This is a genomic window from Sorangium sp. So ce363, assembly GCF_051520435.1.
In the GTDB taxonomy this organism is placed as follows: domain Bacteria; phylum Myxococcota_A; class Polyangia; order Polyangiales; family Polyangiaceae; genus Sorangium; species Sorangium cellulosum_B.
Genome location: NZ_CP150333.1, coordinates 10937205 through 10994875, shown reverse-complemented (window position 1 = coordinate 10994875; position 57671 = coordinate 10937205). Strand labels below are relative to the sequence as shown.

Annotated in this window: 39 protein-coding genes and 1 tRNA gene (2 of these 40 cut by a window edge); 14 read left to right on the top strand and 26 right to left on the bottom strand. The window is 72.5% G+C overall.

The genetic code is table 11. The features are described from left to right. Window positions 1–916 carry the 5' portion of a hypothetical protein gene (locus WMF12_RS41330; RefSeq protein ID WP_437854155.1) on the bottom strand. Its footprint begins 8 nt before the window's first position, so the window shows 916 of its 924 coding nt (coding positions 1–916); it begins with the start codon at window positions 914–916; its stop codon lies beyond the left edge, outside the window. 697 nt (window positions 917–1613) lie between these two features. Here WMF12_RS41330 and WMF12_RS41325 point away from each other — a divergent pair. After that, window positions 1614–3233, top strand: coding sequence for an AgmX/PglI C-terminal domain-containing protein (locus WMF12_RS41325; protein WP_437854153.1), 1620 nt, complete (start codon window positions 1614–1616; stop codon window positions 3231–3233). 83 nt (window positions 3234–3316) lie between these two features. Here WMF12_RS41325 and WMF12_RS41320 read toward each other — a convergent pair whose 3' ends face one another. Then, window positions 3317–4819 (bottom strand): amino acid permease, encoded by a 1503-nt coding sequence (locus WMF12_RS41320; protein ID WP_437873945.1) that lies wholly within the window; start codon window positions 4817–4819, stop codon window positions 3317–3319. A gap of 290 nt (window positions 4820–5109) precedes the next feature. Here WMF12_RS41320 and WMF12_RS41315 point away from each other — a divergent pair, with 290 nt between their 5' ends. Genes WMF12_RS41315 through WMF12_RS41295 form a run of 5 tightly spaced genes read left to right on the top strand, consistent with a single transcriptional unit; the run spans window position 5110 to window position 11519 of the window. Beyond that, on the top strand, window positions 5110–6033 hold the full coding sequence (locus tag WMF12_RS41315) for an alpha/beta hydrolase (RefSeq protein WP_437854151.1): 924 nt from the start codon (window positions 5110–5112) through the stop codon (window positions 6031–6033). A 21-nt stretch (window positions 6034–6054) separates the two neighbouring features. Continuing rightward, window positions 6055–9090 carry a PEP/pyruvate-binding domain-containing protein gene (locus tag WMF12_RS41310; RefSeq protein WP_437854149.1) on the top strand — a complete coding sequence of 1012 codons (3036 nt, stop codon included), beginning with the start codon at window positions 6055–6057 and terminating at the stop codon, window positions 9088–9090. Then, on the top strand, window positions 9087–10067 hold the full coding sequence (locus WMF12_RS41305; RefSeq protein ID WP_437854147.1) for a pseudouridine synthase: 981 nt from the start codon (window positions 9087–9089) through the stop codon (window positions 10065–10067). Before WMF12_RS41310 ends, WMF12_RS41305 begins: the two co-directional genes overlap by 4 nt. After that, complete coding sequence (locus WMF12_RS41300) at window positions 10064–10807, top strand: hypothetical protein (protein ID WP_437854145.1); 744 nt, start codon at window positions 10064–10066, stop codon at window positions 10805–10807. The genes WMF12_RS41305 and WMF12_RS41300 overlap by 4 nt, the downstream gene beginning before the upstream one ends. 34 nt (window positions 10808–10841) lie before the next feature. After that, the gene (locus WMF12_RS41295) at window positions 10842–11519 is read left to right on the top strand and encodes a tetratricopeptide repeat protein (protein ID WP_437854143.1); all 678 of its coding nucleotides are present in this window, start codon (window positions 10842–10844) and stop codon (window positions 11517–11519) included. A 36-nt stretch (window positions 11520–11555) separates the two neighbouring features. Here the strand turns inward: WMF12_RS41295 and WMF12_RS41290 are convergent, their stop codons facing one another. From WMF12_RS41290 to WMF12_RS41270, 5 genes are all read right to left on the bottom strand, one after another. Continuing rightward, window positions 11556–12476 carry a 3-hydroxyacyl-CoA dehydrogenase family protein gene (locus tag WMF12_RS41290; protein ID WP_437854141.1) on the bottom strand — a complete coding sequence of 307 codons (921 nt, stop codon included), beginning with the start codon at window positions 12474–12476 and terminating at the stop codon, window positions 11556–11558. Further along, window positions 12473–13000: a hypothetical protein gene (locus tag WMF12_RS41285; protein ID WP_437854139.1), complete on the bottom strand. Its 528-nt coding sequence runs from the start codon at window positions 12998–13000 to the stop codon at window positions 12473–12475. Before WMF12_RS41285 ends, WMF12_RS41290 begins: the two co-directional genes overlap by 4 nt. Before the next feature lie 118 nt (window positions 13001–13118). Then, window positions 13119–15590, bottom strand: coding sequence for an AAA family ATPase (locus tag WMF12_RS41280; protein ID WP_437854137.1), 2472 nt, complete (start codon window positions 15588–15590; stop codon window positions 13119–13121). Window positions 15591–15829: 239 nt separating this feature from the next. Beyond that, window positions 15830–20515, bottom strand: a complete 4686-nt coding sequence (locus WMF12_RS41275) for a VIT domain-containing protein (protein WP_437854135.1) — start codon at window positions 20513–20515, stop codon at window positions 15830–15832. A gap of 5 nt (window positions 20516–20520) precedes the next feature. Next, window positions 20521–21099: an RNA polymerase sigma factor gene (locus WMF12_RS41270; RefSeq protein WP_437527665.1), complete on the bottom strand. Its 579-nt coding sequence runs from the start codon at window positions 21097–21099 to the stop codon at window positions 20521–20523. A 264-nt stretch (window positions 21100–21363) separates the two neighbouring features. On the opposite strand from WMF12_RS41270, the gene WMF12_RS41265 reads away from it, so the two are divergent. Both WMF12_RS41265 and WMF12_RS41260 read left to right on the top strand, forming a co-directional pair. Then, window positions 21364–22563, top strand: coding sequence for a S1C family serine protease (locus WMF12_RS41265; protein WP_437854133.1), 1200 nt, complete (start codon window positions 21364–21366; stop codon window positions 22561–22563). Between the two features lie 173 nt (window positions 22564–22736). Further along, entirely contained in the window at window positions 22737–23510 is a 774-nt protein-coding gene (locus tag WMF12_RS41260) for a Stp1/IreP family PP2C-type Ser/Thr phosphatase (RefSeq protein ID WP_012240508.1), read from the top strand. Window positions 23511–23530: 20 nt separating this feature from the next. Here the strand turns inward: WMF12_RS41260 and WMF12_RS41255 are convergent, their stop codons facing one another. The 7 genes from WMF12_RS41255 to WMF12_RS41225 form a co-directional block, all read right to left on the bottom strand. Beyond that, window positions 23531–23974, bottom strand: coding sequence for a hypothetical protein (locus tag WMF12_RS41255; protein WP_437742233.1), 444 nt, complete (start codon window positions 23972–23974; stop codon window positions 23531–23533). Beyond that, window positions 23971–24693: a sigma-70 family RNA polymerase sigma factor gene (locus tag WMF12_RS41250; RefSeq protein WP_437854130.1), complete on the bottom strand. Its 723-nt coding sequence runs from the start codon at window positions 24691–24693 to the stop codon at window positions 23971–23973. The genes WMF12_RS41255 and WMF12_RS41250 overlap by 4 nt, the downstream gene beginning before the upstream one ends. Before the next feature lie 225 nt (window positions 24694–24918). Beyond that, window positions 24919–24992 (bottom strand) — tRNA-Gln (locus WMF12_RS41245). Window positions 24993–25031: 39 nt separating this feature from the next. Further along, window positions 25032–26327 carry a hypothetical protein gene (locus tag WMF12_RS41240; protein WP_437854128.1) on the bottom strand — a complete coding sequence of 432 codons (1296 nt, stop codon included), beginning with the start codon at window positions 26325–26327 and terminating at the stop codon, window positions 25032–25034. A 231-nt stretch (window positions 26328–26558) separates the two neighbouring features. Continuing rightward, complete coding sequence (locus tag WMF12_RS41235) at window positions 26559–27899, bottom strand: hypothetical protein (RefSeq protein ID WP_437854125.1); 1341 nt, start codon at window positions 27897–27899, stop codon at window positions 26559–26561. Beyond that, entirely contained in the window at window positions 27896–28201 is a 306-nt protein-coding gene (locus WMF12_RS41230; RefSeq protein WP_437854123.1) for a hypothetical protein, read from the bottom strand. Before WMF12_RS41230 ends, WMF12_RS41235 begins: the two co-directional genes overlap by 4 nt. Before the next feature lie 490 nt (window positions 28202–28691). After that, window positions 28692–31538 carry a hypothetical protein gene (locus WMF12_RS41225; protein ID WP_437854121.1) on the bottom strand — a complete coding sequence of 949 codons (2847 nt, stop codon included), beginning with the start codon at window positions 31536–31538 and terminating at the stop codon, window positions 28692–28694. Between the two features lie 224 nt (window positions 31539–31762). Here WMF12_RS41225 and WMF12_RS41220 point away from each other — a divergent pair, with 224 nt between their 5' ends. Continuing rightward, window positions 31763–32722 (top strand): PEGA domain-containing protein, encoded by a 960-nt coding sequence (locus tag WMF12_RS41220; RefSeq protein ID WP_437854119.1) that lies wholly within the window; start codon window positions 31763–31765, stop codon window positions 32720–32722. A 27-nt stretch (window positions 32723–32749) separates the two neighbouring features. On the opposite strand, the gene WMF12_RS41215 is transcribed toward WMF12_RS41220, so the two are convergent. From WMF12_RS41215 to rseP, 3 genes are all read right to left on the bottom strand, one after another. Beyond that, complete coding sequence (locus WMF12_RS41215; protein ID WP_437854117.1) at window positions 32750–34306, bottom strand: serine/threonine-protein kinase; 1557 nt, start codon at window positions 34304–34306, stop codon at window positions 32750–32752. 284 nt (window positions 34307–34590) lie between these two features. After that, complete coding sequence (locus WMF12_RS41210) at window positions 34591–36081, bottom strand: RsmB/NOP family class I SAM-dependent RNA methyltransferase (RefSeq protein ID WP_437854115.1); 1491 nt, start codon at window positions 36079–36081, stop codon at window positions 34591–34593. Beyond that, window positions 36074–37744 (bottom strand): RIP metalloprotease RseP, encoded by a 1671-nt coding sequence (rseP, locus tag WMF12_RS41205; RefSeq protein WP_437854113.1) that lies wholly within the window; start codon window positions 37742–37744, stop codon window positions 36074–36076. The genes WMF12_RS41210 and rseP overlap by 8 nt, the downstream gene beginning before the upstream one ends. Window positions 37745–38138: 394 nt before the next feature. Here rseP and WMF12_RS41200 point away from each other — a divergent pair, with 394 nt between their 5' ends. Next, complete coding sequence (locus WMF12_RS41200) at window positions 38139–38471, top strand: polyhydroxyalkanoic acid system family protein (protein ID WP_437742222.1); 333 nt, start codon at window positions 38139–38141, stop codon at window positions 38469–38471. A 165-nt stretch (window positions 38472–38636) separates the two neighbouring features. On the opposite strand, the gene WMF12_RS41195 is transcribed toward WMF12_RS41200, so the two are convergent. From WMF12_RS41195 to WMF12_RS41185, 3 genes are all read right to left on the bottom strand, one after another. Further along, complete coding sequence (locus WMF12_RS41195; RefSeq protein WP_437854110.1) at window positions 38637–39617, bottom strand: sigma-70 family RNA polymerase sigma factor; 981 nt, start codon at window positions 39615–39617, stop codon at window positions 38637–38639. Window positions 39618–39636: 19 nt separating this feature from the next. Continuing rightward, on the bottom strand, window positions 39637–40926 hold the full coding sequence (locus WMF12_RS41190) for a phytoene desaturase family protein (protein WP_437854109.1): 1290 nt from the start codon (window positions 40924–40926) through the stop codon (window positions 39637–39639). A 121-nt stretch (window positions 40927–41047) separates the two neighbouring features. Continuing rightward, the gene (locus WMF12_RS41185; protein ID WP_437854107.1) at window positions 41048–41671 is read right to left on the bottom strand and encodes a Dps family protein; all 624 of its coding nucleotides are present in this window, start codon (window positions 41669–41671) and stop codon (window positions 41048–41050) included. A 176-nt stretch (window positions 41672–41847) separates the two neighbouring features. On the opposite strand from WMF12_RS41185, the gene metG reads away from it, so the two are divergent. Then, a complete protein-coding gene (gene metG, locus WMF12_RS41180; protein ID WP_437854102.1) occupies window positions 41848–43920 on the top strand; it encodes a methionine--tRNA ligase in 2073 nt (690 codons plus the stop codon). A 74-nt stretch (window positions 43921–43994) separates the two neighbouring features. Here the strand turns inward: metG and WMF12_RS41175 are convergent, their stop codons facing one another. After that, on the bottom strand, window positions 43995–46538 hold the full coding sequence (locus WMF12_RS41175; RefSeq protein WP_437854099.1) for an EF-hand domain-containing protein: 2544 nt from the start codon (window positions 46536–46538) through the stop codon (window positions 43995–43997). Window positions 46539–47161: 623 nt separating this feature from the next. On the opposite strand from WMF12_RS41175, the gene WMF12_RS41170 reads away from it, so the two are divergent. Next, window positions 47162–49393: a caspase family protein gene (locus WMF12_RS41170; RefSeq protein WP_437854097.1), complete on the top strand. Its 2232-nt coding sequence runs from the start codon at window positions 47162–47164 to the stop codon at window positions 49391–49393. A gap of 126 nt (window positions 49394–49519) precedes the next feature. Here WMF12_RS41170 and WMF12_RS41165 read toward each other — a convergent pair whose 3' ends face one another. The 3 genes from WMF12_RS41165 to WMF12_RS41155 form a co-directional block, all read right to left on the bottom strand. Then, the gene (locus WMF12_RS41165) at window positions 49520–50146 is read right to left on the bottom strand and encodes a hypothetical protein (protein WP_437854095.1); all 627 of its coding nucleotides are present in this window, start codon (window positions 50144–50146) and stop codon (window positions 49520–49522) included. A gap of 156 nt (window positions 50147–50302) precedes the next feature. Next, complete coding sequence (locus WMF12_RS41160) at window positions 50303–52507, bottom strand: bifunctional serine/threonine-protein kinase/formylglycine-generating enzyme family protein (protein WP_437854093.1); 2205 nt, start codon at window positions 52505–52507, stop codon at window positions 50303–50305. A gap of 167 nt (window positions 52508–52674) precedes the next feature. Further along, window positions 52675–54090 carry a sigma 54-interacting transcriptional regulator gene (locus WMF12_RS41155; protein ID WP_437854091.1) on the bottom strand — a complete coding sequence of 472 codons (1416 nt, stop codon included), beginning with the start codon at window positions 54088–54090 and terminating at the stop codon, window positions 52675–52677. A gap of 485 nt (window positions 54091–54575) precedes the next feature. Here WMF12_RS41155 and WMF12_RS41150 point away from each other — a divergent pair, with 485 nt between their 5' ends. Further along, a complete protein-coding gene (locus WMF12_RS41150; RefSeq protein WP_437854089.1) occupies window positions 54576–56462 on the top strand; it encodes a hypothetical protein in 1887 nt (628 codons plus the stop codon). A 6-nt stretch (window positions 56463–56468) separates the two neighbouring features. Here the strand turns inward: WMF12_RS41150 and WMF12_RS41145 are convergent, their stop codons facing one another. Then, a complete protein-coding gene (locus WMF12_RS41145) occupies window positions 56469–56885 on the bottom strand; it encodes a thiol-disulfide oxidoreductase DCC family protein (RefSeq protein WP_437712446.1) in 417 nt (138 codons plus the stop codon). Window positions 56886–56976: 91 nt separating this feature from the next. Further along, window positions 56977–57453: a hypothetical protein gene (locus WMF12_RS41140; protein ID WP_437742209.1), complete on the bottom strand. Its 477-nt coding sequence runs from the start codon at window positions 57451–57453 to the stop codon at window positions 56977–56979. Between the two features lie 192 nt (window positions 57454–57645). Here WMF12_RS41140 and WMF12_RS41135 point away from each other — a divergent pair, with 192 nt between their 5' ends. Then, on the top strand, window positions 57646–57671 hold the 5' end (the start) of the coding sequence (locus WMF12_RS41135; protein ID WP_437854087.1) for an ATP-binding protein. Its footprint extends 1570 nt past the window's final position; 26 of the gene's 1596 nt are visible here — the first part of the coding sequence; its start codon is at window positions 57646–57648; its stop codon lies beyond the right edge, outside the window.

Below are 57671 nucleotides of genomic sequence, written 5' to 3'. Positions count from 1 at the left end.
CGGGCAGCACGCGCCCGTTCGAAGGGTCGCAGCCGGCGATGTAGTAGATGGTCGAGCCGGTCTTCAGTCCGGTGTTCTTCCGGTCGCGCCACCCGCCGTACTCGTACATGAGCTCCCGCGACGCGAACGACGCGCCGAACACGATGGAGACGGGGCAGTCATCGTCGTTGCTGAACTGGCTGTCGTCGTAGGCCTCGTCGATCCAGTTCTCTCCCACCCCGTTGGAGATGGAGCTGATCGAGTAGTCACCCACGTAGTCCTTCACGTGATTGCCGCACGACGAGTCGCCGTGGAAGGCGTTCCACATCGTCATGGTGCTGTCCGAGGTCGTGATCTGCTGCCGGTATCCGCCGTTCTTCCACACGTCGTAGTCGCCTGACTGGCACGCTTTGACGACCGCGATCTCCAGATCCCCGCCCGTGCCCGGGTTGCCGAAGAGCATGTTCTCGTTCGTCAGGACGCGGCAGTCGTAGCTGCCGTTGCCCATGACCAGGCCGCTGTAGGCGGGCGTCGACGAGCTCCCGGCGTCGTGCCAGCCGTGCGTGTGGATGAAGACGACATCGGCCTCGTCCGCGCCCGAGCCGGACGCCATGTCGTTCGCCGAGCAGGCGCAGGACGCCGCCTGGCTCGAGTCGGTCCAGTAGCTCCCCCGGGCGCTCGTGTTGTTGCGCGTCGAGACCTCGTCCCAGAGGGAGACCATGCTGAGGAGGTTGAACGTGCTCGCGAAGGCGGCGGCGGTGCTCGTGTGCACCGAGTGCGACAGGCTGGTGTCGTCCTCGCACTCCCCCGTGTGTCCGAAGTTTGCGACCCCGTAGACGTGCGCCTCGTGCTGCGCGCGCGCCGACGACGGCATCGCAAGGAGGCACCCGAGCACCGGAACCCCCGCGAGGACATGGAACAATCGCCTGTTGCTCATACGCTCGACTCCTTCGTTGTCTCGATCGGTGGATGTTCGCCGCGGCCCGCCGCCCAGCGCGCGCTCCACGGGCGCGCCGACGGTGGACCACGGGCGTGGACCGGCGCCGGGCAGCGTCGACGGGCGCGGGCGTCAGCGCGCCGCGCTCCGTTCAGCGCGGTCGCGCGTCGTTGACGTCGACAACGGCGTCGACCTCGACGACGTCGCCAACGCACCCAACGTTATTCGCAGCTTCCGTGCCATCGCCTGGCGTCCGCCAGCGGGGGCGTCGCGTCACCCCAGGCTTCAGCCATCTCCCTGGGATGCGCGGGGATCGTGCCCGCGCGGGCGCCGTCGACCGCCGTCGGCTGCCGTCGGCCGCCCCGCGGTTCCGCTCGAGGTGGCGGCGCGATCCCGCGGGGTGATGGCGCGGGCCACCACCACCTCGAGGCGCCGGGCGGCGGTCCAGAAACTGGAACCCCCCGGCGCGCGGATGCGCCGCTGAAAATCGCGGCGCGGCTCCGGAACCTGGGGCGGGCGGCGCTGTCGATCCCTGGCGTGGACGCGGTGCTCCGCGGCGCACGCAGAGAGCGGTGAAGCTCGCCGCGCGTGCGCCGGGGCGCGCCGAGAGAGGCGGGCCCTCGATGGCTCGCTCCATTCAGACCGCTCGCCGCGCGGACATGCGCGCGAGCGCGAGCAGGGAAAGGGCTGTTCTCCGATGGACACGTTCAAGATGGCTCCGGGCATCGCACCCTCGAATCCGTTCCTCAGCAACCTGCCCTTCAGCCCGTATCCGGCCACCGAGGCCGACGTGCCCGCGGACGCGCCGGAGGGCTCCTATACGTACGCGCTCGTCAAGAGCGCGCCGGACGTCCCCGCCGACGAGTGCGAGACCGACGCGCTGTCGCTCGAGGTGATCATCCGGTGGGGGAACACCCCGCTTCACGTGGCGCACCTGACGCCGCCGCGCGCCTTTCATGTCGGCGAGGCGGAGGGCCCCGGGGGCGTGTGCGACTTCTTCCTACCTGCGGAGCGGCTCGGCGCGGCGCGGGCGCCGCTCGTGCTCGTCGGCGAGGGCGGTGAGGTGAGCGCCGTCATCCCGCCGGGCGCGTCGGGATCCATCGAGTTCGGCAGCTGCAGGATGACGATCGCGCAGGCGATCGCCACGGGCCGCGCGGCGCCGTGCGCGGAGCTCGACGGGGCGCGGCGGATCACGTTGCCGCCCGGCGCTCGCGCGAGGCTCGAGCTCGGCGATTTCGGGTTCGAGGTGGCGGTGGGCAGGGCGGGCCGCCGCGTCGCGGGCAAGGCCGGCATGGACCGCCGCAACCTGCCGTTCACCGCGCTCTCGACGCTGCTCCACGTCGGCCTGCTCGGGGCCATGGCCGCGTTCATGCCCCCGCTCGCGATGGCCGACGACGGCGGCGTGAGCGCGGAGCAGGCCTACCTCATGGCGCAGGCGATCGGCGCGATCGCCGAGAAGGAGCTGCCCGAGGTGAAGGACGTCACCGACGCGACCGGCCAGACCGAGCGCGAGGGCGGCTCCGGCGCGGCCGCGATGGGCGAGTCGGGCAAGGCCGGGAGCGAGACGAGCCGGAAGACGGGCGGGCGCTTCGAGATCCAGGGGCCGAAGGACAACCGCGACGTGCGGATCTCGCGGGCCCAGGCGCTCGACGACGCGGCGCGCTTCGGCATGATCGGCGTGCTCCAGGCGGGGTCCGGCGGCGATCCCAACGCGCTCTCGGCGCCCTGGGGCGGCGCCGACACGCTCGGTAACGGCGAAAGGAGCGTGATCGCCAACATGTGGGGTGAGACGATCGACGAGTCGGGCGGCGTGGGCGGGCTCGGGTTGACGGGCGTCGGCGAGGGCGGCGACGGGCGCTTCACGGGCATCGGGATCGGGGCCATCGGCACCATCAACCACGGGAGCGGCGTCGGCGATGGGCAAGGCTTCGGCCCTGGCGGCGGCGCGTCGCGCTTCGCCAACGGCCCTGGCCACAAGGCGAGCGCGCCGCGCATGCGGGTCGGCTCGCCCTCGGTGTCGGGCCGGATCCCGCCGGAGGTCATCCAGCGCATCGTGCGCCAGAACTTCGGCCGCTTCCGGCTCTGCTACGAGAACGGGCTGCGCAACAGCCCGAACCTCACCGGGCGCGTGTCGGTCGGCTTCGTGATCGGCCGCGACGGGGCGGTATCGAGCGTCCACAACGGCGGCTCCGATCTGCCGGACGCCGGCGTGGTCTCTTGCGTGGTGCGCTCGTTCTACGGGCTGTCGTTCCCGCCGCCGGACGCTGGCATCGTGACCGTGACCTATCCCCTCCTCTTCAGCCCCTCTGGCGGCTGATTCCTCGCCTCGACCCCTCCAGAGGCCGATTCGCCTTCTCCGCCTCTCTGTGGGCTGCTGCGTCCCTCTCTTCCGCCGGATCCCTACGGCCCGCCGCGCGCGGCGATCTGCCCGACGGCCCGCTCCGCCTCCGCGATCTCCCGCTCTCGCTGCTGGATCATCACCCCCTGGGGCGGGCCCTGGAAGCGGCGGCGCTCCAGCGCGAACCAGACGATGGCCGTCACGGCGAACACGATGAGCATGATGCCCAGGGCCTTGTCGTTCGGCGGCTGGACGCTCACCACGATCAGCATCAGGCACGCGAGGACGCTGATGATCGCGAGCGGCCGGTACAGCGGGCCGAGGTCCCACGGGCCCATCTTCACCCAGGTGCGGCCGTAGGCGCGCACGCCCATCATCGTGGGCATCACGTACGAGATGTAGAGGAAGATCACGCAGACGGCCGTGATCGTCGAGTAGACGGGCGTGTACACGGTGAAGCCGATCGTCAGCGCGCTGACGACCCAGATCGCCGTCGCCGGCGTCCGGAACTTCGGGCTCACCTTGCGCAGCTGCTCCGAGAGCGGCAGCCCCCCGTCGCGGGCGAACGCGAAGGTCATGCGGGAGGCGGACGTCACCGTCGCCAGCCCGCAGAGGTACTGGGCCACCGAGATGCCGGCGTAGAGCGCGATCCGGAGGTTCTCCGGGATGACGCGCTCCATGACCCAGAAGAAGACGCCGCCGCCCTTCGACGCCGCCTCATCCATGTCCGGGATCGCGAGCACGATCGCGCTCAGCATCAGCGCCCCGAAGACGCCGGAGACGAGCACCGCCCGGACGATGCCCCGCGGGACCGTCTGCGCCGCGCCGATCGTCTCCTCCGACGTGTGCGCCGACGCGTCGTACCCCGTGATCGTGTACGCGGGCAGGAGGAAGCTCAGGAGGAACAGCGTGGTCATGCTGCCCGTCTCCGGCCACACGTCGCCTCCCTTCGGGCCGCTGTAGTTCGTGAACGTGACGAGCCGGCCGACGTCGATCGCGGGCGCGTAGAAGAGCATCGCGGCGGTGAGGATCACCGAGACGACGAGGATGAGGTACCCGCTGAAGTCGGTGAGCAGCGTGGTGACGCGGATGCCGAGGTGATTGAAGAGCGCCTGCGTCCCCGTGATGAGCGTGACCCCGACGGCCTGCGTCACCAGCGCGCGATCCGCGGGCATCGCGGCGAGATCCACGCCGAACAGCGGGCCGAGCGAGCTCATGATGAACAGGTAGGCGCCGACGTTGATGGCCGCGAGGACGGTGATCAGCCCGATCAGGTTGAACCACGCGGTGGCCCAGCCGAAGCCCCGGCCGCCGAGGATCGAGGCCCAGTGGTACAGGCCGCCCGCGGTCGGGAACGCCGACGCGACCTGGCCCATCGTGAGCGCGATACAGAGCGTGAGCGCGCTGCACACCGGCCACCCGATGCCGATGCCGGCGCCGCCGACGCTGCAAAAGCCCATCTGGAACGACGTGATGCCGCCCGCGATGATGCAGATGATCGAGAACGAGATCGCGAAGTTGGAGAAGCCCCCCATCCTGCGCAGCAGCTCCTGCGCATAGCCCATGCTGTGGAGCGTCTTCACGTCGTCCGCGATCACGCCCTCCACGCTGCCCGGCGCACCGCCTGCGCGCGGCCCGACGTCCCCCTTCGTCTCACGGCTCATGAGCGGTCCCCTTTCGTCACGGGTCTCTCGCCCGGGGCCGACGGAGCCCTTCGGGCCTCGTCAGGATCGGCGCGTCTCGCCGATGAGCGCTCCCCCTTTTGAGGGCCCTCGCCCGGACCCATGCAGCCTACATGGGGGCACGTGGGCCTGCCCAGGGCTGCGCCCGCGCCCCGCTGCTACCCTCGCCGCCGATGGCCGCCACGACGATCCCCCCGCTCTCGCGCCGGCGCGCGCTGCTCGGCCTCGCCGCGCTCGCCGCGCCCTCGTGCCGGCGAGGCACCTCACCGCCGGCGCCGGAGGAGGCGGCCCCCTCGGCCTGGAAGGATCTCCGGTTCGAGCCCGCCTCCGAGGGCGAAGGCCCGCAGCGCGCGCTGCTCCTCGCGCCCGAGGCCGCGCCGGCGCCGCCGCTCCTCGTCGCGCTGCACGGGCGCGGCGAGGCGGTGCGAGGCCTCGAGGTCGGCGCGCGCGGGTGGCGCGACGACTACGGCCTCGACGCGGCCCTCCGGCGGCTCCGCTCGCCGCCGCTCACGCCGGACGATCTCGGGCAGATGGTGACGCCCGAGCGGCTCGCGCAGCTCAACGCCTCGCTGAAGGCGCACCCTTACCGCGGGCTCTGCATCGCCACGCCGTTCACGCCCGACCTCCGCGACCGCTCCGTCGAGGGGGCCGCGGGCTTCGGCCGTTTCCTCGTCGAGCGGCTCCTGCCGCGGGCGCGCGCCGAGGGCGGCTGCCAGGCGGCGCGCGAGGCCACCGGCATCGACGGCGTGAGCCTCGGCGGCCGCCTCGCGCTGCTCGTCGGCCTGTCGTTCCCCGACGTCTTCGGCGCGGTCGGCGCCCTGCAGCCCGCGGTGCGGGCGGGCGAGGCGGAGATGTTCTCCGCGCTCGCGCGCCGGGCCATGGAGCGCCGCGCGGTCGCGCTCCGGCTCGTGTCGAGCGAGGCCGACCCCTTCTTGCCCGCCATCCAGGCGCTCAGCGATCGGCTGCGGCAGGACGGCGTGACCCACACCCTGCACGTCGTGCCCGGCCCGCACGACTACGCCTGGAATCGGGGGCCTGGCGGCGTTGAAATGGTGCTCTGGCACGAGCGGATCCAGCGCGGTTTGCCGCCGCCGTGATCGCGGCGGCCCGGCCGTCACATGCCCCTGACCCAGGCCGCCGAACCGTGTTACTCCCTCGGCATCGACGTGGCCGACCCCACACGCACCGCCCGCGCCGACGGCGCGACCGATCCGCCCACCGTGCGCGAGTGGCTCAAGCCGCTCGAGAGCGCCGGCCTGCGCCGCCACACGAGCGCGAAGCGCGTCGGCGGCAAGGCGGCCTCGCTCGGCCGCCTGCTCCGCGACGGCTTCCCGGTGCCGCGCGGGTGGGTGCTCGACGCGCGGTGCTTCACGGAGCTCGTCGACCGGCAGCTGCCGCCGGGGCACGACCTCGCCACGCTGATCCGGCTCTCGGGCACGAGGGCGGGCGTCGACCGGGCGGCGCGCGCGCGCGACCGCATCCTGAGCGAGCCGCTGCCCGAGGCGCTCTCGACCGCGCTGCGGGCGCTCTGGCAGGCCGTCGAGCAGGAGGCGCCGTGGGGCCTCGCGGTGCGGTCCAGCGCCACGTGCGAGGACAGCGAGGAGACGTCGATGGCGGGGCTCGCGACGTCCGTGCTCGGCGTGCGCGGCGAGGCCGGGCTCGACGCCGCGATCCGGCAGGTCTGGGCGAGCGCCTTCCTGCCGCGCGCGCTCGCGTACCTCGCGCACGCCGGCGTCCGCGACGTCGCGATGGGCGTCGTGCTGCAGGTGATGGTGCGCGCCGAGGCCGCGGGCGTGCTGTTCACCGCGCCCCCGCCGGGGCTCGAGGGCGAGCACTGGCACGCCGGCGAGCGGCTCGTGAACGCGACGCTCGGGCTCGGCGCGCCGGTCGTCGACGGCGCCGCGGCGGCCGACACGATCCGGCTGGCGCGCGACGGCGGCAGGGTCGTCGCGTCGGCGGTGGCGCAGAAGCGGCGCGCGCTCGTCGTGGGCGCGGCCGGGCTCGAGGAGGTCCCGGTGCCCGAGCCGAGCGCCGAGCAGCCGGCGCTCGGCGAGGCCGCGCTGCGGCAGCTCGCCGAGCTCGCCGAGCGGCTCGAGCAAGGCGGCAAGGGCCCGTTCGACGTGGAGTTCGCTGTCGAGGCGGTCGAGGAGCGCGGCGAGGGCCCGCCCGGCGCGGCGCTCGTGGTCGACGGGGAAGCGCCGTCCGACCCGCCGGAGGCCGCCGCCGCGGCGGGCGCGTCCGCTCCGGTGGCGCGGGAAGCCGGCGAAGGCGCGCCCTCCCCGGCGGCGCGGCGCGTGTGGCTGCTCCAGGTGCGCCCGGTGAGCGGCGGCGGCTTCCCCGAGGGCGGCGACGCCGACACGATCTGGTCGCGCGCCAACGTGGGCGAGGCGCTCCCCGGCGCGGCGACGCCGCTCACCTGGTCGGTGGCGCGGGCGTTCTCCGACCGGGGCTTCCGCGAGGCGTTCGCCGCGCTCGGCTGCCGCGTGCCGCGGGGCGCGCGCCTCGTGGCCAACGTGCACGGGCGCTTCTACCTCAACCTCACCGCCTTCATGCGGATCGCGGCGCAGGTCCCGGGGCTCTCGCCGCGCGCGCTGCTCGGCATGAGCGGCGGGGCGAGCGAGGCGCTCATCGCGCGGCTCGCCGAGCAGAGCGAGGGCGTCTCGCGGCGCGGCTTCTATGCGCGGCTGCCGCTCACCGGGCCGCGGCTCCTCCTCCGGCAGGCGCGGCTCGAGCGCGAGGTGGCGGCCTACGAGGGCGAGGCGCTCTGGGCGCAGCGCGCCCTCTCCGAGCTCGACATGACGCTCCTGCCGGACGACGCCATCGGCACCACGCTCCGGAGCGTCTTCATGCTGCTCGAGCGGACCGGCACGCGGATGCTGCACTGCGCGTCGGCGTCGCTCGCGAGCCACCTCGCGCTGTGCAAGGCGCTCGAGCGCATCGCGGGCCGCCGCGCCTCCGCGCGCTCCGCCTCCGGGGAGGCGCACCTCGACGCGCCGGCCGGGCGCGCGGAGACGAACGTCGAGCACCTGGCGCAGGTGCTCGCGGGCGGCGTGCGCGAGCTCGACAGCGCGGGGCCGGGCATCGAGCTCGCGCGGGTCGCCGAGCTCGTCATGCAGGATCGGACGGCGCGCGAGCGGCTCCTCGCCGGCGGGGTCCTGTGGCCGCGCGACCTGCCCGAGGGGCCGGCGCGCGACGCGTACGCGCGGTTCCTCGACGCCTACGGCGACCGCGCGGTGCGCGAGGCGGAGCTCGCGACGCCGCGCTGGGGGGAGGACCCGTCGCCGGTCGTCGCGATGCTCACGGCGTCGCTGCGCGGCGCGCCGGGTGATCCCGAGCGCGCGCTGGCGCGCGCTCGGGCGCTCGCCGATCGGGAGATGGCGATGCTCGAGACGCGCGTGCCGCGGCTGGAGCTCGCGCTCCTGCGCGCCCTCGTCGGCCGCGCGCAGCGCTACGTGCGCCTGCGGGAGCGCATGCGCACGTGGGTGACGCGCGTCCTCGGCATGCTGCGCAGGGTCGCGCTCGACATCGACCGGCGCCTCCGGCGCCTCGATCCCTCGCTGGAGCCCGGGAGCGTCTTCTTCTGCACCTACGAGGAGCTCGCGACGGCGCTCTCCAGCGGCCGCGCCGACGTGGGCCACCTCGTCCGGCTGCGGCGCGCCGAGCACCTCCGCGACGCCGCGCGCCCCGATCCGCCGGCCACCTTCATCGGCCGGCCGCCGCCGGTCGTGCTGCCGCCTGCGTCCGGGGAGCGCCTGCTCGGGCTGCCGGCGAGCCCCGGGGTCGTCGAGGGGCGGGCGCGCGTGCTCGAGCCGGGCGCCTCGGCGCTCGACGCGGTGGCGCCGGGGGAGGTGCTGGTCGCGCGCACGACCGACGTCGGCCTCTCGCCCCTGTTCCTGGTGGCCGCCGCGGTCGTGACCGAGCTCGGCGGCCCCATGTCGCACGCCTCGATCGTCGCGCGGGAGTACGGCATCCCTGCGGTGGTGAACGTCCCCGGCGTGACGCTGGCGATCAAGACGGGCGATTGGCTCCGCATCGACGGTGATCGCGGCGTGGTCGAGCGCCTGGACGAGCGCGCCTCGCCGTCGTCGCCGGGCGTCGTCGCCGGGGGAGCTCCTGGCGGCGGCGCTGCCCCTCGCTCGGCGCCGCTCGGATGACGGCCGCGCGGTTCCGCGTCGGGCCCTCGGACGGCCCCACGGTGGCCGACGTCCTCGAGCGCGCGGGCGGCGCGTCGCGGGGCCTTGCGGGCGCGGCGGCGGAGGGGCGCGCGTTCCTGAACGGCCGGCGCGCGCGGCCCGGCGACGGGGTGGCCCTCGGCGACGAGCTCGCCGTGTGGCCGGCGCGGCGCGACGCGCCGGGGGCGCCGCCGGTGGAGGTGCTGGCGCGCTGGGGGGAGCTCCTCGTCGCGTCGAAGCCTGCGGCGCTGCCGACGGAGCCGGAGCGCCGGGGCACGCGGTCGCTGGTCACGGAGGTCGCGGAGCTGCTCGGGCTGCGCGACCTGCCGCACGCCGCCTCGCGGCTCGACGTCGGCGTGAGCGGCGCGGTGCTGTGCGCGACGGGCGCGCGGGGCCGGCGGCACCTGGCCGCGATGCGCGAGGCGGGGCGCATCGCGCGGGTGTACGTCGGCGTCGCTGGCGGGCGCGTCGAGGGGTCGGGCACGTGGGATGCGCCCATCGGCGCGGTGCGGTCGCGGGGCGGGCGCAGCCTGCCCGCGGTGGGCGGCGCCGGGGCGAGGGACGCGGCGACGCGTTACCGCGCGGTCGCCTCGGCGGGCGGCGGCGCGGCGCCGGCCACGCTGCTGCGCCTCGACCCGGTGACGGGCCGCACGCACCAGCTCCGGGTGCACGCGGCGCACGCGGGGGCCCCGCTCCTCGGCGATCGCGACCACGGAGGAGCCCGATCGGTGACCACGGCGAGGGGCCGGGTGATCGCGCTCTCGCGCGTCGCGCTGCACGCCTTGCGCGTCACGGTGCCGGACGAGCGCGGCGAGCTCTGCGCGGCGATCGCGCCGGTGCCGGACGAGCTCCGCGAGCTCTGGGTGGCGCTCGACGGCGACGGCTCGGCGTGGGATGAGGTGCTCTCCGCGACGCTCGAGGCGGCCCTGCCGCTCGGGCCTCCTTCCGGTACCCGATGACCTCGCCTCGCCCTCTCACCCGCGCCGCCCTGGGGCTCCTCGCTGGCCTTGCGCTCGCCGCCGCCGGCGTGGTCGCCGTCGCCGAGCCGGAGGCTCCGCCGTCCCGCGCGGGGTATGCGCCGGACCCTGCCCCGCGGCCCAGCGCGAAGCAGTGGGTCTTCGACGTGCAGTACGCGAAGGGGAGGGGCTCGGTCGTGCGGGTGCGGCCGGTGGCGCTCGACCGGCCTCTGGCGACGGCGCGGGTGATGGGCCGGTTCGCGATCGAGCTGTACGTTGGCCAGGAGCTGCTCGATCGGGTCCGCTTCGACGTGCCGCTGACGGGGGACGCGCCGGAGCGGCCGCCGGGCGCCCTGCTCCGCCGTCCGACGTTCGACAACGGCGTGACGACGCGGCTGCGCGTGCAGATGGCGGACAACCCGCGCGCGAGCTGGGCCAAGCTGGTGGACCGGAAGACGGGCGCGGAGGAGCGCTTCTTCTGGCCGCCGGAGCCGGACGGCCGGCTCGTGTCGCTGAGCGCGCAGGGCGGGGTGGCGATCGACGGGGGCGCGCCGGGGGATGCGGGGAAGCTGCCTGCGGACGCCGGGGGACCGGCGGATGCGGGCTGGCCGGACGCTGGCTCCGATGGGGGCTTTCCGCCGGTGGACGCGGGCTGGCCGGATGCGGGCTGGCCGCCGGTGGATGCGGGGCGGCCTCCGGATGCCGGGTTGCCGCCGGATCCGTTCAGGCCGCGGCGGAAGTAGCGCGCCCTGCCTGAGCTGCGGTACCTTGGCGGGCATGCAGGACCGCTCGCTCGCTGTCGTCGCATCGCTCGCCCTCGCTGTCGTCTTCTCCGCGGCGCCGGTCGCCGCCCAGCCGCCTGCGGGCAAGGAGAAGCCGCAGGCGGCTGCGCCCGAGCCGGCGGAGGCCGCGCCCGACGCTGCTTCGTCGCAGCGCAAAGATCCCAGCGGGCACACCGGCATCAGCCCCTACACGGAGCAGGTGCTGAAGGGCCAGGCGTCGTTCGTGGCGCGCGACATCCCGGGCGCGATCGCGGCGTTCCAGGAGGCGATCAAGCTGGATTCCTCGAAGATGCTCGGCTTCTACCTGCTTGGCGAGGCGATGCTCGAGTCCGGCAACATGGCGGAGGCCGAGACGGCCTGGACCACGGCGATCGGCAAGAAGGGCACGGAGGAGCTCCACGCCAAGGTGCTCTTCTGCCTCGCCGATCTGCGCGAGCGTCAGAAGAACTGGCAGGCCGTGAAGGAGGCGTGGGGGGCCTACAGCGCGTACCTGACGAGCAACCCCAAGGCGACCGGCTATCCGGCGACCGCGGCGGAGCGGCAGAAGCAGGTCGACCGGCGGGTGAAGGACGAGAAGGACTACGCCGCGGTCAAGGAGCGCATCATCCAGCGCGAGGCCGAGCGCCAGAAGGAAGCCGAAGAGAACGCCAAGAAGGACAAGCTGAACCGGTAGCGCGCCCTCGGCCGCGCGCGGCCCCCGCCGCGCGCCCTACCCGCGACGCCAGCCGTCGCTGGGCTGGGCCCCCGCCTCCGTCCACCGATAGAACCCTTCCCCCGTCTTCTTCCCGAGCTTCCCCGCCCGCACCATCTGCCGCAGGATCACCGGCGGCCGGAACTGCTCCCCCACCTCGCGGTGGAGGTGCTCCAGGATGGCGAGCCGCACGTCGAGCCCCACGAGGTCCGTCAGCTTGAGGGGCCCCATCGGGTGCCGGTACCCGAGCTCCATCGCCCGATCGATGTCGACGGCCGACGCCACCCCGGCCTCCAGCATCCGCATCGCCTCTGCGCCGAGCGCCACGCCGAGCCGGCTCGTCGCGAAGCCGGGCGTGTCGTTCACCACGATCGGCGTCTTGCCCAGGCGCCTCGCCACCGAGAGCGCCGCCGTCACCGTCGCCTCGTCGGTCTCGAGCCCCCGCACCACCTCGAGCAGCTCCATCACCGGCGGCGGGTTGAAGAAGTGCAGGCCTATCGTGCGCCCGCCCGCGCCGAGCCGGCGCCCGAGCTCCGTGACGCTCAGGCTCGACGTGTTCGTGCCGAGCAGCGCCCGCTCCGGCGCCGACGCCTTCACCCGGCCGAGCACCTCGACCTTGAGGTCCATCCGCTCGGGCACCGCCTCGATCACGAGATCGGCGTCCGCCGCCGCGCGCTCGAGATCCGGCGACGCCACGAGCATCCCGATCATCTCGCTGCGCGCCTCGTTGAGCATCTTGCCCTTCTGGACGAGGCGATCGGTCGAGCGCTTGATGTCCTCGATCGCCGCGCCGATCCGCGCGGCCTCGACGTCGTAGAGGCGCGTCACGTAGCCGGCGACCGCCGTGACCTGCGCGATCCCCTGGCCCATCGTGCCCGCGCCGAGCACCAGCACCGTGCGCATGCGCGCTGCGGCGGGGTCCACCACGATCTCGCTCACTTCGACGGAGCCGGAGCGCCGTCCTTCTGCCGCGCCTCCATGCGCTTGCGCACCAGCTCCACCTCCTGCGGCGTCAGCTTGCGCAGGTTCGCCGGGCCCGGCGCGGCGGTGCCCGCCGCGCGCTCGGCCGCGGCGGCGCTCAGGGCCTCCGCGGCCGCCCCCGCCGCGGGCCCGGTCGGCGCCGCAGGGCGCGCGCCGGGCTGCGCCGCAGGGCGAGCCTCGGCGGTCGCCGGGCGGGCGCCGGCGGGGGCGGGGCGAGCGCCGGCCGCCGCCGGGCGAACCTCGGCCGCAGCCGGGCGCGCGCCCGCCGGCGCGGCCTGCCCCGCGGCGCCGTCGTCGTCGCTGTTCATCGCGAGACACGTGACGCCAGCCACCACGAAGACCGCGAGCCCCAGCGCAGGGACCCAGTTCGGGGTGGGCGGCTCGTCCGCCGGCAGCGCGCGGGCGGGCTCCCCGTCGAAGCCATGGTGATCGCTCACGTCGTGCGCCGGGGCCGCGTGAGCCTCGTGATGGGCCGTGCTCATGCGCGGACAGTTGCCGCACTTCGAAAGCGGCGTCGAGGGGGTTCCACGCGCTTCCACGCGCTTCCACGTACCGCCCACGTACCGCCCGCGCCCCGCCGGCCAGAACGGCCGGGCGCGCTCAGCCCGCGAGCCGCCGGTGGCTGTCGAGCGCCGCGCGCTGATCCTCGAGATCGTCGCCGTAGACGGCCTCGATCGCCTCCGCCGCGAGGCGGTGCTGCCGCTCCGCCGTCTCCATCGGCTGCATCCCGTACGCGGCGTCGCGGATCAGCACCGTGCAGAACTCGAAGCGGTGCTCCCCCATCCGCGACCAGATCCGCTGCGCCTCGCCGAAGCGCAGGTGATCCACGAGCGCCGAGGCGTCCGGGATCATCCGGGCGAGCACGCGCGTGTCGAACTCGCGCCCCAGCACCGCGGCGGAGATCACCGTCTGCCGCGTCCGCGGCTCGAGCCGCTCGAGCCGCGCGACGAGCAGGCTGTTCACGGTCCGCGGCGGCATGAACCGGCTCGAGCGCGCGGCGTCGTGGGCCGACCCGTACCGCCCGTCCTCCAGCCAGTACGCGAGGATCTCCTGCGCGAAGAACGGGTTCCCTCCCGCGGTCTGGCCGAGCAGCGACCCGAGCATCGTGGGGAGCGGGCCGCCGAAGAACGGCTCCGCGAGCGCGAGCAGCCGCTCCGCCGGGAGCGGCGCGAGCTCGATCGCCTGCGACGGGATGCCGGCGTCGAGCGGGATGCGGGCGTCCACGCCCTCCCCCGAGGACGCCGCCGGCCGCGCCGAGCAGATCACCGCCAGCGGCAGGTCCCTGCAGGCGGCCGTGATCGCGCGCACCGCGTCGAGCGAGGTCCGATCGGCCCACTGCGCGTCGTCGAGGTGCACCACCACCGGCTGCAGCGAGCTCTCCGCGACGAGCAGCGCGGCGAGCGCCCCGAGGACCTCGTCGCGCCCCCCGGCCTCGGCTCCCGCCTCCTGGCCGCGCAGCCTGAGCAGCCGCGCGAGCGCCTCGCGCGATCTGTCGATCCCGGCCCGCACCTCGGTCCAGCTCTCGGGCAGCCGCTCCAGGAGCAGCTCCAGCGCGAGATCGAGCCCCGCCTCCTTGGCCCGCTGGCCGAGCTCCGACGAGATCCCGAGGTACTCCTTGAGCGCGAACTCGAACGCGTAGAGCGGGGTCCTCAGCGTCTGATCGCAGCGGGCCTCGATCCACAGGAGCGGGCGCATGTCCATGAGCTGCGCGCGCTGGTGGCGGTAGCTGTGCACGAGGTAGCTCTTGCCGATGCCCGCCTCGCCGAGGATGTACACGACGCCCGCGGAGCGCCCGGTGAACAGGGGCTCGAGCGCCTGCGTGAGCCGCCCGAGCTCGACCTCGCGGCCGATGGGGCCGAGGTCGTAGAACTCCTCCTGCACCGCGATGCGCCGCCGCTCGAGCGAGTAGACGAGGATCGGCAGATCGAACCCGTCGAACCGGAAGATGTTCTCCGTCGACCACTGGTGGCTCGCCTCGCCCGCGCGGAACGCCCGCTCGTCCGCCCAGATCGACGACGGCGCGGCCTTCCGCGCGATCTGCGCGGCGAGGTGGATGGCGCGGCCGACGCACGCGAACTCGCGGCGGCCCACGGCGCCGAAGAAGCCGACGAGGCAGCGCGCGCGGGTGACGCCCACCGCGAGCCGGGGCACGCCGAGGCCGTTGCTCTTCAGCTCGAGCGCGAAGTCGAGGGCGCGATCGTGGTCGCTCTCGTGCGCGACGGGCGCGCCGAAGTAGAACTGCGCGCCGAAGCCGCGCTCGGTCACGGTCATGCCGGCGAACGTCGCGCCGTACATCGCCGAGATCTCGTGCAGCTGCTGGAGGAGCTCCGTCGGGCTCTCCACCCGATCGAGCGAGACCGACACCGTCGTCACCTCGCGGATCTCGCCCTCCGGCGCGAGATCGCCCGCGCCCGGCGGCAGGAACGCCTCGACGTCCGCGTCCGTCGGGGCCGACGTGATCGTCAGCGAGGGGGGGCCGCTCAGGAGATCGGCCTCGTCGAGCTCCGCCACGCTCTCCCGCGCGCTCGCCGCGGGGAGCCGCTCGCGGAAGCTGCGATCGAGGTGGAGCTCGCTGTCGTCCCCCCCGCGGTCGGTCGCCTGGCAGGCCTCCATCGCGGGGCCGTAGATCAGGAAGTACGCGCGATCCGGGGCGATGCGCACGATCGTCCAGTGGACCGTGCCCCAGGCGAGCCCGATCCTGAACGGCGTCTGCGCGCCCCCGGCGCCCAGCGTGCGCCGCGCCGCGAGCTCCAGGAGGCTGCGCCGCATCGCGAGCGCCGCGCTGCGGGCGTGCCGGGTGACGTTGCGCCCTGGCCGATCGGGGAACAGCGCGGTGAACCCGCCGGCGGGCGACAGCGTCGCGACGAACCCGCCCGACTGGTGCACGGCCTCGAACAGCGGATCGAAGAACGAGCGCAGCGCGTCCGGATCGAGCGCCTGGCGCGCGATCATCTGCTCGGCGAGCTCCACGATCGCCGGCAGCGAGACGTGCAGGACAGCCGCGTCGACCGCTCCCGCGTATTGCCCTTCGGCGTCCTGTTCGAGGATGAAGTCCGGGACGAGCGGATTCATGTCGAAACTGTATCGGGTATCTCCGCCCGACACGAGCGCGGCGGGAGGGCCGCTCGATCCCCGGGCGAGCGCGCCCGGGGGGGCGATGAAGAGGTTGTTACGGAAGCGCGCTGCGAGGGTCGTTCAGGACATGTGAAGGGAGGGGTGCGCAAGAGAGGGCCTCCGCGCGTGGGCGGAGGTCGGTCCCGTCAGGTTCGTCTTCGTCCGTTCCGTCAGTTTCGTCAGTTTCGTCAGTTTCCTCAGAACGGCGGGGCCGCCAGGCCGTCGACCGGCACCAGGCGGGAGGTGAAGAAGACGCGCACCGTGCCGAGCTCGAGGCGCGCGCCGTCGAGCGTGAAGGGCACCTTGCGGGTCTCTCCCGCGAGGCGCAGGGTGAGCTCGCCGCGGACCGGGCCCGGCGCGCTGGCCCCGGGACTCGAGGCGCCGGCGCCCTCCTCGGCCGACGCGCGCGCGATCTCGACGACGTAGCTCCCCTTGGGGAGGCTCCGCAGGGCGAGGGACTCCGAACGCGTGCTCGTCGCGTCGCGCGAGCGCACACCCACCGACGGGAGGGTCGCGCCCATCCACGAGACGCGCCGCCCCTGCGCGTCGATGAGGGAGAGGTCGAGGTCGGCGCCGCCGGTCCACTCGGCGCTGAGCCGCACGTCGCCGGGCAGGTCGGCGGCCGGCGCCGCGTCCGGCTGCGCGAGCCGCCGGTCGATCTCCGCGCGGAGGGCGGAGGTCGCGTCGAGGCGGAGCTGGCTCGCGAGCTCGCTCATGCCGCCCTCGCCGGCGCACCGGATCGCGGCGGCGACGAGCTTCGCGTCGGCGGGCGCGAGGTCGGCGAGCGCCACCCGGTGCTGGCACGCGAACGCGGGCCGCCCCGCGGCGTCCCAGAGCTCGGCGAGCCGCGCCTGGGTGGCCCGGTCGCCGGGGCGCACGTCGGCGAGGCCGCCGAGGATGCGCGCGGCGCGGTCGCGCTGGCCCTGCCGCGCCGCGAGGTCGGCGCGGGCGATGAGCGCGTCGGGATCGAGCGCGTCGCGCCCGCTCCAGCGCGCGGTCAGCTCCTGGGCCTCGCCGAGGCGGCCGGTCGTGGCGTAGAGCGCGTAGAGGCCCGCCGTCCTGTCGCGGCTGTCCGGGGCCGCCGCGAGCGCCGCCTCGGCGGCCGCGGTCTTCGCGGCGCTTTCGGGCGCGAGCGTGTTCGTCGCGTCGAAGCTCACCTTGCGATCGAACACCCGGCGCATCGGGATCATCCGCCGCGACGGCGGCGGGCGCGACCACTCCTCGGCAGCGACGAGGCCGTCGTCGCGCGATCTCCGGGCGCGCTCGTCCAGCGGGGGCGCCGGCTTCGGCTCCGCGGGCGCGGCGGCCGTCGGCGCCGGCGCCGGCGCCGGCGCCGGCGCCGGCGCAGGCATGTCGTCGAGCGAGCCCGAAAGGGGATCGAACTTTTGGAATCGTCGCTTGGCGGGCGACGCCGGGCGGGCGCCGGCCGACGTGCGAGACTCCGCCTTCGCGGCCGGCGCGGCGTCCGGCCAGCCGGAGCCGCCGCCGCCCCTGCCGCTGCCCGACAGGCCGAGGCCCGCCCCGAGCGCGTCGCCCTTCTCCTCGGCGCCCTCGTCCGCCGCGTTGCCGGGCTCCTCCCCCTCGGCGCTCGCGCTCACACGCTCGGCCTGCTCCTCGCCCGTGAAGGCGGAGGTGATGCCGTCTCGATCGAGGCCGAACGCCTTGAACATCGCCTCGCTCTCCAGGACGAGCAGCGAGGTGAACCGGCTCGCCACCGAGAAGCGCCGCGACAGCTCGATGATGGCGGGCTTCTGCGCGTCGCCGCCGGTCTCCTCGAGCTCCGCGATCTTCGCCGCGGCGTAGAGGCGCGGGACGAAGGCGTTGCCCGCGCCGGTCGTGGCGACGATGTTGACGGGGTAGGTCTGCTCGAAGCGCTCGCCCGAGACGCGGCCGCGGAGGCGGATCGCGCCGCTCACGTCGGCCCCGGAGCTCATCCGCGCCACGACGAGCGCCTCGCCGCCGGCGCGGATCGGGTCGAGCCGCGCCGGCGTGACCTGGGTCAGGCCGGGCGGGAGCTCGATCTCGGGATCGCGCAGCGCGAGGCCGTACGCCGCGCCGAGGACCGACTGCGCCGTGCTCGCGACCTTCTGGCCGGGCACGTAGGGGACCATCACCCCGCCGCCGCCCCGCGCGAGCGCCCTGAGCGACGTGGTGTCCGCGTCGCTCCCGAGCGCGACCGCGACCACCGCGGCGGCGCCGTCCGCGGGGACCGCGCCGCGCACCGCGGCCTCGATGTGGGCGGGGCGCGTCGGGCCGACCGAGGGCGTGCCGTCGCCGAGGTAGATGATCCGGAGCTCCTTGCCGTCGAGCGGGCCGGCGGCCGCGCGCGCCGCGATCATCGCCGCGGCGAGATCGCTGCCGCCGTCGGGCTCGATGCCGCCGAGGAAGCGCTCGACCTCGCCCGCCGAGGCGGCGCCGGGGGCCATGGGGCGCGCGGCGCCGCCCTGGCCGGCGTCTCCGAGCGAGCGGCAGAGGGTGTCGCACGCGAGCACGACGACCTCGTCGCGCCGGTCCATCTCGCGGACGAGCGCCGAGGCGAGCCGCGTCGCGCGGGCGAACCGCTCGCCGACCATGGATCGGCTCGAGTCGACGACGATCGCGTGGCGCCGCGAGGTCGACTCCTGCCACCGGGGGAGCCGGGGCCGGATCGCGATCGCGACGTACGGCGACGTGTCGCTCGCGATGGCCTGCGCTGCGGCGAGGGAGGCCTCGTGCTCCGCGCCGTCGCGCTTCGACGTTCCGGCCGCGCCGGCCGCGCCGCGCCGCGCCTGGGAGGCCGCGGGTGGCGTGGCCGGCGCCGGGGCGGGGGGCATCCTGTAGGCCCAAGCGGTGACGGGCCGGTCGCGATCGGGGAGCGCGTACTCGACCGTGAGGTCGCCGGCCGGCGTGAACCCGCGGGCCTCCAGCGTGCGGCGGTCGGCCGCGCCGTCCGCGGGCGCGGCGGCGAGATCGTAGCCGCGCGTCGCGACGCCGAACTCCCGGTCGTGGCCGAGCACCTGCACGTCGAGCGAGAAGTCGCCGATGTTCGTCGTGCCGCTCTGGTCGTGGGCGAGCGGGTAGGTGAAGCGCCGGACGCCGCCGGCCTGCTCGACGAGCTGCGTGTAGGTGAGCACGACGCGCCGCGAGCCGCGCTTCGGGATGGGGAAGATGCGCAGCTCGAACCGGCCGCCCCGCTGCCACTCGAGCAGCGCGGGGTCGCGCCACGGGCCGGGGACCCAGATGATCTCCTCGCGCGGCTTGGGCGCCTTGGGGGCGGCGTTCTGGAGGACGCCGCGCCAGATCGCGGCCCCGCGATCGCGATCGACGAACGCGCCCTCGACGAGCTTGCCGTCCACCTCGAGCGCGAGCCGCTCGATCTGCGCGCCCGGCGGGAGCGGGAACCGGAAGATGCCCTCGAGCTCCTCGTCGGTGTCGTTGGCGAAGGTCTCGTCGATCTCGGTCCTGGCGACGACGTCGACGATCCGCACCTTGACGGCGTGCCTGGCGAGCCGGACGGCCCGCTCTTTCTCCTGCGTCGCGCCCGGCCTGCGCGCCCTGAGCTCGCCGAGGCCGCGGAGCGCCGGGGCGTCGGCCTCCTCGGCGGAGCGGTCGCTCCACTCGAGCGTGTCGGCGAGCGACGTCGCGCTCGCGACCTCGGGCGCGGCGCCCTTCGCGAGCGTCGCCTCCTCGCCGGCGCGCACCTCGACGGGCTCGCCGCGCTCACCGGTGACGCGCACGGCGCCGCGGGCCACCTCGACCGAGGCGCGCGCGGCGCCCGCGGTGATCGCGAGCTTGGTCCCGAGCACCTCGATCTGGCCGTGCGGCACCTCGACGCGCGCGGGCGGCGCGCCGGGGGCCGGGGTGACGTCGAGGACGACGGCGCCCTCGTCGACGCGCGCGCGGCGGCCGTCGCCGGCGATCCACACGCGGGAGCCGCGGTCGATGGCGAGCGCGGAGCCGTCCGCGAGCGACAGGTGGGCGCGCGTCCGCGCGTCGGTGCGCAGGGTCGCGCCCTCCGGGAGCGCGGCGCCCGCGGCGAGCGGCGCGCAGGCGCCCGCGGCGTCGCACGCCTCGAGGCCGCCCGACCTGTCGGCCGACGCGCGCGACACCGAGGCGACCTTGCCGGACCATGGCGCCCCGGCCGCCGCGGCGACGGGCGCCGCCGTCGTTTCGCCGCCGCGCCGCAGGGCGACGCCGGCCGCTACCGCCGCCGCCGCGGCCAGGGCGGCGGCGGCGAAGGCCGAGCGCCGCCCGAAGGCCATGCGGCGCGCTGCCGGCGCGGTTCGCTCCGGCATCGTGGAGCGCGGTCCGCCCGTGCGCGCCTCGGCCGCGCCGGATCGCGCTCCGGAAGTGTCGGGACGCGGCCTGGGCGTAGGGGAACGCTCTTCGGTGGTGCCGGATCGGACGTCGGCCGTGTCCGATCGTTGCTCGGCGATGTCGGATCGGGCTTCAGCGGTGTCGGATCGCCCTTCGGCCGCGTCCGATCGTTGCTCGGCGATGTCGGATCGCCCTTCGGCGGTGTCCGATCGCCCTTCGGCGGTGTCCGATCGCCCTTCGGCGATGTCCGATCGCCCCTCGGTCACGCCGGATCGCGCGCCTGCGGCGCCGTGTTGCTCGTCGGCCGCCACCTTCAGGACCGCGCCGCTCGTCGCGCCCTCCGAGGGGCGCGCCGCCTCGAGCCGCCGGAGCAGCGCGTCTGCGAATCCGTCTGCCGGCCGGAAGTCCGCGCCGGCCGCCGCGGCGACCTCCGCGGCGCGCGCTGCGTCGTGGCGGAGATCGCGGCACGCGTCGCAGCCGGCGATGTGCTCGTACAGCGCCGGCCGCGCCGTCCCGTCGAGCACCTCCGCGAGCTGCTCCTCGACCTCGCCGCAAAGCCCAACCGAACCCGTCTCTGTCGCGCCCATCGCCCTCACTCCTCGCCCAGCTCGGCCCTGAGCCGCGAAAGCGCGCGGCTCACCCGCTTCCGCGCCGCCGCCTCGTCGATCCCGCACGCGATGGCCACCTCCTTGAAGGAGAGGCCTGCCTCGAAGCGCAGCACCACCGCCTCGCGCTCGCTCGGCTTGAGCCGCGAGAGCGCGGCGCGGGCGCGCTCGGCCCGCTCGCGCTCCGCCGCGAGCTCGCTCGCGTCGGGCCGCGGCCGGGTGTCGTGGACGAGGCGCAGCCGCGCCTCACGCCGCGCCCTGAGCTCGGTGTGCCGCCCGCAGAGGCGCCGCGCGATCCCGAAGAGCCAGGCCCGCACGCTCCCCTCGGCGCGGTACTGCGGGAACGCATCGAACGCCGCGAGCAGCGTCTCCTGCACCAGCTCCTCGCTCTCGGCCTGCGACCCCGTGAACGCCATGCACAGCCGGCCCAGCGGCATGGCGTAGGCCTTCGCACACCGCGACAGCGCTTCCCGGAAGTCGCCTGCCCCGATCAGCCCCTCGATCGCGCGCGCCTCGTCGGCCCGCGCGTCGCCCTCCGACCCAACGAGCGCTAACCCCGCTGCCATCGCTGCCTCATCGCCGGCCATGTGCCCCCGTCCCCCGAGTTCGTGACCGGATTTTTTTTCGCCCCCCGCCCCCGGCGGACTCCGGTGCCCGATCCCACGGTACAGCGCGGTCCGGCCTTTGCCTTTTGCAATGCGATCCCCGCCGCAGCAGAATCGGCCGTCGCCTCAGGAGCCGCGCTTATGAACGAGACAAGCCCGCCTGGTGTCACAAACGCCGCCGCGCCCCGGGGCGCGGCGGCGAGCGATCCCGTTGACAGGTCGCGTGTGAAGCGATGGAGACGGTCGCTGGCGCTCGCCGCTGCCGTGTCCGCCGCCGCAGCGCTCGCCGCCCCCGCGGCGCTCGCGCAGGGCGCGCCCGGCGAGGCGCAGGCTCAGGGGGAGGGTGAAGCCCCGCCGGCCGGCAAGCGGGTGGTGCTCCCGACCCGGGCCAGCGCGGGCGGGAAGGAGAAGAAGGCGGCCGCCGCCGAGCCGAAGGGGGGTCCGGCCGAGAAGGACAAGGCGGAGCCGCCGGTGGAGGAGCGCGCCGCGCGCGGCGTGGTGGTCATCGAGCGCGGCGGGCAGGTCCTCGGCCTCGGCGCGGCGCTCGCCGGCGACGGGCGCATCCTGACGGCGCTCTCGCCGCTCGGCGCGGGCAACGACCTCACGGCGCGCCTCGCCGACGGGACCACCGTGCGGGTGAAGCTCGGCCACCACGACCGCGTGTGGGATCTCGCGCTGCTCGTGCCGCAGACCGGCAAGTGGGCCGAGGGGCTCACCGCCTCGTCGCGCGATCCGGTGCGGCCGGACGCGCAGATCCGCTCGTTCTCGGCGGCGCGCGGCAAGGTCGCGGCCACCGCGCTCGTGCTGCGATCGCACAAGACGCTGATCGGCGGCGACGACCGGCCGCTCGAGCGCGCGATCGAGCTCGGGTCGCGCGTCTCGCCGCTCGATCTGGGCGCGCCCATCATCGACGAGGACGGCCGCGTGGTCGCGATCCTGGGCCGCGGCTGCGCCCCGAACGAGGGCAAGCCCTGCACGCCCGTCGCCTTCGGCGTGCCGATCAGCGCGGTCAGGGCGTTCCTTCGCGCGGTGCCGAAGGAGGCCGTGCCGCCCGCGGCGTGGCTCGGGATCCAGGGCGTCAGCGCGGCGGCGCCGGTCGCGAAGGGGGTCCGGGTCACCGTGGTGCACCCCGAGAGCCCTGCGGACGAGGCCCGCTTGACGGGCGGCGATCGCGCGGAGAGCGACATGATCCTCGCCGTCGACGGCGTGCCCGTCACCAGCCCCGAGGCGCTCTCCGACGCGATCCGGACGCACGCGGTCGGCGAGAAGGTCCCGCTCACGTTGCTGAGCCGCGGGAAGTACCGGCAGGTCACGGTCGTGCTCCGCGCTGCGCCGGATCCGTCGGCCGCCGCGGCGAAGCGGCCGGAGGCCGAGCTCCCGCCGCCGAGCTCGGGCGGCAAGTCGACCGAGGAGTACCGCAAGTAGGCAAAAAATGATGCGGGGCCGCGCGCGGATTCTATAAGCTCGGCGCTCGGGCCCGATCCGGTTGACACCCCGTCAACCGAACCTCCAGGATCGGGCTCGAGCGGCTCGGACGGGCGCGCTCGCGGTTCTCATTCAACCTCGCGCCTAGCGCGGGGCCATCGATCGGGTGATCCGTGTCCCAAACGTTTCGAATCGAAGTGGCCGGCGAGACGAACGTCGGGCGCAAGCGCAACCACAACGAGGACAACTTCGGCATCATGGTGGAGTACGGCCTCTTCATGGTCGCCGATGGAATGGGGGGGCATGCGTCGGGCGAGGTCGCGTCGAAGATGGCCGTCGACGCGATGCAGGACTTCTTCGCCCAGACGCAGGACGACCCGGAGCGGACCTGGCCCTACAAGATGGACCGGTCCAAGGGCTACGAAGAGAACCGGCTGATCACGGGGATCAAGCTCGCCAACCTGCGGATCTACGAGACCGCGCAGCGCGAGGCGAAGAAGCGGGGAATGGGGACGACGTTCGTCGGCATCTTCACGGCGAACGACGGCGTCTACGTCGCCCACGTCGGCGACAGCCGGGTCTACCGCTTCCGCGAGGGCCGGCTCGAGATGCTCACCGAGGACCACTCGCTCCTCAACGACTACATCAAGATGAAGCGGCTCACGCCCGAGGAGATCGCGAACTTCCCGCACAAGAACGTGATCGTGCGCGCGCTCGGGATGAAGGACACGGTCAAGGTCGACACCCGCTTCGAGGTGCCGCAGCTGAACGACACGTACGTCCTCTGCTCGGACGGGCTCTCCGGCCCGGTGAGCGACCTGGAGATGACCCAGATCCTGACGGAGCATCAGGACATCCAGGTCGCGACCGCCAAGATGATCGAGCGCGCCAACGAGAACGGCGGGCCCGACAACGTGACCTGCGTCCTCGTTCGTTGGACCCAGTGACCGCCGCTCGGTGACGGTGATCAGGGCAGGGCGCCGCCGCTCCAGGGGATGAGCACCAGGAAGACGAAGGCGATGAGGGCGAGCATGAAGAGGCTCGTCATCAGGTAGGTCGAGCGCGGCGAACGCGCGGTGCTCCAGCCGTCGCCGTAGAACTTCCCCCGCGAGCGCACCCGGATCCGGCGCTGCACGCCGCGGAGAAGGCTCGGCGGCGCCGCGGGCGGCGGACGCATCGCCCCTCGGACCAGCTCGCGCAGATCCAGCTCGTCGACGAGCGGCAAGTCGCCGTCCTCGGGGAGATCGCCGTCCTCGGGGAGATCGCCGTCCTCGGGAAGGTCGCGCAGGGGCGCGGCGGCGGCGGGCGGGCGCTCCACGGGGGGAGCCGAGGGACGGCTGCCGCTCTCCGCGCCCGAAGCGGCCGGCTCATCGGCTCGCCCCGTGCGCTTCGGGTCGTCCGCTCCGCTCATTTCCCGCCTCTCACCTTCTCACCCATCATCTTCTCGACCAGCGCGCGGAGCTGGCCGCGCGCGCGATGAATCCGGCTCTTCACCGTCCCGTCCGGCAAACCCGTGACCGAGGCGATCTCTTCGTACGACATGTCCTCCACGTCGCGAAGGATGAGCGCCTCCCGGAACTCGGGATCGAGCTGCCCGATGGCGCGCTTCACGACCGCCTCGAGCTGCATCCCCTCCACCAGCTCGTCAGGCCGGCTCACGTCGCCGACGCTCACGCCCTTGGCCGCGGACAGCGGCACCCGCTCGGCCATGGCGTCGACGTCGTCCTGGGCGCCAGCGTGCCGCCGCGAGAGGTACTTCGTCCGGTTCTTGCAGAGATTCACGGCGATCCGATAGATCCACGTCGAGAGCTTCGATTCGCCGCGGAACTGATCGATCGCCTTGAAGACCTGCACGAAGACTTCCTGGGACACGTCCTCGGCCTCGTCACGCCGGCCGAGCATGCGGTAGACGAGCGCGAACACGCGGCGCTCGTACATGATCACGAGCTCGTTGAACGCGCTCTCGTCACGCGCGACGAGCCGCGCGATGAACTGCGCCTCGCCCGCCTCGAGCGGCGCCGCCGACGCGCGTCCGAGCTCCGCGCCCGCAGGGGGCGGAGAGCCGCCTCCGCGGTCCGTATCTACATGGGTAGGGGCTCCGCGTCCGCGGGCCCCTTCATCGCTCGCCACGCCGTCCGGTCCTCCAGGAGCCAGGGGCTCGCGCACGCCGCGTGGCAGGCGCAGAGCCCTCGGTGAGACCACGGTAAACAACCCCGGCTCGACCGCGCCAGACAATAGCGAGCAGGTGACGGTGCAGGACGCACCCGCGAGGCGGTGCGACCTCGCCCGAGGCGCCCCCGCCGACGCGATGGACATCGACCGCCATGACCCCCCTCAGAGGGCGCGGGGGCTCGATGGTTCCGGCGCGTGGATTCGAACCACGATTAGGGGATTCAAAGTCCCCCGTCCTGCCCTTGAACGACGCCGGAGTGCTGCGGGACGGAGCCGACCGCCGCGCGGCGCGCACCTTAGCGCGAGTCGCGCAGGATGGCACCCGTCCCGATCCATGAGTCGGCTCTGCGGGACGGATAACTGATGCCGCGCGTGGCGTCCGCTTCGGATCGGCCTCGCCTCAGGCGGAACTGCCCGCGCTCGCGGCGACCCGACGGCGCCGGCTTCGCGCTGGACGCCGAGGCCTTCTCCGCCCGGTGGAGCGGCAGCGCGGGCGCGCCGGTGCCCTCGCCCGGGGTCGCGGCCGCTTCCTCGCGCGCCGACGTCGCGTCGGCCGCCGCGCCGTCGCGCGCCGGGGCCGCTTCGGCCGCCGCGCCGTCGCGCGCCGGGGCCGCCACGGCAAGCGCCGCAGCGCCGGTGCTCGCGGCGAGGTCCGGGGCAGGCACGGCGACCTGCGCGGCGGCGGCCGCGACGCCCTGGGCCACGCCGAGGTGCGCAGCCTGCGCGGCCGCAGGCCTCGCAGGCGAGGCCTCAGGGGCGACCACGCTCAGCACCGAGAGGCCCAGCACGAGCACGAGCGCCGCGCTGCCCGCGGCCGCTCCGGCGGCGCCGCGAGAGACGCGGGCGCGCCGCGCGAGCCGCGACCAGGCGCCCGACACCCGCCCGCGCGGCGTCTGATCCGCGTCGCGCTCGCCACGCGCCGGCCCGAGCCCGGGCTTCGCGGCGCCGGGCCTCGGCGCCACGGCGCTCGGGAGCGTGTCGGGCGGGGACGAGGGGGCTGCGGGGAAACAGGACGGAATATCAAGAGAAATCGGCTGCGAGGGGCTGTCCCGCCGCAGCACGGCCTCGGCCAGCGGGAACCGGCCGAGGGTGAAGGCCTCGGCGCGCTCGCCGCGCGCCTTCGCGGGGGCGCCCTGGTGGAAGCGGGGCGCGACGGAGCTGAGGTCGTCCGGCGTCAACGCGAAGCTGAGCGGGCCGGTGGACTCAGGCGCCTCGCCCGCGGCGGAGAGGGCGGGCGCCTCGTCGCGCGGGGGCGGCTGGGAAATGGTCCAGCCGAGCGCCTTCACCTCGCCGGCAGGCGTCCAGCACTCGAGGCCTTCGCGCCAGACGCGCGTGCTGTGGGGGAGCTCCCCCAGCTCCAGCGCGCGCCAGAGCGCGACCGTGCTCATCGCCTCGAGAAAGTCGCCGCGGTCGATGCACCAGGGCTTCGACTCCGCCGGTGCCTCCTCCGCGCCGCCGGCGTGCGACGTGAACGGCATCGTGGGGGCGCTGCAGAGGCTGCTCAGCTGCCCCTGCCTGCACCCCTCCGCGCCGCCCGACGCCGGCACGCCGTCGCCAAGCCCCTCCACCTTGTACGCTGCGCTCGGGCCCATCGCTGTCTCCCTAGCGAGCCGCGGCGGCCCACCCGATGCTGCTTCCGGGTGCACCTCCGCTGCTCTCGTGCGTCGGTAGCGGATGCTGGCGCGGTGGGCCAAGAAAGGTGCCGGGCGGGGCAGGCGCCCAGGCCGGGGCGCTGCGTCTGGCGGCAGGGTTCGCGGGAGAGGCCGCGGCAACGCTGCGCGGGCAAGGGCGCGGCGGCCGCGAGGGGCGTGTCGCGGCCGACGTCAGAGGTCGGTGTAGTTGTCGGCGAACATCGCGCGCTGGCCGAGGAAGGCGATCTCGAGCGTGCCGCTGACGTCCGTCCCTCCGGTCGAGCTACGGATCACGTTGAGCGCTGGCATCAGCCGGATGAGCCCGCGGTACTCCGTCCCCACCGGCGCGCGCGCCAGCGTCACATGGACCGGGGCGCGCAGGCTGAGGCGGACATCGGCGGGCGCCTCGTCGTTGAGCGCGACCGCCACCTTCGCGCCGAGCGCCGCGCGGAACGTGGCGTTCGCCACCTTGTCGACGAGCCCGGCGTGCGCCGCGATCGTGAGCTCCTGGCTCTGCACCGGCGCGCCGAGCACCTCCTGCCGGCAGCGCGTGGCAGGGACGAAGGTGGTGGACTGGGTGACCGGATCTACGCCGTGGACGACGTCGCCCGCGGGCTCGCACCACTCGAGCGTGTCCGTCGACGCGGTCCAGCGCGAGTCGAACTTGATCTGCCCTTCGAGCGTGGGCGCGAGCTTCTTCCCGCCCTCGCCGACGTAGACCGCCGCCGCGCCGACGCTCCAGGGGACAGCGGTGAGCTCGCGCGGCGCGTAGGTCGGCGGCAGGCTCTGGTCGCGCCGCTCGGGGCCCGGACCCAGGTAGCTGAACCGGGTGCGGCCGACCGCGCCGCCGACGTAGAGGATCAGCGGGGGATAGGCCGAGCTGCCCTCCCCCTCGAAGTCGAGCCGCGCGAACGAGGCGGACAGGCGCAGGGTGCCGGTGGGCGTCTGGGCCGCATCGTCGGTGGCGGAGAACCCGATCAGCGTGGCCAGCCCGTCCTCGGCCGCTACCTCGGCCTCGATCACGGCGCTCACATCCCATGCCGTCGGATCCGTCACCTCGCCGAACCCGGCCAGCACGCCGAAGCCGACCCGCGCGAGCGCCGCGCCCCCGGAGCTGCCCGTGATCCCGACCGGAACGAGGTAGACGAGCTCGCGGCCCGTGGCGGCCGGCGCGATGGCCGCGCCCCCGGCAGGCGCGAGCGGCGCAATGGGGGCGATGGGAGCGCCCGACGCGGCCGGGGCGACCGGCGCAATCGCGCGGCCCGGCTGCGCGGGCGCCACGGCCGCGCCAGCGCCCGGCGCCGCCGTCGGCGCGGCGGGTGTGCTCGGCGCGGCAGACGGGACCGGCGCCGTGGGGGCGCTGGCCGCCGTGGGGGCGCCGGGCGCGCTGGCGGCCGGACGGACGGGCGCCGGGGGCGCTGCGCCCGGCGGCACGGGAGCCGACGGCTGCCCCGCGCCCTGGGCGAGCGCGGGCGCGGCCAGCGTGAGCGAGAGCAGCGCTGCGGCGCGCTGGAGCAGCAGGGCGCCCCTCACGGCGCCACCGTGAAACGGAAGGTGAGGCAATCGGCGCCGCTCGACGTGTCGTATTCGGCGCGGGTGCTCTGGTTCGTCTTGGGATCGAAGGCGAAGATCTGGAACTTGCCGCTTCCGTTCCGGACCCTGAAGCGGAACACGTAGTTGCCGGGATCCAGATCGAACTCGGGGAAGACCGTGTTGCGGATCGAGAACGGCCTCACCCCCGCCGGATCCGCGGTGGGCGCCGGGTCCTCGAACAGATAGCCGACGGCGCTGAGGTGGTACTCGTCGCTGTGGAGCTTGAGCTTGATCCTCTTCATGGTCGAGAGCGATCCTCTCACACGCGCGCGGCACGGTACAGCGGCTGGAGGGCGCGCGACATGGCAGCGATCGGGCTCGCCCGACCGTCCGGACCATTTCTGACGAGCGCAGGTGGGTCGTTTCTCGTGAGCGCCGAAGGGATGTCGGAGCGAAGCGGTAATGTTCTCAACTGGGCATATGCATGGTCGAGCGTCGGGGGCGCTCGGGTATCCGTGATAGTTTTGACTTCATGGTGGTACCTGTCATCGGGCGGAGCGGTGGCGACGGGCGCGGGCTTCGGCGCCGACGGGGGCCGTCCGCGAGTTGATTCCTCGCGGCGGCGCTCGTGACGGTCGCGTGTGATGGGAGGGTCCTGGGGGGATCGGCGAAGACGAGACGGTTCGGCGTCGAGCGGCGGCGCGGGCGAGGGGAGCGCGAGCTCGTCGTGGTGCGGCTGGTCAGGTAGCCGGCGCCTGCGGATCGGGGGAGGAGCGTGGCGCCTCGAGGCGCTCAGCCGCCGCTGGCGCGCCGCACGGCGACGCCGACGCCGGCGGTGCTGTAGCAGCCGCTCACGTTCCACGAGATGGTGGTGTTGGAGTCGGCCACGAGATAGCCGGCCAGCGCGACCATGACCGCCGGATCGGTCAGGCGCCGGTTCATGGTGGAGGTCGCCGCGGTGGGGCTGATGGTGGCGCCGGTGTTGCCGTTGCGCGCCGCCATCACCGTGTACACGAACGAGCCGCTCGCGCTGAAGTTGGTGGTCACCCCTCGGGGCACGGCGCTGGTGCCGCAGTCCGTCGTGTTGGTGTGGATGCCGGTCGTGATGGCGCTCGCGAACGTGCTCGACTGGTGCACGCCCTTCAGCTCCACCACGTTGGCGAAGTACACGCCCCAGGTGTTCGCGTTCGCCATCTGCACCACCACGGGCTTGTTGCCGGTGGCGGCCGGAAGCTGGCTGTCCAGGAGGTAGTAGATGCGCGCGGCGGAGTTGTTGTCGGCCTGCTGCCCGTTGAAGAGCGTCATCGGCGTGCCGTCGTAGGTGACGCTCACCGGCGCGAGCGAGTTCTCGGAGGCGACGATCCCGACAAGGACCATGCGATCGTGGTCCCGCGGTGTCTGCAGGGCGTGGCTCACGTTGATGATGGGCGCCGAGTTCCCGATGGTGCTCAAGGTGCCGGTCGTGCCCGAGTTGACGACGACGATGTCCGGCGAGACGACGCAGTTGCCGTTCGAGCAGATGGACCTCGTCCCCGAGCACACGTGGCCGCAGTCGCCGCAGTTGCTGGCGGTGCCGAGCTGGGTCGTGCAGCCGTCGCCGGGGTTGCCGCAAGCCTTCCAGCCCGGGTCGCAGGTGGGCACGCAGGTGCCGGCCGTGCAGGCGGTGGCGCTCGCGTGCGCCTGGAGGCACCGGGCGTTGCAGGCGCCGCAGGCGTTGACGTCGCTGGAGACGTCCTTCTCGCAGCCGTTCATTCCGTTGCCGTCGCAGCTGCGCCACAGGCCGCTGCACACCGGGTTGCAGCCCGACGAGCTGCATTGATTGCTGGCGACGTGGGCGCTGGCCCCGCTCTCGCACACGAGGTTGCAGCCGAGGCAGTTGCTCTCGTCGCTCCACAGGTCGATGTTGCAGCCGTTCCTCGGCACCCCGCAAGCGTCGTACTGCGCGCTCGTGCACACCGGGTTGCAGGTGCCGTCGAGGCACAGGTTGCTGGTGGTGTGGATTATGTTGCACTGGGTGCCGCAGGCGCCGCAGTTCCCCTCGTCGGTCCTGACGTTGGCCTCGCAGCCGTCGGTCAGCGAGCTGTTGCAGTTGCCGTAGTCCGCCTTGCAGCCGGCGAAGGAGCACGCGCCGCCCTGGCAGGTCGCGGTGGCGTTCGCGTAGATCGTGTTGCAGTTGACGCCGCCGGCGGCCGCGCAGGCGCCGCAGTGGGTCTGGTTCGAGTTGACGTTCGTCTCGCAGCCGTTGTCCGGATTGCCGTCGCAGTCGCCCATCCCGCTGTTGCACGTCCGCACCTTGCATTCGCCGCCCTCGCACTTGGGGGTGCCGCCGGCGATGGTGCAGGTCTCGCCGCAGGCGCCGCAGTGGCTGAGGCTCGTGTCCGTGCTCGTCTCGCAGCCGTTGTCGTAGCTGCCGTCGCAGTCGGCGAAGCCCGGCTCGCAGCTGCCGATGGCGCAGCCGGTGGCCGTGCACTTGCCGGTGCCGTTGGCGACCGTGCACAGGCCGCCGCACGTGCCGCAGTTCTCCGGATCGGCGGCCAGATTCACCTCGCAGCTGTCCTCGGGGTCGCCGTTGCAGTCGCCCCTGCCGGCCGGGCAAATCGTCTCGCCGCAAACGCCGTTGCGGCACCAGGGCCTGCCGCCCGCCTCGGGAACGCACTCGATGCCGCACCCGCCGCAGTGCAACACGTCACGGGTAGTCGCCCTCTCACAACCGTCGACGACCTGGCCGTTGCAGTCGGTGAAGCCCGCGTCGCACTCGACCTTGCACTCCGACGCCTCGCAATACGCGTCGCCGTTCGCGGCCGGGCACAGCTCGTCGCACCCGCCGCAGTGGCTCGAGTCCGTCGCAGTGTTCACCTCACAGCCGTTCTCGGGATCGCCGTCGCAGTCGGCGTAGGGTGCTTCGCACGCCTTGACCTTGCAGGCGCCGCCCTGGCACTCGGCGGTCGCGTTCGGCAGCGCGCACTTCAGGCCGCAGCTGCCGCAGTTGTCCGTGTCGGTGCGGACGTTCACCTCGCATTCGCCCTCGGCCTGGCGATCGCAGTTGGCGTAGCCGTCCGAGCAGGTGGGGCCGCACACCCCGTCGATGCAATCGTCGCTGAGGCAGTCCCCGCTCGAGCGGCAGATCTTGCCGTCCTGGCAGCCCCCACAGTCGGCGCCGCAGTCCACGTCGCTCTCGGTGCCGTTGGGCACCCCGTCGGTGCAGGTCGGCGCGACGCATTGGCCGTCCTGGCACACGCCGCTCTCGCAGTCGCTGGCCCGGTTGCACGTCTGGTCGGTCGCGCACTTCTTGTCGCAGCTGCCGCCGCAATCGATGTCCGACTCCGAGCCGTCGCGGGCGCCGTTCATGCAACCCGCTTCCTGGCAGACGCCGTCGATGCACTCGCCCTCGGCGCAGTCGCGGCTCGCGGCGCAGCCGGAGCCGAGCGGGCATGGATCGCACTCGCCGCCGCAGTTCAGGCCCGTCTCGCCGTCGGACTGCGCGTCGTCCGTACAGTGCGCCGGCGGGCCGGATACCGACGCGAACTCGAAGTCCGGCACGCTGCACGAAGCGGCGGCGGCGAAGATCCCCGCCGTCAGCGCGGCGGCCGAGAACGCGCGGAGCAGCGCGAAGCGACGCAGAAAGCTAGGGGTCGACATCGAACGACAAAAGTATCATTCGCTGGCGGATTTCGCGGCCATAAATTGAGAAGGCGGCGTCAGGATCCGCGCGCGAAAGCTCCGCCGGCGCGCGCGCACCTCCGACCACGACGCGGTGCGGCGTCGCGCGGCGAAAGCCGCGCCGCCATGTTGACGCGCGCGGCGAAGGCTGCGCCGCCACGTTGACAGGAGCGGAGGCGTCAAGTCACCATGGCAAGCGCCGCATGAGGAATTTCCCGCGAATTTTCCGCGTCGTAGCGGTGCTGCTGCTGCTCGAGGCACCCGCGCTCGCCCAGGACACCGACGCGCTCAAGCAAGCCCGCGCGCAGTTTCAGCAGGCGACCGAGCTCGAGCAAGCGGGCAACTGGGCCGCGGCCCTGCAGCGGTTCCGCGAGGTCGGCCAGGTGCGGATGACGCCTCAGGTGCGCTTCCACATCGCCGTGTGCGAGGAGAATCTGGGGCGGCTCGTGACCGCGCTCGGTGGCTACGAGCTGGCGCTCGCGGAGGCCGACACCGTGGGGCCCGATTTTCGGGCCGAGGTCGAGCAGTCGATCGGCCGGCTGCGCGCCCGGATCCCGAAGCTCATCATCGTGCGCGGCAAAGGGGCGGCCTCCGCGGCCATTGCGCTCGACGGCGTCGCCCTCGGCGGTACGTCCATCGGCGTCGAGGTGCCGCTCGATCCCGGGCCTCACGCGCTCACCGCCAAGGCCCCCAATTACAGGCCGTTCCAACAGACGGTGGAGCTGAAGGAGGAGGGGGTGACGCGCGTCGAGGTGACGCTCGAAGCATTGCCGCAAGAGCTGCTGATCCAGGCGGGCGCCTTGCGGGAGAGGCCGCCGTCCAAGGTGGTGCCGTACGTCATCGGGGGCGTCGGCGCCGCGAGCCTGATCGGCTCCGGGGTGTTGTTCGGGCTCCGCCAGGGAGCGCTCAAGGATCTGGAAGACGCCTGCGGCCCGGACGGCAAGTCGTGCCCGCCCTCCATGCAGTCGCGCTACGACGACCTCAAATTCTATCACTATGGCGCGCAGGTGGCGCTCGGCGTCGGCGTCGCCGCGGTCGGCACGGCGACCGCGATCTTGCTTCTTCAGAACAGGAAGCCAAAGCAGCCCGAGAAAACCTCGCTCGAGCTCGTGCCCGTCGCGGGCGGATCCGAGATCGGCGCGAGTCTCTCAGGAACATTCTGAGGAGTCGAGTTCGTCCAGAGCGGGGTGCTAGAACCCCGGATCATGCTTCCACGACTTGGGCGGCGTGGGGGTTGGCGTCGGGCTCGGCGAGCTGCTCTGCTCGGCGGGCTTGGTCGGACGGCGGGGCGTCGCGCGCGCGGGTGACACCGGGAGCGGAGCCGGCGTCGTCGGCGCCGGGGCCGGCGCTGCGCTGGCCGAGACGGAGGCAGAGGGCTCGCCCGGGGGCGCGCCGGGCTCGGTCGCAGGGGGCGCCTCCGCCCTGGGAGGCGCGGGCGCCGGGGCGGCGGACGCCGGGGCGGCGGGCGCGGCGACGGAAGGAAGAGGGGCGGGCGCGTCGGCGCCCCGGAGCAGTACGGCGAGCACGCCGGCGGCGAGGAGACCGAGGATCACGACGGTGGGCAGCGCGCGGCTCCTGGAGCGCGCGAACGGCGGGATCTCGTCGTCGAGCGTGCTCTGTCCGGCCACGCCCCGGGCCGCGCCGCGGAGGTTGACGGTCCTGAAGGCGCTCACCGACGAGGGGCTCGCGCCGGTCACGTCGGAGCGGCCCAGGTTGTTGCTCAGCTGATTGCGGTCAGCGCGCTCCAGCGCTTCGGTGAGGGCCGCGCGCGTTTGCTCCTGCTGGTCCTCGAACAGCTCGCGGACGAAATTGGCGACGTCCTCGTCGGTGGCTCGCTGGCCCGGCGGAAGCGCCTTGTCGAGCGCTCGCATCAGCTCGTTGGCCGTGGCGTAGCGCTGGTCGCGCTCCTTTTCGAGCGCTCGCATCAGCACGGCCTCGAGCGACGCCGGGTAGTCGGCCTGGAACTCGTGCGGCGCCTCCACCGGGTCCGTGGACGAGATGGCGAACAGCGTCGCGCCCTCGGATTCCCTGCGGAACGGGTGTTTGCCGGTGGTCAGCGTATAGAGCACGATGCCCATCGCGAACACGTCGACGCGCCGGTCGATCGCGTCGCCGCGCACCTGCTCCGGCGCCATGTAGCTCACCTTGCCCTTGAGCTGGCCGGCCTGCGTCGTGCTGTCGTTGAGCGCGGTGGCCTTGGCCACGCCGAAGTCCACCACCTTGGCCAGGCCGTTGTACGTGACCAGGATGTTCTGCGGGGAGATGTCGCGGTGCACCAGGCCGACGAGCTTGCCGCTCTTGTCCTTGAGCTCGTGCGCGGCGTGCAGGCCGGCGCAGGCCTGCGCCACGATGCGCACCGCGATCGGGATCGGCATGCCGTTCTGCCGCTTCGCGACCTTCATCACCTGGTTGAGCGGAATGCCGTCGATCCACTCCATCGCCAGGAACAGCACGCCGTCCTGCTCGCCGAGGTCGAGGATCTCGACGGCGTTCGGGTGCCGGATCTGGGACGCGAGCGACGCCTCCGAGAGGAACATGCGCTCGAACTGGTCGTCCTCCGACAGCGTCGGCAGCATCGTCTTCACTGCGACGATCTTCTGGAAGCCGCGCGTCCCCTTCAGCCGCGCCGCCCACACCATGGCCATGCCGCCTGCTGCGATCGGCAGCAGCAGCTCGTAACGACCCAACACGGACCCGGGCCCGAGCTCGGCCGGGGTGTTCTGCAGGAGGTTCGGCGCAGGATTCACGCTACTCGGAAGGTTTGTTAAGTGCCCTGACCGTACGAGTGTGCGGCGTCACGAAGCGAGTGCCCAGCGATAAGAAACACCGCGGAGACAAATTGCGGCTATCGCACCAATAACCCCACCTCCTTACATTTGCCGACAGCTGCGGCGGCGCTTCGTGGCTGGGCAGCTGCCGCCAAAACGTCGTTAGGAAGTCCAAACGCTGTCCGGAAGTCAAGCTGCTCTTATGCGCCTACCATCGTACAAGGAAGGCGGACGGGCGCGCCGTCACGCGTCGTCACGCGTCGTCACCGCCGCACGACGAACATCGCGGCGAAATACCCGTCCGTGCCGTGCACGTGCGGCAGCAGCCGGAACGCGTCGCCGCCGCCCGCGAGCTCGCGCGCGAGCTCCGCGTCGAACGGCGCCGGCTCCAGCCGGACGCCGAGGCCGTCGTCCGCCGGGGCCGCGAGCCGCGCCGCCACGGCCTCGCACTCCTCGCGCAGCACGCTGCACACCGCGAACACGAGCCGGCCGCCGTCCCGGGCGCGGGTCGCGGCGCGGCGCGCGATCGCGACCTGGAGGTCGGCCAGGCGGGGGAGATCGTCCGCCTCGCGCCGGAGCGCGATCTCCGGGCGCCGCCGCAGCGTGCCCACCCCGGAGCAAGGGGCGTCGACGAGCACCCGGTCGTAGCCCTCGGGGACGTCGCCCGCGCCCACCGTCCAGTCGACGGCGTAGGTCTCGCGCACGGAGGCCGCAGCCCGCCCGAGCCCGTCGCGCGCGCCGGCCTGCGCATCGCCGGCCTCCGCGCCTGCGCCCTCCGCGCTCACGGGAGGCGCGCCCAGCGCCGCGCGGAGCTGCGAGAGCTTCGCAGGGTACAGGTCCGCCGCGTCCACCGCGCCGAAAGGCAGCACCGCGCGCGACAGGAGCCACGACTTGTTGCCCCGGCCGGAGCAGGCGTCGAGCACGGCCTCGCCGGGCCGCGCGCCGAGCGCGAAGGCGAGCGCCTGCGCCCCCTCTTCCTGGCCGATCCACGCGGCGCCGAAGCCTGGGAGCCGCCGGAGATCGCCCGCCCCCCGCGCGACGATCGCGGTCGGTGAGACGCGCCCCGCCTCGAAGGACCCGGTGGGCGCGGCGGCCCGCAGCGCCTCGATCCACGCGCCGCGGTCCTCACCAGGGGCGAGGCAGAGGCCGGTCGGCGGCGGCACCGGGCCGGCCGACAGGAACGCCTCGGCCGCGGCCCGGCCGAGCGAGCGGCGCAGGGCGCCCCGCAGCCACCCCGGCGCGGAGGCGACCACCGCGCTCGCGAGCGGCGGGCGACCGCCGGACTCCACGGCCGCCGCGAGCCGGCGCAGCACGGCGTTCGCGAACGCGCCGACCCGCGGCCCGCCGGCCGCCTGGGCGCCATCCACCGCCTCCGAGACCGCGGCGAACGAGGGGACGCGATCGAGGAAGCAGAGCGAGTACGCCCCCATCAGCACGTGGGCGCGCACCAGCGGGTCGGCCGTCCAGCGGCTCTTCGCGGCGAACTCGGCGATGCGCGCCTCGAGCGCCGCCTGCGCGCGCAGGACGCCGTAGACGAGCTCCGTCGCGAGGCCTATGTCCCGCGGGTCGAGCGCCGGCGCGCGGCGCAGCTCGGCGTCGAGGGCCGCCGAGGCGAAGGCGTCCGAGCCCCACACCCGCGCGAGCACGCGCGCCGCGACCGCGCGCGGCGCGCTCTCGGCCGGATGCGGCGGGCGCGCCGGGCCGCGGCCGCCGTCGCGCCCGTCACGCCCGTCACCTTCGCCCCGGTCAGCCAACGAGCTCCTTGAATTGCCCCTGGATCACGTCCCAGCGGCGCTCGACGTCGTTCTTGAAGGCGATGCCCATCAGGCCGATGAGCACCACGAGCCCGACCAGGCTCGCGATCTCGCGGACGCGCAGCGGCAGCGGGCGCCGCAGCACGGCCTCGAACGTGAAGAACAGGAGGTGGCCGCCGTCGAGCACCGGGATGGGCAGCAGGTTGATGAGCCCGAGGTTGATCGAGATGACCGCCATCGCCCAGACGAAGTAGCTGACCCCCTTCGCGCCCTCCTCGCCGATCACGTCGTACACCGTGATGGGGCCGCCCAGCGTGGAGATGCTGACCTTGCCCTCCATGATGCGGACGATCCCGACCACGATGAACCGGATGACGTCGTACGTCTCGTCGACCGCGCTCTCCAGGGCGAACTGGAAGGCCGACGGGCTGTCGACGAACGGCTCGGCCACCATCGGCGACCAGTTCGACGCGCGCAGGTAGAAGCGCGGGCGGTGCTGGCCGTACTCGTCGATCCAGTCCTCGCGGCGGAGCTCGATGGTGCCGCTCTTGCGCTGGCCCGAGCGCTGCCACGTGATGACGTGCGGTCTATCCGGGGCCGCGAAGAGCCGCTCGACGAAGGTCGACCAGGCGGTGACCTCGACCCCGTCGACCTCCGTGATGCGATCGCCCGGCCGGAGCTCGGCGTCCCACTCGGCCGAGCCCTCGGGGACCTCGGCGACGTAGAGGTCGGCCGGCTCGATGCCGGTCCGCGCGAGCAGGTCGCCGTGGCCGCTCTCCGGCGTCAGCGCGGCGACGCCCGACTCGTAGACGGCGAGCTCGGCCAGGCCGCCGAGCGCGCGCGGCACCGTGACCGGCCGCAGGTACGTGACCGGCACCGTGGCGCCGCGGCTCTCCTCGAGCGCGAGCTCCAGGTCGGCGAACGTCTTCACGGGCGTGCCGCGCACCTCCGTCACGACGTCGAACGTGCGCAGCCCGGCCCGGAACGCGGGCGAGTCGGGCCGCGAGACGCCCACCACGGCGGCGGGGCGGCTCGGCCGGATGCCGATCTCGCCCACCCGGTCCACGATCTCGAGCGGCTTCTGGACGACCTTCTCCTCCGGGACGACCGTGACCTCGACGTGCTCCTTGTTGCGGAACACCTTGAGGCGGAGCTCCTGGTTGGGGCTCTTCGTCACGATCCGGTGCAGCTCGGCGAAGGTGCTGACGCGCTCGCCGTCCACCTCGAGGATGCGATCGCCCGGGACCAGCCGGCCCTCGGCCGGGTGCCCCGGCAGGACCACGCCGACCGTCGGCGGGACGAAGCGGGTCTCCCCGATGAAGACGGCGAAGTAGAGCAGCACCGGGAAGAGCACGTTCATCGCCGGGCCGGCCATGACGATGATCACGCGCTTCCAGAGCGCCTGGGACTCGAAGGTGCGCTTGCGATCCTCGGGGAGCACGGCCTCCTGCCGGTTCTCCTCGAGCATCTTCACGAAGCCGCCGAGGGGAAGGAGCGCGACGCAGTACTCCGTCTCCCGGCCCCGCAGGCGCAGCACCCGGGGGCCGAAGCCGATCGAGAAGGTGAGGACCTTCACGCCGAAGATCTTCGCGCACACGAAGTGGCCGAGCTCGTGCACGAAGATGAGCACGGAGCAGAGCAGCGCGAAATACAGGAGGTCCACGGCGGCGGCTCTCTTTACGCGAGGCCGGGCTCGGTGACCACTGGCCACTGAGGGACGCAGGGCCAGGGCGCCCCCGCGCGAAGGGCGGCCTCCGGCGCAGCGACGGCGTCCGGTCCGTGGAAAGGCGCCCTCCGGCGTTGCGATGCCTTCACGGTGATGGCCCCGGTCGGCCGCCCACAGACACCCGCGGTTCCGCCGCGTGGCGAAATGTCACAGAGCGCGGGCGCGCGATGCGCGATGCTGACGAGCGCCAGAGGGCCGCAGGCCCCGCGCATCCGTGTTATCTCACCGATGGAACTCGGCCGGGCGCCGCGCCCGCGAGCGACGCCTCACGGCGGACGGTCCCCTGGCCGATTCTCGCGATGTGCCCTGATACGAACTGCGAGGTCCCATCATGAAGCACACGATTGAGCACGACCTGAACGACAGCGAGGCAAAGCTGGCGACCGAACGAGCGATCGCGCAGTACCGAGAGCGGTACGCCGAGTACGAGCCTTTCCTCGTGTGGCGCGACGCGAAGCGCGCCGAGCTCGGCTTCTCGGTGAAGGGCGTCAAGCTGAAAGGCAGCATGGAGCTCCGCCCCGGCGCCGTGGACGTGGATCTCGACGTGCCTCTCCTGATGCGCCCCTTCAAGGGGATAGCGATCGCCGCCATCGACAAGGAGGTTCGTCACTTCATCGCAGAGGCGCACCGCGAACGGGCCCAGGGAGGCGGCAAAGCCACCTGAGCGAGCGGGCTGTTCCGCTATGGACATGAGCGCCAGCCGGCGCTATGTTGCTCCAACAGTATCTACTTCGCCGGCCGAAGTACGCCCCGCGATACGACTCACTCCAGTGCTCGGCCGGCAGGGGGCTGTCTCCTCGCTGCTCACCTGCCGGTCTCGCCGTCGCGCTCACGGAGCGAGCGCCTTCACGGCCGTCAGCTTGTGCGAGGCCAGCACGGAGTGGATCGCCGTGATGAGGCCGCTCGCGTCGATCTCGCAGCGCATGACGAACCGCGGCGCCAGCTTCTCCACGGTGGTCGTGCGCTCGATGACGACCGCCGGGAGGCCGTTGATGAGGCGCAGCTCGTGGCGGAGCGCTCCGGGGTCGTCGATCCTCAGCAGGCCGACGTAGAACCGCGCGACCCGGTTCGGGCCGACGACGATCCGGCGCGCCGCCTTGAACTCGCCGTTCGCGTCGTTGATGACCCGGACGCCCTCGCTCAGGAGCGCCTCGATGGCGGCGACGTCCTGCGTCGCGAGCGTCTGCAGGAAGCGCACGAGCGCCGCGCCCGAGCGCTCGACGAGCTCGGGTGAGGGGCGGCAGCGGTCGCGCTCGTACGGCTCGAGGGCGCGGCGGGCGCGGTGGTGGGTCGTCTTCACGCTGGCCTCCGACAGGTCGAGCGCGGCGGCGGTCTCCTGCACCGAGTAGTCGAAGACGTCGCGGAGCAGGAGCACCGCGCGCTGCTGCGGGGTCAGCGCCTCGAGCGCGATGAGGAAGGCGAAGGACGCGCTCTCGAGGAGGTCGTAGCGGCCCTCGGTGCCCTCCTTGCCCGGGATCTCGAACGACGGGGGCTCGGGCTCCGCCTCGATCGGGGAGGGGAGCCACGGTCCGTCGTAGGCGAGGCGCTTGCGGCGCCGGAGGGCGTCGCGGCCGAGGTTCAGCGCGACGCGCGCGAGCCAGGGGCGGACGGGCTCCTCGGTGCGCGCGGGCGGGCGCTCCAGCGCGCGGACGAACGTCTCCTGCACGATGTCGTCCGCGTCCGCGGCGCTGCCGGTGAGCCGGTAGGAGAGGGCCCAGAGGAAGCGCTCGTGCTCGCGGTAGCTCGCGGCGACGAAGCCGGGGGCGGCGAGCCCGGCGCTCGGGGCAGGAGAGGCCGTGGAGCTGCTCATGGAGCGTCGGGTAACCCCGTCACGCCGCGCGGTCGAGCGCGCGGCGCGAGAGGATGGCCCGCGCGGCGTCCCGCGCGCTGGCGAGGCTCGCGTCGGCGAGCATGCCCGTCGGCCCGACCCAGTCGCCCGCGAGGAAGAGCCCGTCGAGATCCGGGACGCGGGCGCCGGGGCGCCCTGCGTGGCCGCCGCCCTCCGCCGTGACCACGGCGTTGGAGACGATGAGCGAGGGCAGGAAGCGGCGCTCGACGATCGCGCCGCGGTAGCCGGGCTGCGCGCGGTCGAGCAGATCCTCGAGCTCGCGCTCGGGGTCGCGGCCGGCGAGCTCGGGGCTGTACTGGGCGGTGTGGATCACGGCGCCGCCCGCGGGGGCGAGGCGCGCGGCGTCGGTGTGGACCGACAGGTAGAGCGGGCGGTCGATGCCGAGCACGAAGCCCGGGCGCTGGCGAGGGAGCCTCGACAGGGCGACGTCGAGGCAGGCGGCGCGGACCGGGAGGGCGCGCTCGGCGTGCGCGGCGAGCGCCGCGCTCGCGGGCGCGAGGGCGGCCGCGGCGCGCGGGCTCGCGGCGACGAGCACGGCGCCGGCGCCGAGGCGGTCGCCGTTCGCGAGCTCCACGGCGGAGACGGCGCCGCCCTCGGCCGCGATCTGCGCCGCGCGCGCGCCGGTGAGGATCTCCACGCCGGCCGCGACGGCGGCGTCGCGCAGGCCGTCGACGAGGGTCCTCCAGCCGCCGTCGAGGTAGAGCACGCCGTGGCTCAGGGCGAGCTGCACCTGCGCGAGCGCCGCGCCGGCGCTCTGGTGATCGTCGTCGGCGCAGTAGGTCGACAGCCGGACGAGCGCGCCGACGAAGCGGCGCGCCTCGGGCGTCCGGAAGGCGTCGCGGAGCCAGGCCGAGACCGGGACCGCCGCGAGCGGCGCGGGGTTCGCCGCGGCGAGGCTGCCAAGGACGCGCCCCATCTCGACCTTCGCGGCGAGGGGGAAGAGGCCCGTCGTGAGCAGCGACAGGGCGCCGGACGGCAAGGTGTGGAGGGCGCCGCGGTCGAGCGCGAGCGCGCCCGACGGGGACGGCGCCGCGCCGGTGAACCGGATGCCGAGCTCGCGGAGCACCTCGTGCGCCGCGCCCCCGCGGTAGAGCGCGTGGGCGCCGAGGTTCAGCGAGAAGCCGTGGCTCTCCTGCGTGGAGGCGCGGCCGCCCGGCGCGTGCGCCTTCTCGACGAGGGCGACCGACCGGCCCGCCCGGCCCAGGTACGCCGCCGCGGCCAGGCCCGCGAGCCCGCCGCCGATCACCACCACGTCTCTTGTAGTAAGCATCACATGACCCCTTTCCTGGCGGTACCACGATCGGGGGGCCGGAAAGGTTACGCGCGCCCCGTCGAATTTTCGGAGCGCGCCCGGAGGGCTGGACGGCGAGGCGGAAGCGGCGTGCCGGCGCTCAGGTGGCGCGGACGAGCGGCGTATCGACGAGGTGCTCGGACAGGAACCACACCTGCATCTCGTTCGTGCGGAGGACGTCGCTCATGAGCAGGTCGGCGGTGCCATCGTCGCGGTTGTCGGTGGTGAGCTTCACCGCCTCGCGCGTCTCCGCGAGGATGAGCTCGTGCGCGTCGAGCAGGCGCGAGAGCTGGGCGGGCACCTGCTCGCGGCCGCGGGGCGCCCGCTCGATCCTCGTCATCTCCGCGACGTCGTGCGCCATGGCGATCGCGACGCCGCCCAGGATCTGGACGCGCTCGGCGAGCATGTCGATCAGCGCGGCTTGCTCCTTGAAGTGCTTGTCGAAGAGCAGGTGGAGCTGGAAGAAGGTCGCCCCGGACACCTGCCAGTGATGCTTCTTGTACATGTCGCGCAGGACGAGCGTGTCCGACAGGATCTGATTCAGCGCCCGGATGCTCTCCGCGCGCGACTTCGCGGCGAGCGCCAGCGGATAGTCCACGACCGTCCCGAAAGGCTGGATCTCCTTGCCTCGCTGGCGGAGGAGGGGCTGGGCCTCCAGCGCCCGCGCTCCGCCTTCCTTGCCGCCACGCCCCTGTTTCCTCTGTTGCTTCCTCTGGACTGCCATGGTCCCCTCCCCGTCGCTCGGTTCACTACGTATCTAGAGCCCGAGCCCGCTCCGTCCATGGCTGCACGTCCGCTGTCGTGTCCACGCGGGCCCGCGCGGCGCTCCGCTGGAAGGCGCGCCCGCGCGCCATCGGCGGCTCGCATCCGGCTGGGATTTCGTGCAAAGTCCAGCGCAGCATGAAACGGCTCCTGCTCACCAGCGCGCTGCCCTACGCCAACGGGCACATCCACATCGGCCACCTCGTCGAGTACACCCAGACCGACATCTTTGCCCGTTATTGGCGGATGACCGGGCGGAGGTGCATATCCCTGTGCGCCGACGACACCCACGGCACGGCCATCATGATCCGCGCTCGGCAAGAGGGGCGGAGCGAGGCCGACGTCATCGCGGACATGAGCGCGGCGCACCAGCGCGATTTCGCGGCGTTCCAGATCCGGTTCGACCACTACGGCAGCACGAACTCCCCCGCGAACCGCGCGCTGTGCGAGGAGATCTGGGCGTCGCTGCGCGAGCGCGGCATGGTGACCACGAAGGAGGTCACGCAGCTCTTCGATCCGCAGGAGGGCATGTTCCTGGCGGATCGCTTCGTCAAGGGCACCTGCCCGAAGTGCGCGGCGCCGGACCAGTACGGCGATAGCTGCGACCGGTGCGGCTCGACCTACGCCGCGACCGATCTGGTCGAGCCGAGGAGCGCGCTCACGGGCGCGCGGCCCGAGGTGCGGAGCGCGCAGCACCTCATGGTGGCCATCGAGCCGGAGCGGCCGTTCCTGTCGACCTGGACGCAGGGCGAGGGGCGGATGCCGAAGGAGATCGCGAACTACCTCACGGGGCATTTCCTGTCGGAGCCGCTCCGCGACTGGGACGTGTCGCGCCCCGCGCCGTACTTCGGGTTCGAGATCCCCGACGCGCCAGGGAACTACTGGTATGTCTGGTTCGACGCGCCGATAGGGTACATGGCGGCGAGCAAGGAGTGGTGCGCCCGGGAAGGCGAGGCGTTCGACGACTGGTGGCGATCCGAGGAGACGGAGATCGTCCACGTCATCGGGAAGGACATCGTGTATTTCCACACGCTCTTCTGGCCGGCGATGCTGAAGAGCGCGAGGTTCTCGCTGCCGTCGCGCGTGCAGGTGCACGGGTTCCTCACCGTGAACGGAGAGAAGATGTCGAAGAGCAAGGGCACCTTCGTGCTGGCCTCGACGTACCTGAAGCACCTCGACCCGGCGTACCTCCGTTATTACTACGCGAGCAAGCTGAGCTCGAAGGTCGACGACATCGATCTGAACCTGGAAGAGCTCGTGAACAAGGTGAACGCCGAGCTCGTGAACAAGGTCGTGAACCTGGCGAGCCGGTCGTCGCGCTTCGTGGCGCAGACGGGGCTGTCGGCGGTTTACCCCGAGGACGGGGGGCTGTTCGCGGCGGCGGCGGAGGAGGGCGAGGCGATCGGGGCGGCGTACGCGGCGTTCGACTATGCGCGGGCGACGAGGAGCATCGTGGCGCTGGCGGACCGGGCGAACGAGTATGTCGACCGGATGCAGCCGTGGGCGCTGGCGAAGCAGCCGGAGAAGAAGGCGGAGCTGCAGGCCGTTTGCACCGTGGCGCTCAACCTGTTCCGGCAGATCGTGCTCTACCTGGCGCCGGTGCTCCCGAAGCTGGCCGACGACGTCGCGCGGCTGCTCGGGTGCCCCATGGACCGGTGGGCGCTCGCGAAGACGCCGCTTGTGGGCACGCCTGTGGCCGCGTATGAGCACCTCATGAAGCGGGTCGAGCCGGGTGCAGTGGAGAAGATGATCGCGGAGGGCCGCCCTGCCGAGGAGGCGGCGGCGCCGGGCGGCGCGGCCGGGGCGAACGCGGAGGCAGGCCAGGCGGCGGGCGGGGGCGTGGCCGCGGAGGACGACGGCGCGGCGCTCGCCAAGGAGCCGCTCGCGCCGGAGTGTACGATTGACGATTTCAGCAAGGTCGACCTGCGCGTCGCGCGCATCGTCGCGGCGGAGCACGTGCCCGAGGCGAAGAAGCTGCTCAAGCTGACCGTCTCGCTCGGCGGGGAGGCGCGGAGGACGGTGTTCGCCGGGATCAAGGCGTATTACAAGCCGGAAGATCTCATCGGGCGGCTCGTCATCGTGTGCGCCAACCTGGCGCCGCGGAAGATGAAGTTCGGCCTCAGCGAGGGGATGGTGCTCGCGGCGGGGGACGAGACGGTGCATCTCCTGTCGCCGGACTCGGGGGCGAAGCCGGGCATGCGGGTGCACTGAGGCGGCTGCCGGCTGCGCGGGCTCGATGGACCCGCGCAGCCGCGCGCCACGTCCTCTCCTGTCCGCGTAGCGGACTACTTGGTGAGGATCGGGGGGACGGTTGGCCGCGGGAACGGGAGGACGATCAGGCCCTGCTTCTTGATCTCCACGTTGGTGAGCTCGCCGAACGGGCCCCGCGCGGTGACCGTGATGTTGGTCCTCGTGCCGTCAGCCCAGAAGAGCTCGCGGGCCTCACCATCGACGGTCAGCTGGCCGAGCTTGCGCACCTGCTTGTGGACGATGCTGCAGCTCTCGGCGCCGGCGGGCGGGTACTGGGCGGCCAGCGTCGGGTCCTCGACGATGTGCCAGACGACCACGCTCGAACCGAGCGGCGAGTCGTAGACGTCACCGGCGCCCCAGCGGTTCTCGAGCAGGAAGTACTCCTTGTCGCCGCGCGCGGCGTCCCAGAGCAGCGTGACCTCCTTGCGGGTCTCGATCGAGGCCAGCGGGAAGGTCTGGGTGGTCCACGAGCCGATCTCGACGAGGTCCGGGGTCACGAGGGCGCTCTTCAGCTTCTCGAACGGGCCCATGTGGGTGGCCTGCCAGTGCCAGTACATGGCGTCGAAGTACTTCGACGCCGTGCTCGACGAGTCGCAGCCGTACATGTCCTGCGCGTCCAGGATGCGGTGGGTGAGCTCGTGGGCGAGCAGGCCCACGCCGTTGCGGCGATCCGAGTCGAACGGCGATAGGTAGACGTCGAGGAGGTCGAAGTTCATGGGCGTCGAGTTGCCGTCGACCGCCACGTCGACGCTGCGGTTGGTGCCGTAGGCCGAGTTCTGCGGGCGCACCACGATGAGGACGAGCTCGTCGCGGGTGATCTTGCCGTCGCCGTTGGTGTCGTAGTTGTGGAAGTTGATGCTCGGGTCGGCGGCGCGGATGGCGTCGCGCCAGGCCTCGGCGTGCCCGCCGGGTGTGTCCCAGTACCAGTTGCCCTGGTGCGCGGCCGGCGCCTGGGCGAACGGGCCGCAGTTCACGTACTGGAAGCTGTCGAAGGCGAGCTTGCCGTCGGTGTTGTCGGCCAGCCAGCCCTTCATGCTCATGCCGCCGTCGCCGCCCTCGTGGTAGTTGAGGATCTGGGAGAGCGAGGGCGCGGCGTGATCCGGGCGGACCGGGTCGATGCACAGCACCAGGGCCTTGTGGGTGCGCACGCGCGGCGAGTGGCCGTAGCCCTGGCCGATCCCCATGAACGCCTGGGCGAAATCGGAGCCCGAGCGCCTCTTGGCGGTCACGCGGAGGGAGCGGTCACGGATGTTGGCGGTGGTGCCGGTGTCGCTGCGCGCCTGCAGGGTCACGGTGTGGTTGCCCGGGCGCAGGTTCTTGAGCACGAAGGTGTGCGAGTTCACGCGCATGAGCGGCTCGCCCTGGATGAGGGTGACGTCGCCGGGCTGCGCCGGCACGCCGTCGACCAGGGCGCGCAGGAACAGGCGGCCGCTCGAGGAGTAGACCTCGCCGGAGAAGGTGATCGCCGCGCTCTCGGCGGGAGCCTGGGTGTTGAGGTTGACCGAGAGGTCGGGGATGTTGGTCCAGGTCAGGCCGGAGAAGGGCACCGGCGGGCCCTGCATGGTGGCCGCCGCGGTCGAGCCGCCCGGGGCCGAGGCCGGCGCGGCGGAGACGGCCATGGTGCGGTCGCCGAGGCGGATGTCGCCGCCGGCGGTGTCGCCGGACCACTGGATCTGCACGGTGTGGTTGCCGGCGGGCACGCTGGGCGCGACGAAGGTCATGCTGCGCGTCCCGCCGCGGTTCGACATGTTGGCGTGGAGCAGGGTCACGTTGCCCACGTCCACCCCGTCGACGAGCGCGCGCACGAACAGGCGGCCGCTGTTCGAGGCGGCCTCGGCCGAGAAGGTGACGATGAGGTCCTGCTGGGCGCTCGTGGTCAGCTGGGTTGTGAGGCCCGGGACGTTCTCCCAGGCGGTGGTGGTCTTGACGAGGTCCGGGCCGCTGGGCGCGGCGGCCACGGCGAGCCGGCCGTCGCCGCTGAAGGGCGCGGCCGAGTTGACCACCAGCGAGCGATCGCGCATCTGGGCGTCGCCGCCGTTCACCACGTACCACTGGATCTCGACGATGTGCTGACCGGCCGAGACGCCCGATTTCACGAAGGTGAAGGAGCGCGTGCCGTCGAAGTTCTCGCTGCCCATCTTGATCTTCACGTCGCTCGGCGAGACCGGCGCGCCGTCGACGAGCGCGCGCAGCCACACCGTGTTGGTGGCGTAGATCTCGGCGCTGAAGCTGATCTCCAGGTTGTCGCCCGCGTGTGAATAGACCGCGCTGGACAGGCCGGGGGCCGAGGTCCATGCGCTCTTGGTCGCGATCGCGTAGGGCGCGCCCTCGGCGGGCGAGAGCACGGACAGGTTGCCGACGGGGTTCTGCTGGTAGAGCGAGAGCGCGGCTGCCTCGCTCGCGATGTCTTCCTCGTCCGACACCGCCTGCGAGACGTCCTCGTCGCCGACGCAGCCGAGCTGGACGGTCGAGGCCGTGAGCGCCATGAGCGCAACGTGCTTGAGACGCATCCGCGGGGCCAGGAAATCCCAGCCGGCGCCGCGCTCGTCCTGACGCTTGAGATGCTGAAAGAATGCCATGATGACACCTCCGGAAAAAGCCAATGGGCCCTTGTCCTCGAATCGGATCCGGCATGACGGCCCATGTCCCCATCGCAGAACACCTGTCGATCGGGCTGTCCGTCAGCGCGTGTCCTCCTCGTCATTGCACACGAGGTGCCAAGCAGATGTGCTGTGTGACTGGGCTCACTGCCGGGCCGGCGTGGGTACTACGCCGCCCGAGCCAGGCACGCTGGCCCTCGCCGAGCGCGTGCTTCGGAGCGGGATCCTCGTCGCCCCGAGGGCGTCCTCCACGCCCACGCCGACATTGCGCGACCTGGCCAAGGCCGGAGGAGCATGGGACGGCGCGCGGTGGCCATGGGACGGCGCGCGGGCGCGCACGTGGGCCGCCCGGAAGCGGCTGGCGATCGCGCGATCACGCGCTCGCGTTATCGCCAGCCAACGCCGTCGGACGACACGCACACGCGGACCGCAACGACCCGCTCCACAGCCCAGCATGGTTACGTTCAGAGCCGACGCAGGCGAGTCCTGGCCAGGTGGTGTGAGGAGACGACGCCGAGAGGCGATGTTTCGAGGACAGGTCGATACCAAGGCCGGCGAGCAGCCCCTTGACAGCCGTCCAGAACTCGAATCACGTAAGCAGCATGACCCCGCATCATGGCGATCGAGCATCTGGCGATCGGGTCAATCTCGGCGGCGAGCGCCAGCACCATCCTCAGCTTCTCGCCCGCGACGAGGTGCTCCACGAGATCGACGCGCTCTTCCGGAAGGGCGCGACCACGGTGCTCGTCACGGGGGCCCCTGGCGTCGGCAAGAGCGCGATCCTGGCCAGCTATCTTCAGCGGGTCACCGCGACCTGCCAGGTCGAGCGCGTGCGCGGCGTGATCGCCGGCGCGAGCCGGCACCTCGCGCGCTGGGCCGAGCAGGTCGAACGCAACGTGCGAGCGCGCCCGGGGAGCGCGCGCTGGGCGGTCGCCTCCCATTTCCTGAGGACCACCGCGTTCGATCGGCCCGAGATCGTCGCGAGCTCGCTCGCAACGCAGCTCGAGGACCGCTTCATCGACATGCGCGACAGGAATGCGCACCCCGAGCGCCGCCTCATCGACCTCGTCGAGCGCATATCGAGGCGTGTCCTGGAGCCGGAGTCCATGAGCCTCCTCCTCGTCATGGATGACCTCGACGAGGCGGAAGACGAGAGGGGTCACTCCGATCTCGCCCGCCTGCTCCCCGCGCCGCTCCCGCCGCGCGTCGTCCTGCTCGCTTCCTCGCGCCCTACCACGGATCTCAGCTGGTTCATGCGTTACGCCCCGGCGCACGTCGACCTCGACGCCCCGCGATGGTTCCCCTCGAATCACGCGGCGTGCCGGGCCTTCTGGGACGGCGTCGTCCGGGAGCTCGGCCTCCCGGCCTACGTCGCCGATGAGGCCGTGCAGCGCGCCCAGGGCAACATGCTCTACTCCGTCGAGCTCGCCGAGTGGCTGCGGCGGTTGCCCCCCGAGGGCCGCCTCCGCAGTCCGCTCCCCCGCACGCTGCGTGACGTCTTCATCAAGCTATGGGGCCGCGTGAACCACCTGCCGGCCGAGTCGGAGGTGCTGGTCAAGCGCAGCCTGGCCGTCCTCTGCGCCGCCCCTTCACCGCTCCCCCTTTCGACCATCGCCGCGCATACCGGCTGGAGCAGCCACCTCCACGCGACCACCTTTCTGCGGGTCACGCGCCCCTTTCTCCAGCGCTTCACGACCCCGGGCGCCGAGGACACGTTTCGCCCCTTCCACGATGAGCTCCGGACGCTGATCACGGAGCAGCTCACCGCCGAAGCTCTGACAGCCAGCGCAGCTCCGTACTCCGCTGGTGTGGCGCTGGCTGCGTCATCGCCGTTGCCTTCGTCGCCGCCCCCACAGACGCCGCTGTCGGCGCGGACCGCGCACAACCAGGGCATCCTGTGGATGCGTGCGGTAGAGCCGATCCAGCAGCCGGCGCTCGACCAGGGGTCGACGGCGAGGGCACAGCGGGCTCCCGACCGCCGTGATGAGGCAGCGCGCATCGCTGATACCGAGGCGGAGCGCGCCATCGCCGCCGCGGAGGCGCAAGTGCTCGGTCCCGTGGCCGCTCGTTATGCCTTCCTCGTCGGCGTGGGCCGCTACGATGACCGCAGCCTCGGCAATCTGCGTTTTTGTGTCAACGACGTCATCGCGCTCGGGAACGCACTCAGGAACGAGCTGGGCTACGCCGTCGTGAAGTCGATGCACGACGACGTCGAAGAAGAGCGCATGTTGCCCCTGCGCAACCGCGTCTTGCAGGAGCTGAGCCTCTTCGCCAGTGGGCTGAGCCCCAATGACCTGCTCCTGGTGCATTTCTCCTGTCATGGCACCCTCCACGACGGCAAACCGCATCTCCTCTTTCGCGATACCGGCAATCAGGTGCTCTCCGAGACGTCCCTCTCGGTCGACAGGATCAAGAAGATCCTCCTCGAGTCGCCCGCCCGCCGCAAGATCCTCGTCCTCGATGCTTGCCACGCTGGGGTCGATCTCGGCCGGGCGCCCCGCGCTCCCTCGCTCGACCCTGGGTTCGTCCACGAGGCCTTCGAGCTCGCCGAGGGCATCGCCGTGCTCTCGGGCAGCACTTCCCAGCAGATCGCGATGGAGCGTCCGGAAGCCAAGCTCGGTGTGTTCACGTCGTTCGTGCTCGAGGGGCTCCGTGGCGCCGCCGATAGCACGGGTCGCAAGCGGTTCGTCACCGTGGACGATCTGAATCACTACGTCACGTACAGCGTCCAGCAATGGAGCCGCGAGCAGTCGCTCTCCCTGCAGACCCCCACGGCGAGGATCGAGGGGACCGGGAGCATGATCCTCGTCGACTTTCGTCATCGGAGCGCCTGATGGCTCGACGTCCACGGCGCCTGGGCTCATCGCAGGGCGACCGGCACGTCCGCCGCGCAGGTCACGCGCGGTGACGTGCCGCGCGTGCGCGCGGCGCGCCGCACGACAACGTCGATCGCAGCGCCTTTATCGTCCGACCTGCGTGGTGACGGCTTTTGGCTTTGTGATGAGAGGATCTGCTGGGCCCGAGGGGTTGATCTGGGAAGCCTTCATGCCATTGGCGTCGGTAAACGTGCCGAACTCGGCGGGCCTGGCGTCCTTGTGACCCGCCTGTCCAGGCGCCGGATCGCGACCGGCGAGCGCGGCGGCGATCTCTTTGCGACGGAGGGGTGTCGGTGAGCTGAACGCGAGGATCTTCCCCTGGGTGGGGGTGACGAGCCACCCCGTGGCTGGAATGCGCGTGGCCTCGCCGGTCTTGGCGTGGATGGCTTCGCCATCCAGCGGGTACGTCGTGATGGTCCGAGTGATCTCGGCGACCTGCACCAGGTACACGTACGCGTCTTGCTCGACCGTTCCCTCGAAGGCGATCTTCGTGTTCGCGGGAGCCAGGAACTTCTCGGTCGCGGCGGCGGAGAGGTTCTTCGTCGTATCGCCGACGAGCACCGAGAGCGCCCACCGCAGGCGGTGGAGCTCGTCGCTCGACGTGGAGGGGGCGCTCTTCCTGGCTTTTTTATTGGCTGACTTCGCTGGAGCCGTCGTGGACTGTGTTGCCCGCTTGGGTCTCGCAGCGGTGTTCCGGATCGGCATGACCATGTTCTCCTGGAGGCGTGTTGTCTGGATGATTGAAGCGCACGAGGACCGATAAGCTGCGCGAGCGAGGGCGCCGGGCGGTGGAGCGCCCTCTCCGTCCGTTCCTGGTCATGCGGCCGCTGCCGTGCCCTGCTCGCCGCCCTCCGTCGGCGAGGGGGTTCACCGCGAGGCGCACCGGAACCCGAGCCCGGAGCGACCCTCGATGCGCTTCGAGCGGCCGCGCGTCACACCTCGAGACATCACATCCAGCGCCGGCCATGAACCGCCGCGGCGTATGCGCTGGTCCTCCTCGCGCGACACGCCAGGGCCTTCCGTCACGGGATCGATACAATCGCCGCATGGCTCATAGTGAGAAAGCAAGAACTGATCCTGCACCCACTCCGCTGCATTGCCGCCGAGGTCCCAGACCCCCTCCGGCGTCCTGTCCTGCGGGGACGTGCCCACGTCCTGCTCGCCCTTCGGAGACCTCTCGCAGAGGCCCTTCTCGTACACGCCAAAGGCGACCCCGTCGCAGCGAGGTGGATCCGAGCCCCACGGAAACCGGCGCGCTGTCGCTCCACGCGCGGTGAACTCCCACTCGGCCTCGGTGGGGAGGCGTTTCCCGCGGGCTTTGCAGTAGAGCGAGGCGGCGTCCCAGGTGACCTGGATGACCGGCTTGTTCTCGTGGCCCGGCCGGGGCACGAAGCGCCTCTCCGGGCGCAGGAGGATCCCCGAATACTCGGGGAAGAGATCGACCAGCAGATAGCCGCGCGCGCGCTCGTGTACGTAGCGCTGGATGCGGTGCTCGGGATCCTCCTTGATGTCGAGCGCCGGCGAGGTGACATCGAGCCACGCGGCGAACTCCGCGTTCGTGGTCTCGTAAGCATCGATGTAGAAGGGGGACACGGTCACCTCTCGCACGGGCTGCTCTCGCTCGAGCAGGTCCCGGCGGCACTCGGGCCCGAGGCGCTGGCACTCGGCGTCGATCTCGGCGAGCGTGCTCCCCATCCGGAACTGGCCTCCCTGGAGCCGCACCATGTTGGACAGCGTCACGGGCGCTCTCTCCGGGGGCGCGGGCCTCGCTGGTGCGCTCGCCACGAGCGCAGCCTTCAGGGGGAGCCTCCTGGTCAGCGCAGCCTGCGCGGGTCCGCCGCCGACGCCGTTGCTGTACGCGCGAACGAGGCCATAGGACGCGGTCACGAGCAGCGCAGGGATCGCGAGCAAGCCGACCAGGCCCCGCCCCTGCGGCCGCGCGGACGACGCGGTGACCTCTTGCGTCTCGGTGCGCTCGACGCGCACCTCCATCTGCTCCGGTGTGTTGTCGGCCCCGGGGCCGGGTGACGGCGCGGCCTCGGACGGAGCCACCTCCGCCGCCTCGGCGATCTTCGTTCCGCCTGGCCGTGATCCCCTCTCGTGCGGGGTCGTCTCCCGGACGGCCGGCTTCTTCACGGTCGTCCTGCCGGCGTACCCCGCCTCCGGTGTCGCTGCTGACGTCGACGCCGCTGCGGATCCCACGACCGCCGCCGGCGTGACAGCGGGCGTCGCTGCGATGTCGCGGCGCATGGCCTCGGCGATCTGGGCGATATCCGGGCGCCGCGACGGCTCCTTCGCCAGCATGCGCCGGATCAAGCTCGAGATCTCCTGGGGCACCTCCGGGGCGACCTCGCTCAGAGGACGCGGATCCTGGAAGAGGTGCATGCGCAGGACCTCGACGGGCTCACCCGTGAACGGCGGCTCTCCCGCGAGCAGCTCGTGGAGGACGACGCCCAGGGAGTAGACATCGGATCGGCTGTCCACCGGCGATTGGCCGACACACTGCTCGGGCGACATGTACATCGCCGTTCCGAGCACCGAGCCCGGCGCGGTGAGATCGGCCTTGTCCTCGGTGAACCGGGCGATGCCGAAATCCAGCAGCTTCAGGCGCTCCCCGCCGGACGCCTCGTCGTCGGCGACGAGCATCATGTTCGAGGGCTTCAGGTCGCGGTGGACAATCCCGTTCTTGTGGACCGCCGCCAGCGCCGACGCCGCTTGACGGCCGATACGAAGCACCTCCGGAAGGGCGAGCCTCTTGCATCGCATCAGGCGACTCCGGAGCAGCTCACCTCGGAGATACTCCATGAGGATGTACGGCTCGCCCTGGGGCGTCTCACCGAAATCGAAGATCTTCACCAGCCCAGGATGATCGACCAGGCTCAGCGCGCGCGCCTCATTGGTGAACCGACGAAGCTGGCTCGCATCCCGGGCGAGCTGGCTGGAGAGCACCTTGACCGCCGCGAGCTGTCCAACGCTCCGATGGACCGCGCGGTAGACAACCCCCATCCCCCCACGGCCGATCTCCTCGGTGATGAGGTACTGGCCGATGCTCGATCTGAGGAGTGAATCCACGCTGCGCCTCGGTTCAGACTCGGCGGCCTCGAACGGCTCGGGTGAATCCTATAACGGTGAACGATGGGGGAAAACGACCTATCGATGCCCCGGCCTGCGCGAAGCAGCGGGGGCCAATGCGATGCCGTTCACGCTGTAATTTGCTTCGCGCTCGGAGAGCGGCCACGTCAGCGGCGGAAGCGCTGCACATCGAGGTCGTGATGGGCAATCCATCGATAGATCTGCTTGCGCGACCGGCGCGTCGCCCGCGCGATGTCCGCCACCACGCCGCGGTGCGCGCGGAGCAGCTCCTCGAGCTGGGCTCGATCGGGCGGAGGCTCCCGCTCGTCGGCCGCGTTCGACGCATCTTCCTCGCTGGAGGGCGCGGGGGCCGACGAAGGGTGCGCGTCGGAGGTGGTCGTCCGTGGAGCTGCGGGTGCTGCGCCGGACGGAGGCCCGAGCCGGTCGGCCACGAGCTCGAGATCCAGCACGCCGGCCTCGCCGCCGCGAATGCGGAGCTGCGCGGCGAGGGCGAACACCTCGCGAACATTGAAGGGCCATGGATGCAGGAGCAGCGCCTCCGCGAGCGCGGAGCTGACGCGCGGGCGGGGCCGGCCCAGCGCGTGATCGAGCAGGGGCAGCACGTCCTCGCGCCGCTCGCGGAGCGGCGCGATCCCGAGCGGGAACTCCGAGAGCCTCGCGAAGAGATCGCCGCGAAAGCGGTGCGCCGCGATATCCGCCGTGAGGTCGCGGTTCGTCGCGGCGACGATGCGGACGTCGCAGGCGACCGGGGCTGTCGCCCCGACGGGGAGCACCATGCGATCCTGCAGCACGCGAAGGAGCTTGGGCTGCACGCCCTGCGGGAGATCGCCGACCTCATCCAGGAAGAGGGTGCCCCCGTCGGCGGCGCGGAACAGCCCGGGGCGGGCCACAGCCCCGCTGAACGCGTTGGCCAGGTGACCGAACAGCTGGCTCTCGGCGAGGCTCTCGGGGATGGCGCTGCAGTTCACGGCCACGAACGGCCCTCGCCGCTTGCTGGCGTCGTGCACGGCGCGCGCCACCACCTCCTTGCCGCAGCCGCTCTCGGCGAGGAGCAGCACCGTGACCTCGGTGGGGCCGACGCGGTGGATAGCGGCGCGCAGCGCGCACATCGAGGGAGCGTCGCCGAGGAGCGATGGCACCGGCGCGTCGGTCTGAGGCTCCGGTTCGGCGCGGACCACCAGGTACGAATCACCTATCGAGAGCACGTCGCCGTCGTCCAGCAACGCTTCGTCGATGCGCCGTCCGTTCACGTGCGTGCCGTTGCGGCTCTTTTCATCGACGACCCGCAGCCGGCCGAGCGCGTCTGTGTGGAGCGTCGCGTGGAGCCGCGATGCGCGAGCGTCGCGGGGCAGGGCGATGCCGCTCCGCACCTCCCGCCCCATGGGCGTCGCACCTCGCGACGGCGTGAAAATGACCGGCGGGTTCAGGAGGTCGTCGCCGGAGTAAACAAGGCGCAGACGGAACACCCGCAGCAGGCCGCGCAGGATCACAGGCGCCTTCTCCTCGGTCGTCGCCGCGGGCGGGACCTCGCCTGGCCTGCTGGTGGGTACATCCTTGGGCATTCACCAGACAAATAGCGCAACGAGGCGCTCTCCTGGGTACCGCGAGCGGCTCTCCCGGAGGCCATGCGTCCCGTGGCGACGCCTCCAGCGATTGCAGTGAGAGTGAACTGGCGCTGCGGCGATCGCGGCCATCGCTCCGCCGGGTGTGCACGGGTCGTGGGACCGCCCGCGGGCCGTCCAGGCGGAGGGCGGCAGGGCTCGATGGGCGTCGCCGGGGTCGCGGTGGGCGTCCACATCGGGTGCGCGACGACCTATCATCCTGCAACCGCGAAAGTATTCCAGGGACCTCGATGAGCAGACGTACGTGGGCGGATGGGTTCGACGACTCGACTGGCGGTCAGGAGCTCGCCGTGAGACGAGATGCGCTCCAATCCTTGCGCGGCCCGGAGGGAGGCTATGCCCGATCGCACCGCGGCCTTGCTTCGTTCTGGCGGACCATTGCGGAAGAGATTCGCGCTCGGCCGACTTCGCCCGACATCCTTCCGTTGCTGACACAGCTTGACGACTGGCTTGTCGGCGGGCCGCCCTGCGGGATGGTGGTGAGCGCCAATCCCGCGGCGCGCACGGCCCTCTTGGCGCGATGGGCTTTGTCGATCGTGGAGCGCAAGTCGGCCGAGGTGATCTTCGTACCGGTAAGCCCGTGCCTGGGAACAGCGGTCGAACGCGACGTGCTGAAGCTGCTGTTTGGCTTGTTTCGGAGCTCAGAAACAGCAGTATTCAGTCGACCGCGGAGCCCCGAGGAGCTGATGCTGTCAATCCGAATGGCGCTACGAGGCGTCGATTCGGTCTCCTCGGTTCCAGACGAGGAATGTCCCCAGTTGCTCGTGATAGTGGACGGGATCGAGAGGGCGGCGGATGGATGGCCTCATAGACGAATGCCTTTCCTGGGCGAGGCCTACGATGGGGCACACATCCTTGTGTCCACCAGTCCGGAGGATTCTTCCGCACGCGGCCTGGGGTTGCATGAACGCCTCGCTTGGTCTCGGGAGAAGACGAGTGTCTTCTTGATTGCGAGCGAGAGCGAATCTCCGGAAGGAACGGCGCAGGCGCAGCGAACCGTCGAGAGAGCTGGCGACGTGGCCCCCTCGTCGGTTCGCTTCTTCGATGCGCTCGGGACGGTGCTCGCACCCGTATCGAACGATGATCTCGTCTCGGCACTGGGCTTGGACACAACCGAGGTTGAGGCCTTCAAGGACGGACCGCACGCTGCTCAGCGGCTCGTCCTGCTGAGCGACGACGGCAAATTCTCCTTCCGCGACGACGCGACTCGTGCAGGTTGGACGATGGAAACGAACAAGGTCGCGTCCATCGAAGATGCCCTCATCGTGAGGGGGCTGGCGGCGCTCACGCGCGGAGCCATCTCGCCCGAGGCGTGGCCATCCTACCTCGTGGAGTACCTGGGCGCCCACATGAAGCGGCGCTCTGTATCAATATTTGACTTGCTGACGCTCGTGTCACCCGAGTGGCTCCGAATCTGGATGAGCCATCCCGGAGGCTTGGTCGGGTTCACCACTGACGCTCGTCGCGCGCGTTACGCCGCCGAGGACGCGCTCATCGAAGCCTGCCGTCCGGAGCGCGCTGCAGCGGCCGCGCAAGAGAGGGCAACGCTTCTCTGCGTTGTCGTTCGGTGCGCCCTGGTCGAAGCCTCCTTGTTCGCGAAGGAGGGAGGTATCGAAGAAGTAGATTATCGCACGGCGCCTTATGTAGAGCCAACGGTCGATGTGACGAAGCCGACTGGAGCCATGCGCGAGCGCGCCGAGGCGCTGGTGACGTTCGCCTCCCTCTTGACAGGATCGGAGCAGCAGCTGGTTCGGGGATGGGCAACGGATGCATGCGCAGGTCTCGACGAGATCGTTCCCCGACCGATCCCTTACGTGGCAACCGACCCGAGCTCAGCGGACCCCGAGCGCACCCGCCGGATCCGCGCGGGCGCGACGTACGACGAGGTCGACGGGTATCTGTCGAGGGACATGGTGATTCGACCCACGGATCTCTCACCCGACGAAGCTTGGCGTCTCGCGGAGAGCCGAGAAGGGGAATCTCGGATGGTCAGCTTCGCGGGCATCTTGCCGGATCTCCCCGAGGACATGCGCGAGAAGGCCGTGCGAGAGGTCATGTCCGCGTACTGGGCTCACGGCGACCGGCTGGCGCTGCGCGTCCTTTCGGCTTGCGCGCCCTGGATGGCCCTTCCCGATGCAGCCATGGTCATGTGCAACGAGCTCGGCAACGACTGGACCGGCGACCTCCCCGGGATGCTGGTAGGCTTCGGCAGCCTCACCGAGCTCTCTCCGCTCTTGCTGCGGTTGGGCGGGGCGGCGGCGATCGTGGGGGTCGCCCGCGCCATCGCCGAGGTGGGGCAATGGCTCCCCTAGTTCTCTTCACCGATAAGGCCCTGCCGCCGGCGCTCCCGGCAGCCGGCAGGAGCCGCTCGCGCAGGACGGGTGGCCGAACCAGCCCGCGAGCCACTTCCTGTTGCCCGAGAGCGCGTGGAAGAAGCGCTCCGCCATCTTCGAGAGCGTGTCGCCGCTCAGCCGGTACGACCACTCGCGATACCCCTCGAGCGCCCAGAGCGCCACGATGAAGGCCGCGGGGCCGGCCCAGACCTCGCCGCGATCGCTGATCACGACGAGCTCCTCGCCGAGCCAGGGCACCGCCCCGTACCGCTCCGCCGCCTCGGGTGAGCCGGCGGGCAGGAACTCCATCTCGACCAGCGCCGTCTGGTGCTCCATCCAGTGGCGGCACCGCGTGCACAGCGCGCACTCGGCGTCATAGAGCACGGTGATTCGCTCGATCATGGCCCGCTCTCCTCGCAGCGCGGAGGCCAGGGCGCCTGGCCGCGCCGCCAGCGCGAGGCGCCACGGCGCCTCACGCCCGCGTCTGCGCTCGTCACGCCGAGACCTCCGCGACGGCCCGCCGGCGCTCTCGCTGCGCGGCCATCTCCTCTTCCGCGCGCGCCGTGCGCGGATCGATGCGCATCTGCGGCGCGACCGGAGGCGGCAGCACCGCGAGCTTCGCGCGGCGGCGGATGCGGTGGAACACGAGGAGGTTCGTGAAGTGCATCAGCGCGAGCGACAGCAAGAGCAGGCCCAGCTTCGACGACAGCACCTCGACCGCCTCCGTCATCGTCGCCGAGCCTTCCGCCTTCAGGATCAGCGACGCATACCCCAGGTTCACCAGGTAGAACCCCACCACGAGCAGGCGGTTCACCGCCTCGGCCATCCTCGGGTTGTCGGCGAACACCTCCTCCAGGAACACCGATCCATTCTTGAAGAGCGTGCGGGCGATCCAGATCGTCAGTCCGACGCTGATGACCGCATAGGCCCCGTACACCGCGATGAGATAGCTTTCGACCGGGTCTGCCATGGTTCGTCTCCTCGACAGGCCTCTCAGCAGCGCCCGTGCCATCCGCGGGATCCGCGCTGATCGACCGGATCGAGGCGCGGCGGCGGGCCGCGGTGCCCAGGCCATGGGCAGGCCGCTGTCCACGCCGTGGACACCTCGCGCCCCCGGGGCCTCTGGCGCTATTGTCGGGGCTTCCTACCCCGCCGAGGCCGTGTGAGACCCCTGGTCGCTCTCGCGTA

Bases quoted from the DNA above. Each gene is read 5' to 3' on its own strand.
- WMF12_RS41325 (WP_437854153.1), top strand. From the start codon at position 1,614: ATGGACACGTTCAAGATGGCTCCGGGCATCGCACCCTCGAATCCGTTC.
- WMF12_RS41320 (WP_437873945.1), bottom strand. From the start codon at position 4,819: ATGGGCTATGCGCAGGAGCTGCTGCGCAGGATGGGGGGCTTCTCCAAC.
- WMF12_RS41315 (WP_437854151.1), top strand. From the start codon at position 5,110: ATGGCCGCCACGACGATCCCCCCGCTCTCGCGCCGGCGCGCGCTGCTC.
- WMF12_RS41310 (WP_437854149.1), top strand. From the start codon at position 6,055: ATGCCCCTGACCCAGGCCGCCGAACCGTGTTACTCCCTCGGCATCGAC.
- WMF12_RS41305 (WP_437854147.1), top strand. From the start codon at position 9,087: ATGACGGCCGCGCGGTTCCGCGTCGGGCCCTCGGACGGCCCCACGGTG.
- WMF12_RS41300 (WP_437854145.1), top strand. From the start codon at position 10,064: ATGACCTCGCCTCGCCCTCTCACCCGCGCCGCCCTGGGGCTCCTCGCT.
- WMF12_RS41295 (WP_437854143.1), top strand. From the start codon at position 10,842: ATGCAGGACCGCTCGCTCGCTGTCGTCGCATCGCTCGCCCTCGCTGTC.
- WMF12_RS41285 (WP_437854139.1), bottom strand. From the start codon at position 13,000: ATGAGCACGGCCCATCACGAGGCTCACGCGGCCCCGGCGCACGACGTG.
- WMF12_RS41280 (WP_437854137.1), bottom strand. From the start codon at position 15,590: ATGAATCCGCTCGTCCCGGACTTCATCCTCGAACAGGACGCCGAAGGG.
- WMF12_RS41275 (WP_437854135.1), bottom strand. From the start codon at position 20,515: ATGGGCGCGACAGAGACGGGTTCGGTTGGGCTTTGCGGCGAGGTCGAG.
- WMF12_RS41270 (WP_437527665.1), bottom strand. From the start codon at position 21,099: ATGGCAGCGGGGTTAGCGCTCGTTGGGTCGGAGGGCGACGCGCGGGCC.
- WMF12_RS41255 (WP_437742233.1), bottom strand. From the start codon at position 23,974: ATGAGCGGAGCGGACGACCCGAAGCGCACGGGGCGAGCCGATGAGCCG.
- WMF12_RS41240 (WP_437854128.1), bottom strand. From the start codon at position 26,327: ATGGGCCCGAGCGCAGCGTACAAGGTGGAGGGGCTTGGCGACGGCGTG.
- WMF12_RS41230 (WP_437854123.1), bottom strand. From the start codon at position 28,201: ATGAAGAGGATCAAGCTCAAGCTCCACAGCGACGAGTACCACCTCAGC.
- WMF12_RS41225 (WP_437854121.1), bottom strand. From the start codon at position 31,538: ATGTCGACCCCTAGCTTTCTGCGTCGCTTCGCGCTGCTCCGCGCGTTC.
- WMF12_RS41220 (WP_437854119.1), top strand. From the start codon at position 31,763: ATGAGGAATTTCCCGCGAATTTTCCGCGTCGTAGCGGTGCTGCTGCTG.
- WMF12_RS41200 (WP_437742222.1), top strand. From the start codon at position 38,139: ATGAAGCACACGATTGAGCACGACCTGAACGACAGCGAGGCAAAGCTG.
- WMF12_RS41195 (WP_437854110.1), bottom strand. From the start codon at position 39,617: ATGAGCAGCTCCACGGCCTCTCCTGCCCCGAGCGCCGGGCTCGCCGCC.
- WMF12_RS41190 (WP_437854109.1), bottom strand. From the start codon at position 40,926: ATGCTTACTACAAGAGACGTGGTGGTGATCGGCGGCGGGCTCGCGGGC.
- WMF12_RS41185 (WP_437854107.1), bottom strand. From the start codon at position 41,671: ATGGCAGTCCAGAGGAAGCAACAGAGGAAACAGGGGCGTGGCGGCAAG.
- metG (WP_437854102.1), top strand. From the start codon at position 41,848: ATGAAACGGCTCCTGCTCACCAGCGCGCTGCCCTACGCCAACGGGCAC.
- WMF12_RS41175 (WP_437854099.1), bottom strand. From the start codon at position 46,538: ATGGCATTCTTTCAGCATCTCAAGCGTCAGGACGAGCGCGGCGCCGGC.
- WMF12_RS41170 (WP_437854097.1), top strand. From the start codon at position 47,162: ATGACCCCGCATCATGGCGATCGAGCATCTGGCGATCGGGTCAATCTC.
- WMF12_RS41165 (WP_437854095.1), bottom strand. From the start codon at position 50,146: ATGGTCATGCCGATCCGGAACACCGCTGCGAGACCCAAGCGGGCAACA.
- WMF12_RS41155 (WP_437854091.1), bottom strand. From the start codon at position 54,090: ATGCCCAAGGATGTACCCACCAGCAGGCCAGGCGAGGTCCCGCCCGCG.
- WMF12_RS41145 (WP_437712446.1), bottom strand. From the start codon at position 56,885: ATGATCGAGCGAATCACCGTGCTCTATGACGCCGAGTGCGCGCTGTGC.
- WMF12_RS41140 (WP_437742209.1), bottom strand. From the start codon at position 57,453: ATGGCAGACCCGGTCGAAAGCTATCTCATCGCGGTGTACGGGGCCTAT.